The organism is Streptomyces sp. 12E (assembly GCF_055633275.1).
Genome location: NZ_JBVNCJ010000001.1, coordinates 2,140,873 through 2,195,511, shown reverse-complemented (window position 1 = coordinate 2,195,511; position 54,639 = coordinate 2,140,873). Strand labels below are relative to the sequence as shown.

54 protein-coding genes, 1 other RNA gene and 4 pseudogenes (2 of these 59 cut by a window edge) are annotated in these 54,639 nt (G+C 72.2%); 36 read left to right on the top strand and 23 right to left on the bottom strand.

Annotated features, from left to right (window positions below; all coding sequences use genetic code 11):
- The 10 genes and pseudogenes from ACZ8ZB_RS10315 to ACZ8ZB_RS10270 form a co-directional block, all read left to right on the top strand.
- Window positions 1–255 carry the end of a Uma2 family endonuclease gene (locus ACZ8ZB_RS10315; protein ID WP_470737404.1) on the top strand. It extends 312 nt beyond the left edge of the window, so only the last 255 of its 567 coding nucleotides appear in the window; the start codon falls outside the window, past its left edge; its stop codon occupies window positions 253–255.
- A gap of 23 nt (window positions 256–278) precedes the next feature.
- Entirely contained in the window at window positions 279–1,115 is an 837-nt protein-coding gene (locus tag ACZ8ZB_RS10310; protein WP_470737403.1) for an AraC family transcriptional regulator, read from the top strand.
- Window positions 1,116–1,134: 19 nt separating this feature from the next.
- Window positions 1,135–1,914, top strand: a pseudogene (locus ACZ8ZB_RS10305) (DMT family transporter); the annotation flags it as partial.
- A 115-nt stretch (window positions 1,915–2,029) separates the two neighbouring features.
- Window positions 2,030–2,460: RNase P RNA component class A (gene rnpB, locus ACZ8ZB_RS10300), an RNA gene on the top strand.
- Between the two features lie 796 nt (window positions 2,461–3,256).
- Window positions 3,257–6,463: an RHS repeat-associated core domain-containing protein gene (locus tag ACZ8ZB_RS10295; protein WP_470741456.1), complete on the top strand. Its 3,207-nt coding sequence runs from the start codon at window positions 3,257–3,259 to the stop codon at window positions 6,461–6,463.
- Between the two features lie 62 nt (window positions 6,464–6,525).
- Window positions 6,526–6,657 carry a hypothetical protein gene (locus ACZ8ZB_RS10290; protein ID WP_470737402.1) on the top strand — a complete coding sequence of 44 codons (132 nt, stop codon included), beginning with the start codon at window positions 6,526–6,528 and terminating at the stop codon, window positions 6,655–6,657.
- Window positions 6,658–6,760: 103 nt separating this feature from the next.
- Window positions 6,761–6,892: a hypothetical protein gene (locus tag ACZ8ZB_RS10285; protein ID WP_470737401.1), complete on the top strand. Its 132-nt coding sequence runs from the start codon at window positions 6,761–6,763 to the stop codon at window positions 6,890–6,892.
- Between the two features lie 272 nt (window positions 6,893–7,164).
- The gene (locus ACZ8ZB_RS10280; protein ID WP_470737400.1) at window positions 7,165–8,463 is read left to right on the top strand and encodes a M23 family metallopeptidase; all 1,299 of its coding nucleotides are present in this window, start codon (window positions 7,165–7,167) and stop codon (window positions 8,461–8,463) included.
- A gap of 48 nt (window positions 8,464–8,511) precedes the next feature.
- Window positions 8,512–8,613: pseudogene (locus tag ACZ8ZB_RS10275) on the top strand (ATP/GTP-binding protein); the annotation flags it as partial.
- Between the two features lie 73 nt (window positions 8,614–8,686).
- A complete protein-coding gene (locus ACZ8ZB_RS10270; protein ID WP_470737399.1) occupies window positions 8,687–9,310 on the top strand; it encodes a histidine phosphatase family protein in 624 nt (207 codons plus the stop codon).
- Window positions 9,311–9,319: 9 nt separating this feature from the next.
- Here ACZ8ZB_RS10270 and ACZ8ZB_RS10265 read toward each other — a convergent pair whose 3' ends face one another.
- Window positions 9,320–9,874 carry an HNH endonuclease family protein gene (locus ACZ8ZB_RS10265; protein ID WP_470737398.1) on the bottom strand — a complete coding sequence of 185 codons (555 nt, stop codon included), beginning with the start codon at window positions 9,872–9,874 and terminating at the stop codon, window positions 9,320–9,322.
- On the opposite strand from ACZ8ZB_RS10265, the gene ACZ8ZB_RS10260 reads away from it, so the two are divergent.
- Window positions 9,869–10,297, top strand: a complete 429-nt coding sequence (locus ACZ8ZB_RS10260) for a 3'-5' exonuclease (protein WP_470741455.1) — start codon at window positions 9,869–9,871, stop codon at window positions 10,295–10,297. The genes ACZ8ZB_RS10265 and ACZ8ZB_RS10260 overlap by 6 nt on opposite strands.
- Window positions 10,285–11,016 (top strand): DUF7873 family protein, encoded by a 732-nt coding sequence (locus tag ACZ8ZB_RS10255; RefSeq protein ID WP_470737397.1) that lies wholly within the window; start codon window positions 10,285–10,287, stop codon window positions 11,014–11,016. The genes ACZ8ZB_RS10260 and ACZ8ZB_RS10255 overlap by 13 nt, the downstream gene beginning before the upstream one ends.
- A 402-nt stretch (window positions 11,017–11,418) precedes the next feature.
- Here the strand turns inward: ACZ8ZB_RS10255 and ACZ8ZB_RS10250 are convergent, their stop codons facing one another.
- Window positions 11,419–11,670, bottom strand: a complete 252-nt coding sequence (locus tag ACZ8ZB_RS10250) for a hypothetical protein (RefSeq protein WP_470737396.1) — start codon at window positions 11,668–11,670, stop codon at window positions 11,419–11,421.
- Window positions 11,671–11,968: 298 nt separating this feature from the next.
- On the opposite strand from ACZ8ZB_RS10250, the gene ACZ8ZB_RS10245 reads away from it, so the two are divergent.
- Window positions 11,969–13,033 carry an alpha/beta hydrolase gene (locus tag ACZ8ZB_RS10245; protein WP_470737395.1) on the top strand — a complete coding sequence of 355 codons (1,065 nt, stop codon included), beginning with the start codon at window positions 11,969–11,971 and terminating at the stop codon, window positions 13,031–13,033.
- Between the two features lie 46 nt (window positions 13,034–13,079).
- Here ACZ8ZB_RS10245 and ACZ8ZB_RS10240 read toward each other — a convergent pair whose 3' ends face one another.
- A complete protein-coding gene (locus ACZ8ZB_RS10240; RefSeq protein ID WP_470737394.1) occupies window positions 13,080–13,736 on the bottom strand; it encodes a LysM peptidoglycan-binding domain-containing protein in 657 nt (218 codons plus the stop codon).
- Between the two features lie 140 nt (window positions 13,737–13,876).
- Window positions 13,877–14,224, bottom strand: a complete 348-nt coding sequence (locus tag ACZ8ZB_RS10235; RefSeq protein WP_470737393.1) for a MazG-like family protein — start codon at window positions 14,222–14,224, stop codon at window positions 13,877–13,879.
- Window positions 14,225–14,327: 103 nt separating this feature from the next.
- Between ACZ8ZB_RS10235 and ACZ8ZB_RS10230 the strand changes: the two genes are divergently transcribed.
- Entirely contained in the window at window positions 14,328–15,314 is a 987-nt protein-coding gene (locus ACZ8ZB_RS10230) for an aldo/keto reductase (protein ID WP_470737392.1), read from the top strand.
- 363 nt (window positions 15,315–15,677) lie between these two features.
- Here ACZ8ZB_RS10230 and ACZ8ZB_RS10225 read toward each other — a convergent pair whose 3' ends face one another.
- Window positions 15,678–16,679: a Gfo/Idh/MocA family protein gene (locus ACZ8ZB_RS10225; RefSeq protein ID WP_470737391.1), complete on the bottom strand. Its 1,002-nt coding sequence runs from the start codon at window positions 16,677–16,679 to the stop codon at window positions 15,678–15,680.
- Between the two features lie 140 nt (window positions 16,680–16,819).
- Here ACZ8ZB_RS10225 and ACZ8ZB_RS10220 point away from each other — a divergent pair, with 140 nt between their 5' ends.
- From ACZ8ZB_RS10220 to ACZ8ZB_RS10210, 3 genes are all read left to right on the top strand, one after another.
- The gene (locus ACZ8ZB_RS10220; RefSeq protein ID WP_470737390.1) at window positions 16,820–18,193 is read left to right on the top strand and encodes a multidrug effflux MFS transporter; all 1,374 of its coding nucleotides are present in this window, start codon (window positions 16,820–16,822) and stop codon (window positions 18,191–18,193) included.
- A complete protein-coding gene (locus ACZ8ZB_RS10215) occupies window positions 18,145–19,323 on the top strand; it encodes a serine hydrolase domain-containing protein (RefSeq protein ID WP_470737389.1) in 1,179 nt (392 codons plus the stop codon). Before ACZ8ZB_RS10220 ends, ACZ8ZB_RS10215 begins: the two co-directional genes overlap by 49 nt.
- A gap of 170 nt (window positions 19,324–19,493) precedes the next feature.
- Window positions 19,494–20,492 carry a small ribosomal subunit Rsm22 family protein gene (locus tag ACZ8ZB_RS10210; RefSeq protein WP_470737388.1) on the top strand — a complete coding sequence of 333 codons (999 nt, stop codon included), beginning with the start codon at window positions 19,494–19,496 and terminating at the stop codon, window positions 20,490–20,492.
- 1 nt (window position 20,493) lies between these two features.
- Here the strand turns inward: ACZ8ZB_RS10210 and ACZ8ZB_RS10205 are convergent, their stop codons facing one another.
- Entirely contained in the window at window positions 20,494–20,706 is a 213-nt protein-coding gene (locus ACZ8ZB_RS10205; RefSeq protein ID WP_470737387.1) for a DUF6243 family protein, read from the bottom strand.
- Between the two features lie 99 nt (window positions 20,707–20,805).
- Between ACZ8ZB_RS10205 and ACZ8ZB_RS10200 the strand changes: the two genes are divergently transcribed.
- Window positions 20,806–21,423, top strand: coding sequence for a TetR/AcrR family transcriptional regulator (locus tag ACZ8ZB_RS10200; protein WP_381230304.1), 618 nt, complete (start codon window positions 20,806–20,808; stop codon window positions 21,421–21,423).
- 22 nt (window positions 21,424–21,445) lie between these two features.
- Here ACZ8ZB_RS10200 and ACZ8ZB_RS10195 read toward each other — a convergent pair whose 3' ends face one another.
- On the bottom strand, window positions 21,446–22,318 hold the full coding sequence (locus tag ACZ8ZB_RS10195; protein WP_470737386.1) for a glycerophosphodiester phosphodiesterase: 873 nt from the start codon (window positions 22,316–22,318) through the stop codon (window positions 21,446–21,448).
- A 254-nt stretch (window positions 22,319–22,572) separates the two neighbouring features.
- On the opposite strand from ACZ8ZB_RS10195, the gene ACZ8ZB_RS10190 reads away from it, so the two are divergent.
- Entirely contained in the window at window positions 22,573–23,310 is a 738-nt protein-coding gene (locus ACZ8ZB_RS10190; RefSeq protein WP_470737385.1) for a bifunctional DNA primase/polymerase, read from the top strand.
- 13 nt (window positions 23,311–23,323) lie between these two features.
- Here the strand turns inward: ACZ8ZB_RS10190 and ACZ8ZB_RS10185 are convergent, their stop codons facing one another.
- A complete protein-coding gene (locus ACZ8ZB_RS10185; RefSeq protein WP_470737384.1) occupies window positions 23,324–24,310 on the bottom strand; it encodes an SCO2278 family lipoprotein in 987 nt (328 codons plus the stop codon).
- Window positions 24,273–24,407 (bottom strand): annotated as a pseudogene (locus ACZ8ZB_RS10180) (iron transporter); the annotation flags it as partial. The pseudogene ACZ8ZB_RS10180 and the gene ACZ8ZB_RS10185, both read right to left, overlap by 38 nt.
- Window positions 24,408–24,568: 161 nt before the next feature.
- Here ACZ8ZB_RS10180 and ACZ8ZB_RS10175 point away from each other — a divergent pair.
- The 4 genes from ACZ8ZB_RS10175 (at window position 24,569) to ACZ8ZB_RS10160 (ending at window position 28,267) form a co-directional block, all read left to right on the top strand.
- A complete protein-coding gene (locus tag ACZ8ZB_RS10175) occupies window positions 24,569–24,889 on the top strand; it encodes a hypothetical protein (RefSeq protein WP_470737383.1) in 321 nt (106 codons plus the stop codon).
- Between the two features lie 159 nt (window positions 24,890–25,048).
- Window positions 25,049–25,693 carry a PhzF family phenazine biosynthesis protein gene (locus tag ACZ8ZB_RS10170; RefSeq protein ID WP_470737382.1) on the top strand — a complete coding sequence of 215 codons (645 nt, stop codon included), beginning with the start codon at window positions 25,049–25,051 and terminating at the stop codon, window positions 25,691–25,693.
- Window positions 25,694–25,815: 122 nt separating this feature from the next.
- The gene (locus ACZ8ZB_RS10165; RefSeq protein WP_470737381.1) at window positions 25,816–27,753 is read left to right on the top strand and encodes an RHS repeat-associated core domain-containing protein; all 1,938 of its coding nucleotides are present in this window, start codon (window positions 25,816–25,818) and stop codon (window positions 27,751–27,753) included.
- Window positions 27,725–28,267, top strand: coding sequence for a DUF4265 domain-containing protein (locus ACZ8ZB_RS10160; RefSeq protein WP_470737380.1), 543 nt, complete (start codon window positions 27,725–27,727; stop codon window positions 28,265–28,267). Before ACZ8ZB_RS10165 ends, ACZ8ZB_RS10160 begins: the two co-directional genes overlap by 29 nt.
- 78 nt (window positions 28,268–28,345) lie before the next feature.
- On the opposite strand, the pseudogene ACZ8ZB_RS10155 reads toward ACZ8ZB_RS10160, so the two are convergent.
- The 3 genes and pseudogenes from ACZ8ZB_RS10155 to ACZ8ZB_RS10145 all read right to left on the bottom strand — a co-directional run bounded on the left by ACZ8ZB_RS10155 (window position 28,346) and on the right by ACZ8ZB_RS10145 (window position 30,028).
- Window positions 28,346–29,614, bottom strand: a pseudogene (locus ACZ8ZB_RS10155) (tyrosine-type recombinase/integrase).
- Window positions 29,614–29,796: a helix-turn-helix domain-containing protein gene (locus ACZ8ZB_RS10150; RefSeq protein ID WP_470737379.1), complete on the bottom strand. Its 183-nt coding sequence runs from the start codon at window positions 29,794–29,796 to the stop codon at window positions 29,614–29,616. Before ACZ8ZB_RS10150 ends, ACZ8ZB_RS10155 begins: the two are co-directional and overlap by 1 nt.
- Window positions 29,789–30,028, bottom strand: a complete 240-nt coding sequence (locus ACZ8ZB_RS10145; RefSeq protein WP_470737378.1) for a replication initiator — start codon at window positions 30,026–30,028, stop codon at window positions 29,789–29,791. Before ACZ8ZB_RS10145 ends, ACZ8ZB_RS10150 begins: the two co-directional genes overlap by 8 nt.
- 104 nt (window positions 30,029–30,132) lie before the next feature.
- Here ACZ8ZB_RS10145 and ACZ8ZB_RS10140 point away from each other — a divergent pair, with 104 nt between their 5' ends.
- From ACZ8ZB_RS10140 to ACZ8ZB_RS10130, 3 genes are read left to right on the top strand one after another with little or no spacing between them, the layout of a single operon-like run.
- The gene (locus ACZ8ZB_RS10140; protein ID WP_470737377.1) at window positions 30,133–30,378 is read left to right on the top strand and encodes a hypothetical protein; all 246 of its coding nucleotides are present in this window, start codon (window positions 30,133–30,135) and stop codon (window positions 30,376–30,378) included.
- 44 nt (window positions 30,379–30,422) lie between these two features.
- Window positions 30,423–31,607, top strand: a complete 1,185-nt coding sequence (locus tag ACZ8ZB_RS10135; RefSeq protein WP_470737376.1) for an AAA family ATPase — start codon at window positions 30,423–30,425, stop codon at window positions 31,605–31,607.
- Window positions 31,597–32,184 carry a DUF4276 family protein gene (locus tag ACZ8ZB_RS10130; protein WP_470737375.1) on the top strand — a complete coding sequence of 196 codons (588 nt, stop codon included), beginning with the start codon at window positions 31,597–31,599 and terminating at the stop codon, window positions 32,182–32,184. The genes ACZ8ZB_RS10135 and ACZ8ZB_RS10130 overlap by 11 nt, the downstream gene beginning before the upstream one ends.
- Window positions 32,185–32,199: 15 nt before the next feature.
- On the opposite strand, the gene ACZ8ZB_RS10125 is transcribed toward ACZ8ZB_RS10130, so the two are convergent.
- Together ACZ8ZB_RS10125 and map are read right to left on the bottom strand one after the other, a co-directional pair.
- On the bottom strand, window positions 32,200–32,847 hold the full coding sequence (locus tag ACZ8ZB_RS10125; protein ID WP_470737374.1) for a biliverdin-producing heme oxygenase: 648 nt from the start codon (window positions 32,845–32,847) through the stop codon (window positions 32,200–32,202).
- A 159-nt stretch (window positions 32,848–33,006) separates the two neighbouring features.
- On the bottom strand, window positions 33,007–33,864 hold the full coding sequence (gene map / locus ACZ8ZB_RS10120; RefSeq protein ID WP_470737373.1) for a type I methionyl aminopeptidase: 858 nt from the start codon (window positions 33,862–33,864) through the stop codon (window positions 33,007–33,009).
- Between the two features lie 67 nt (window positions 33,865–33,931).
- Between map and ACZ8ZB_RS10115 the strand changes: the two genes are divergently transcribed.
- Window positions 33,932–34,162, top strand: coding sequence for a hypothetical protein (locus ACZ8ZB_RS10115; protein WP_470737372.1), 231 nt, complete (start codon window positions 33,932–33,934; stop codon window positions 34,160–34,162).
- Window positions 34,163–34,176: 14 nt separating this feature from the next.
- On the opposite strand, the gene ACZ8ZB_RS10110 is transcribed toward ACZ8ZB_RS10115, so the two are convergent.
- Complete coding sequence (locus ACZ8ZB_RS10110) at window positions 34,177–34,803, bottom strand: hypothetical protein (protein WP_470737371.1); 627 nt, start codon at window positions 34,801–34,803, stop codon at window positions 34,177–34,179.
- A gap of 141 nt (window positions 34,804–34,944) precedes the next feature.
- On the opposite strand from ACZ8ZB_RS10110, the gene npdG reads away from it, so the two are divergent.
- Window positions 34,945–35,664 carry an NADPH-dependent F420 reductase gene (npdG, locus tag ACZ8ZB_RS10105; protein ID WP_470737370.1) on the top strand — a complete coding sequence of 240 codons (720 nt, stop codon included), beginning with the start codon at window positions 34,945–34,947 and terminating at the stop codon, window positions 35,662–35,664.
- Between the two features lie 4 nt (window positions 35,665–35,668).
- On the top strand, window positions 35,669–35,914 hold the full coding sequence (locus tag ACZ8ZB_RS10100; RefSeq protein WP_470737369.1) for a hypothetical protein: 246 nt from the start codon (window positions 35,669–35,671) through the stop codon (window positions 35,912–35,914).
- Here the strand turns inward: ACZ8ZB_RS10100 and ACZ8ZB_RS10095 are convergent.
- Window positions 35,904–36,704 (bottom strand): site-2 protease family protein, encoded by an 801-nt coding sequence (locus ACZ8ZB_RS10095; RefSeq protein ID WP_470737368.1) that lies wholly within the window; start codon window positions 36,702–36,704, stop codon window positions 35,904–35,906. The genes ACZ8ZB_RS10100 and ACZ8ZB_RS10095 overlap by 11 nt on opposite strands.
- Before the next feature lie 152 nt (window positions 36,705–36,856).
- On the opposite strand from ACZ8ZB_RS10095, the gene ACZ8ZB_RS10090 reads away from it, so the two are divergent.
- Window positions 36,857–40,144, top strand: a complete 3,288-nt coding sequence (locus ACZ8ZB_RS10090) for an AfsR/SARP family transcriptional regulator (RefSeq protein ID WP_470737367.1) — start codon at window positions 36,857–36,859, stop codon at window positions 40,142–40,144.
- Here the strand turns inward: ACZ8ZB_RS10090 and ACZ8ZB_RS10085 are convergent, their stop codons facing one another.
- The 3 genes from ACZ8ZB_RS10085 to panB form a co-directional block, all read right to left on the bottom strand.
- On the bottom strand, window positions 40,145–40,972 hold the full coding sequence (locus tag ACZ8ZB_RS10085) for an ABC transporter permease (RefSeq protein WP_470737366.1): 828 nt from the start codon (window positions 40,970–40,972) through the stop codon (window positions 40,145–40,147).
- Window positions 40,969–41,997, bottom strand: a complete 1,029-nt coding sequence (locus ACZ8ZB_RS10080) for an ATP-binding cassette domain-containing protein (RefSeq protein WP_470737365.1) — start codon at window positions 41,995–41,997, stop codon at window positions 40,969–40,971. Before ACZ8ZB_RS10080 ends, ACZ8ZB_RS10085 begins: the two co-directional genes overlap by 4 nt.
- A gap of 229 nt (window positions 41,998–42,226) precedes the next feature.
- On the bottom strand, window positions 42,227–43,105 hold the full coding sequence (gene panB / locus ACZ8ZB_RS10075) for a 3-methyl-2-oxobutanoate hydroxymethyltransferase (RefSeq protein ID WP_470737364.1): 879 nt from the start codon (window positions 43,103–43,105) through the stop codon (window positions 42,227–42,229).
- 191 nt (window positions 43,106–43,296) lie between these two features.
- Between panB and ACZ8ZB_RS10070 the strand changes: the two genes are divergently transcribed.
- The 3 genes from ACZ8ZB_RS10070 to ACZ8ZB_RS10060 all read left to right on the top strand — a co-directional run bounded on the left by ACZ8ZB_RS10070 (window position 43,297) and on the right by ACZ8ZB_RS10060 (window position 46,818).
- Window positions 43,297–44,886, top strand: a complete 1,590-nt coding sequence (locus ACZ8ZB_RS10070) for an MFS transporter (RefSeq protein ID WP_470737363.1) — start codon at window positions 43,297–43,299, stop codon at window positions 44,884–44,886.
- A 73-nt stretch (window positions 44,887–44,959) separates the two neighbouring features.
- Complete coding sequence (locus ACZ8ZB_RS10065; protein ID WP_470737362.1) at window positions 44,960–45,580, top strand: TetR/AcrR family transcriptional regulator; 621 nt, start codon at window positions 44,960–44,962, stop codon at window positions 45,578–45,580.
- A 185-nt stretch (window positions 45,581–45,765) separates the two neighbouring features.
- Window positions 45,766–46,818, top strand: a complete 1,053-nt coding sequence (locus tag ACZ8ZB_RS10060) for an endonuclease/exonuclease/phosphatase family protein (protein ID WP_470737361.1) — start codon at window positions 45,766–45,768, stop codon at window positions 46,816–46,818.
- Window positions 46,819–47,228: 410 nt separating this feature from the next.
- On the opposite strand, the gene ACZ8ZB_RS10055 is transcribed toward ACZ8ZB_RS10060, so the two are convergent.
- From ACZ8ZB_RS10055 to ACZ8ZB_RS10045, 3 genes are read right to left on the bottom strand one after another with little or no spacing between them, the layout of a single operon-like run.
- On the bottom strand, window positions 47,229–48,989 hold the full coding sequence (locus ACZ8ZB_RS10055; protein ID WP_470737360.1) for an NAD+ synthase: 1,761 nt from the start codon (window positions 48,987–48,989) through the stop codon (window positions 47,229–47,231).
- Window positions 48,990–49,038: 49 nt separating this feature from the next.
- Window positions 49,039–49,662, bottom strand: coding sequence for a DUF305 domain-containing protein (locus ACZ8ZB_RS10050; RefSeq protein WP_470737359.1), 624 nt, complete (start codon window positions 49,660–49,662; stop codon window positions 49,039–49,041).
- Window positions 49,659–50,324 carry a DUF3105 domain-containing protein gene (locus tag ACZ8ZB_RS10045; protein WP_470737358.1) on the bottom strand — a complete coding sequence of 222 codons (666 nt, stop codon included), beginning with the start codon at window positions 50,322–50,324 and terminating at the stop codon, window positions 49,659–49,661. The genes ACZ8ZB_RS10050 and ACZ8ZB_RS10045 overlap by 4 nt, the downstream gene beginning before the upstream one ends.
- 247 nt (window positions 50,325–50,571) lie before the next feature.
- On the opposite strand from ACZ8ZB_RS10045, the gene ACZ8ZB_RS10040 reads away from it, so the two are divergent.
- Together ACZ8ZB_RS10040 and ACZ8ZB_RS10035 are read left to right on the top strand one after the other, a co-directional pair.
- Window positions 50,572–50,979 carry an RrF2 family transcriptional regulator gene (locus tag ACZ8ZB_RS10040; protein WP_470737357.1) on the top strand — a complete coding sequence of 136 codons (408 nt, stop codon included), beginning with the start codon at window positions 50,572–50,574 and terminating at the stop codon, window positions 50,977–50,979.
- 221 nt (window positions 50,980–51,200) lie between these two features.
- The gene (locus ACZ8ZB_RS10035) at window positions 51,201–52,562 is read left to right on the top strand and encodes a glutamine synthetase family protein (RefSeq protein WP_030836481.1); all 1,362 of its coding nucleotides are present in this window, start codon (window positions 51,201–51,203) and stop codon (window positions 52,560–52,562) included.
- A 70-nt stretch (window positions 52,563–52,632) separates the two neighbouring features.
- Here the strand turns inward: ACZ8ZB_RS10035 and ACZ8ZB_RS10030 are convergent, their stop codons facing one another.
- Complete coding sequence (locus ACZ8ZB_RS10030) at window positions 52,633–53,190, bottom strand: DinB family protein (protein ID WP_470737356.1); 558 nt, start codon at window positions 53,188–53,190, stop codon at window positions 52,633–52,635.
- Between the two features lie 303 nt (window positions 53,191–53,493).
- Between ACZ8ZB_RS10030 and ACZ8ZB_RS10025 the strand changes: the two genes are divergently transcribed.
- On the top strand, window positions 53,494–54,639 hold the 5' portion of the coding sequence (locus tag ACZ8ZB_RS10025) for a pectate lyase family protein (protein WP_470737355.1). The gene runs 405 nt beyond the window's last position; 1,146 of the gene's 1,551 nt are visible here — the first part of the coding sequence; the start codon lies at window positions 53,494–53,496; its stop codon lies off the right edge, out of view.

Below are 54,639 nucleotides of genomic sequence, written 5' to 3'. Positions count from 1 at the left end.
CCCTGCGACGGCGTCGCCATGGTGGTGGAGGTGACTTCCAGCAAGCCCCAGGCGGACCGCGAGGCCAAGCGTCGCTGCCACGCCCGCGGAGGCATCCCCCTCCACCTCCTCGTCGACCGTGAGGCCTCCTCGATCACGCTGTTCAGCGACCCGGAGAAGGACGAGTACCGCGAGCGGTGCACCCGCCCCTTCGGCAAACCGATCACCCTCCCCGCCCCCTTCGGATTCGACCTGGACACCGCCGACTTCCTCTGATCCCCTGTGGGCGGGGGTGCGAGGTGACGGACGTACGGGAACAGGCGCGCTGGACCAGGGCACGGCTCGGGCGGTGCGGCCCGCCGCTCGACCTGCTCACCGCCCGCTTCGACCGGCACGAGTACGCCCCGCACGCCCACGACGAGTTCACGGTCGGCGTCACCGTCGGCGGCCTGGAGACCATCGCCTACCGGGGCGGACGCATCGTGTCGGGGCCGGGCTCCATCGTCGTCCTCGAACCCGGCGAGATGCACACCGGCGGCCCCGCCGCCCCCGAGGGCTACTCCTACCGCGCCCTCTACGCCGCCCCGGCCCTCCTCACCGACGGCACCCTCGGCAGCGGCGGCCCCCCGCACTTCCGCGACCCCGTCCTCGACGACCCCGAGCTGGCCGCCGCCCTGTGCCGCGCCCACACGGACGTGAGCTCCTGCCCGGACCCCCTGGAGGCGGAGTCCCGCATCCCCTGGCTGCTCACCGCCCTCGCCCGCCGCCACTCCACCGCCCGCGCGGACGACACGGCCGTCCCCGGCGCCGGCGCCGTCGCCCGCGCCGTCCGCGACCGCCTCGCCGACGAACTGCTCGCCCCGCCCTCCCTCGCCGCACTCGCCGCCGACCTCGGCCTCTCCCGCTACCAGCTCCTGCGCGCCTTCCGCACGACGATGGGGGCGCCCCCGTACGCCTGGCTCGCCCAGCACCGGGTGACCCGGGCCCGCGCCCTGCTGGACGCCGGAGCGCGCCCCGCCGAGGCGGCCGCTCTCGTCGGCTTCGCCGACCAGGCCCACCTGACCCGCTGGTTCCGCCGTGTGCTCGGGGTGACCCCGGCGGCGTACCGCAACAGCGTTCAAGACGGCGCCCGCTGACCCGGCCGACACTCACCGCATGACTGCACGCGGCTGGGCCCTGTTCTCCCTGATGGGAGTCGTCTGGGGCATCCCCTATCTGTTGATCAAAGTGGCGGTGGACGAGGTGTCCCCGTCGACCGTGGTGTTCACGCGCTGCGCCCTGGGCGCCCTGATCCTGCTCCCCTTCGCCCTGCGCCAGCCGGGTCTGGCCCGGAACCTGCGGACGCGCTGGAAGCCGGTGCTGGCGTTCGCGGTCATCGAGATCGTCGGCCCCTGGTACACCCTGACCGACGCCGAGCGCCACCTGTCCAGCTCCACGGCCGGCCTGCTGATCGCGGGCGTACCGATCGTCGGCGTCCTGCTCGCCCGCTCCTTCGGCGCCGCGGAGCCGCTGGGCGCCCGCCGGATCACGGGGCTCGCGGCGGGCCTCGGCGGCGTCGGCGTCCTCACCGTCCCCCACCTGGCGGGCGGCGACGCCCTGTCCCTGGCGGAGGTCCTGGTGACGGTCGTCGGCTACGCCACGGCCCCGCTGATCGCCGACCGCCACCTCAAGGACGTCCCGACGCTGCACCTCATCACGCCCTGCCTGGCCCTGGCCGCCCTGGTCTACCTCCCGGCGGCGGCCGTGACCCGCCCGGCGGCCCTGCCCTCGGCCGACACCCTCGCCGCCCTGGCCGCCCTCGGCGTCGTCTGCACGGCGGTGGCCTTCGTGGCCTTCCTGGAGCTGATCAGGGAGGCCGGCCCGATCCGCGCGTCGGTGATCACGTACGTCAACCCGGCGATCGCGGTGGCGGCCGGCGCCCTCTTCCTGGACGAGCCCCTGACGGGAGGCGTCCTCGCCGCCTTCGCCCTGATCCTCACCGGTTCGGTCCTGGCGACGGCCACCGCGCCGAAGCCCCGCTCCCGCCCGGTACCATGGTCGGCACGGCAGACGAGCCGGGCGGGCGGCCGCGTGGAGTCCCTCACGGGACTTCCCGAGGAACGTCCGGGCTCCACAGGGCAGGGTGGTGGCTAACGGCCACCCGGGGTGACCCGCGGGACAGTGCCACAGAAAGCAGACCGCCGGGACTGTTCTCTTCTCGAAGAGGGCGGCCCCCGGTAAGGGTGAAACGGTGGTGTAAGAGACCACCAGCGCCTGAGGTGACTCAGGCGGCTAGGTAAACCCCACCCGGAGCAAGGTCAAGAGGGGACGCCTCCTCGGAAGGGAAGGCGTCTCTGCGCGGACGATCGAGGGCTGCCCGCCCGAGTCCGCGGGTAGACCGCACGAGGCCGGCGGCAACGCCGGCCCTAGATGGATGGCCGTCGCCGGCGGGCCCGCGAGGACCCGCCGGAACAGAACCCGGCGTACAGCCCGACTCGTCTGCCGCCACCTGCGGCTTCGCCTTGGAAAGGGCCTCCGACCTGTGTCGGAGGCCCTTTCCCGCCCTCCGGGGGCCGGCTGCGTCACGGGGCGGAGGGTCCCCGGGGCGCGGGGGCGCGGGGGCGCCATCAGGCCGAAGGCTGCGGTGACACGCAACGGACGGCGCGGGTGCGGCCCCGGTGAAGGACCGCGCACAGGAGCCCCGCGAGCTCGGCGCGATCTCTGGGACGACTTCTGCCGGGCACAGCCCCGTGAACACCTTGATCGAAGCCGGTGAGAGCTGTCCGGCCGGACGTCGAGCGGCTTCGAACCCGGCCGAGGGGGTTCGCGCAGGGACGGAAACGGGCCGGAGGCCACTTCGGGGCGTCCGTTTCCGGTCGGTCCCCCGGCGGGAAGCGGCGTCGGGAATGACCACTTCGGTCACGCCGCGATGATCTCCGCCGGGAAAGGGGGCTTTTGTCCCGACGAAGCGGCGGGGCTGATTCCGGCTCGTATGGAAGATCGGTTCGAGGGAACGTGGCGCCGATTCGTGTGCTTCTTGTGACAGCTTGTGTGCCACTGGTGACTGCTGGGGTCACTGGTTCCGACTTCCTGTGGGGGGAAGCTGATGCACTCGCGTGCTGGAAGCACGCCGTTTCGGCGTGCCCGGAGATCCTCGCGTCACGGGCTCGTAGCGGCCCTGGCGGCGCTGTCCCTGGTCGCTCCGGCGGCCCCGGCGCTCGCCGCGCCGGCACCCGGGCCGGCGGATCCGGGTCCGACGTCGGCGTGGGGCAAGAGGACCGACTTCGACGTGCCGCCGGTGAAGGTCGGCGAGACCGAGCCGGTGCCCGGTGAGGCCGAGGCCGAGCCGACGAAGGAGCAGGCCGCGTGGCGGACGGAACAGAGGGAACGCGCCCGCACCGGTGAGAACCCGAAGCCGCCGAAGGGTTCGTCCCGGTCGGCGACGGCCGGGGCCGCGCCGACCGTGTACGTCCCGGAGGGCCAGGGCGCGGTGCCCTGGCACCAGATCTCGGACTTCCGGATCACCGACTCCCTGGTGGCGAGGATCAACCTCTCCACCGGCAACCTGATGCTCGCCGCGACCGACTTCGAGATCGCCGGCGTGGGCCAGAAACTCCGCCTGGCCCGGACGTACAACTCCTTCGACGCGCCCTGGGGCAAGGTGTCCCAGCGCTGGTGGCAGGAGTACGAGCGCTACCTCCGGTTCTTCTCCGGCGAGGTCGTCCTCTACGACCCCACCGGCGCCACCGTCAGCTTCACGCGGAACACCGACGGCACCCTCACCACGCCCAAGGGCTACTCCAAGGACCTGAAGAAGAACGCGGACGGCACCTACACGCTGACCGACCGCAAGACGGGCTCCAAGGACACCTACGACGAACACGGCACGCTGACGAGGGTCACCGACAGGAACCACGGCGCCATCACGGTCGACCAGCACGACGAGGGCACGGAGCACAAGGGCTTCAAGCTCACCGAGACCCGCTCCGGCCGCTGGATCGACCTGGCCAAGACCTACGGCGACCAGTGGCAGGCCAGGGACCACACCGGCCGCACCGCCGTCTTCGACCTCGACGCGTCCGGTGACCTGGCGAAGACCACCGACACCGAGGGCAAGTCCACCGTCTTCGGCTACGACTCCTCCCGTCGCCTGACGAAGATCACCACTCCGGAGGGGCGGGTCACGGTCTTCACCTACGACGACCGCAATCGCGTGCGCTCCATGCTGCGCGCCACCGAGTTCGACGCCGCAGCCGGACATACCGGGCCGACGTACACCTACACGTACTCGAACACCGACCCGTCGGCGGCCGGCACGACGACGGTCACCGACCCGGAGCAGCACGCGACGGAGTACGAGCACAACGCCGACGGTGGCGTCACCCGGGTCACCGACGCGCTGAAGCACACGCGCAAGCGGACGTTCGACGCCAACCACAACGTCGACACCGCCGAGGACGCCATGGGCGTGGGCGGCGGCGCGGGCAACGTCACCGCCTACGGCTGGGACGCGCGCAACAACCCCACCTCCGCCCGACTGCCCACCGGAGCCACCGCGACGCTGACCGGGTACCAGACCATCGCCGGTGCTGACCTGCCCGGCACGTTCACCAGTGCCGACGGGGAGAAGACCGACTACACGTACGACACCGCCGGCAACACCAAGTCCGTCGCGGTGACCGGCGCCGGGGGCGGCAGGCGGACCTTCGACCACAACCCGGCCTCGCCGACCTGCGACGGCTTCGAGGGCCAGGTCTGCAAGGTCACCACGACCATGTCGGCCACCAAGTCGGTGTCCACGTCGTTCGACTACGACGCCAAGGGCAACCTGTCCAAGGTCGACCCGCCCGCCCCGCTGGGCGACACCACCTACACGTACGACGCGCTCGGCCGCCCCGAGACGGTCACCGACGGCCGCGGCATCAAGGCGGTGTACACGTACGACGAACGCGACCGCATCGTCCTGGTCTCCTCCACCAACGCCACGGTGCGCTACCACTACGACGGTGACGGCAACCTGCGCCAGCGCGACGACGGCACCGGCGTGACCACGTACGAGTTCGACCCGCTGTCCAGGGAGACGGTCCGCACGCTGCAGAACGGTTCGCAGACCAGGCTCACCTACACCCCGGCCGGCAACGTCGACACCTACGAGGACCCGGCCGGCGTCACGGACTACACCTGGAACGCGGTCAACAAGCTCACCGCGCTGAAGGACCCGACCGGCAGGACCACGACGTACAAGTACGACGCCAACGACTTCCGGACCACGACCACTTACCCGGGCGGCACCGTGCAGACGGTGACCCCGGACGAGTCCGGCCGGCCGGAGAAGATCAAGGCGACCTCGTCCGAGGGCACTCTCGTCGACCTCGCCTACTCGTACTCGAACGCGGGCGAGGACGGCGCCAGGATCCGCACCCGCACCGACGCGGTCACCGGCCTGAGGACCACCTACGACTACGACAGCGCCGGCCGCTTCTCCTACGCCAGGGAAGAGAAGGGCACCACGCTCAACTCCTCCTGGCAGTACTGCTACGACCAGGCCGGCAACCTCACCAGCCAGGGCGTCGACCCCGGTTGCCCGCGCGGCACCACCTACACCGTCAACGACGCCCAGCAGATCACCGGGAAGAACGGCTCTTCGGCCAACTGGTCCTACGACCAGGCCGGCAACGAGACCGCAGGCGCCTCCACGCCCGAAGGCACCCGCACAGGCGAGCGGTGGTCCGACTACAGCCAGATGACGTCGGTCACCGTCGGCGGCAAGACCTATGCCGGGCAGTACGGCTCGACCGACCAGAGCGAGCGCATCAAGCTCGGCGACACCTTCTTCCACAACGGCCCGCTCGGCCTGTCCGCCAAGACCACCGCCGGCGTGGACATGGGATTCAACCGTGAGCCCGGGGGCACGTTGAACTCCATGACGACCGGGGGCAAATCGTACTACTACCTCACCGACGCGCTCGGTTCCGTCGTCGCGCTCGCCGACGAGACCGGCACCGCGGTCAACACCTACGCCTACAGCCCCCGCGGCGTCGAGCGCGCCACCACCACCGAGAAGGTCCCGCAGCCGTACCGGTTCGCCGGCGGCTACCAGGACCCGACCGGCCTGTACCACTTCTCCGCCCGCTACTACGACCCCAACATCGGCCGCTTCACCAGTCCCGACCCCTCCGGCCAGGAGAAGAACCCCTACCTCTACGCCGAGGGCGACCCCGTCAACCGCATCGACCCCAACGGCACGCTGCCGGACTGGGTCAACGCCGGTGCCGACAAGCTGGGCAAGGCACTGGACGTGTATGACGCCGCCAAGTTCGCGAGTCAGGTCTCACGGGGCCAGTACCAGGAGGCAGCCGGCACGGCCATCGGCTTCGTGGCCGACAAGGCGGTGACCGCCGGGTGCATGTGGGTCACCGGCGGAGCGGGTTCGGTGGGCTGTGCGGCTGGTGGATACGTCGCGGGAGAAGCCGCAGAACAGGCATACGGCTCCATCGTCCAATGACCACCAATGCGAAGTGGCCGATCAGCGTCTGATCGGTCCGTGTCCGGGAGGCTGAGACACCTATGTCGCACGAGCTGCAGACCTTGGCGCACCGCGGTGCGGGGAACCTGCCGACCTGGCTGCTCATCGCAGTCTTCGCCGCGGTCGTGGTGATGATGATCGTCCTCGGCGTTCGGCGCAGCAGGAACCGGTAGACGGCCACAGACGACCGACGACCTCGGAGATGCCCCGTCGCGGGGCCCGTTGCACGACTCGCAGCAGGCTCCGCGACGGGGAGAGGGCACAAAGGAGCAACCCGTGGACAAGCACAGTGGGAGAATCCTGATGGCTTCGGACGGATTGGACGAACTGCCCGCGTGGGTGCCCTGGACCATGCTCGGCACGTTCGTGATCGTCATCGTCTCCCTGGCCGTGGCGCGCAGGCGATGAAAGGAACCGGCCCGTCGCCGGATGCCCGTGGAAGCGCGGGCAGGAGCGTGATCGCCCGCTGGGCGGGGCGGAACCCGGCGTACAGCCAGACCCCACCGCCGGCCCCGGCCGGTTCCGTCGCGCCGGGCACCGGCGGTGCCCCATCGGGCAGTCCACCCTGTCCCCGCGACCGGTGACGCCGTGTCACGGGCCCGTTAGCGTCTGAGCGTGAGCCGATACACCCCGCCGACATCACGCCCCGCCGTGGCGCCCTCCTGGAGCCGGCCCGGCACGTGACCAAGGACAGGGAAGGCGCGGCGTACCCCCTCGCGGCGGGGACGGCCGGACACGACGACGACCTCCGGCCGCGCCCCGGTCCGGCGCGGCACCCCGCGGAACGGCCCGGCCCCACCGGACACGAGGCCCCGCGGGACGGGTCCGCGGACGACGGCGCGGCACCGCCCGGACCGCGGGCGCCCGCGGCGGAGCCGGCCACCCCGTCACCGGCGGGGGGCCCGCCGGCCGCCGACGCGCCCGGCACCCGCAACCCACCGCGCCGCCGCCGCGGCCCCGGCCCCGGCCCCTTCATCCTGATCGTGCTGCCCGGCCTGGCGACGCTCACCGGGGTCCTCGGCTTCGTCTCCCTGGCCGGCGGCTTCGACACGGACCCGCCGCCGGACCCGGCGCCGGGCGGATCGGCCGTCAGCAACGTGGACGGCTCCTACGTCCCCTGGCTGCGCAGGGCGACCGCGGACTGCGCGGGCGTCACGCCCGCGCTCCTCGCCGCGCACATCGACCAGCTGTCCGGGTGGCGGGACGACACCGCGAGCCTCTCCGAACAGGGCATCGCCCGCTTCACGGACGCCGACTGGAAGACCTGGGGCCGGGACGACGACGGCAACGGCACGTCCTCGCCGCGCGACGCGGTGGACGCGATCATGGCGCTGGGGCGGCAGGACTGCTCCCTGGCGGAGAAGATGACCGCGCTGCGCACCAAGGGCACCGTCAACGGCGACGTCGCCGACCTCACGCTCGCCGCGTACGCGGCCGGGGCGGACCAGGTCGAGAAGGCCGGCAAGGTCCCGGACCCGGCCCGCGCGTTCGTCGCCGGGGTCAAGGAGCGGCTGCCGCGGTACGACGCGCTGGTCCGGAAGAACCCCGGGCAGGAGAGCGGCCGGGCCGCCGGCGCGCTGCTGGCCCCGCCCGTCACCACGCTCGCCGTCACCTCGCCGTTCGGCTCGCGCGCCCACCCGCTGACCGGGATCACCAAACTCCACACGGGTGTCGACTTCGGCGCGCCGCAGGGCGCCCAGGTGTCCGCGGCGTGGGAGGGACGGGTCGGGTTCGCCGGCCTGACCCCGGCCTACGGCTACCGGGTGGTGATCGACCACGGCACGGTCGACGGGAAACGGCTGGAGACCACCTACAGCCACCTGTCCGCCCTCCAGGTGACCACCGGCCAGAGCGTGACCACCGGCCAGAGCGTCGGGTTCGTCGGCTCGACGGGCCTGTCCACCGGCCCGCACCTCCACTTCGAGGTCCTCCTCGACGGCCAGTACACGGACCCGACCGCCTGGCTCGGCGGCGGCTGACCTTCCGGCCGCAGTTCAGCGGGAGCCGATGGCTCTCCCGGCTCGCACGACGACTCCCGGTACGCGATCGACCGGCCGGAGCACCACCGCGCACCCTTCGTGGTGGCCGTGAACCGGTTCGACGACGACACCGACCGGTACTCCCCGGACGCGGGGGAACCGGCGCCCCAGGACCGGCGTCCACCGGTGCACAGGACCACTGGTGGACACGGAGGAGCTCACGATGACCGGCACGACCGCCCGTCACCTCTACCTCGCCCGGCACGGCGAGGCGTCACCGGACGGGAGCGGGCTGACGGAGGCCGGCCGGCGGCAGGCCACCCTGCTCGGCCGACGCCTCCGGGACGTCCCCCTCGCCGCCGTTCACCACGGCCCCCTGCCGCGGGCGGAGCAGACCGCACGCCTGATCGGCGCCCAGCTGGAGGACGTCCCCCTGCACGTCTCGGACGTCGCCGGTGACTACGTGCCCTGCATACCGGACAAGGACGAGCTGCCGCCCGAATCGGCGGACCTCTACGTCCGCTTCCTCGCCGGCGCGACGGACGAGGACCGGAGGAACGGACCCGCGCTGGCCCGCCGGGCGCTGGACCTGTTCACCGGTCCGGTGGAAGGTGAGCAGGACCGGCACGAACTCGTCGTCACCCACAACTTCCTGGTCGCCTGGCTCGTCCGGGACGCCCTGCACGCGCCGAAGTGGCGTTGGCTCGGCCTCAACCACGGCAACGCGGCGCTCACCGTCATCCGCTACACCCCCGGCCGGCCCGCCTCCCTCCTCGTCCTCAACGACATGCGCCACCTGCCCGCCGAACTGCGCTGGACGGGCTTCGCCCCGGAGCCGCACATCTGACGAATCCGCTCAGCCCGTGAGCAGGTCGTCCCCTGACGGCCAGATGTGCAGGGACAGGGAAGCCAGGTAACCCCCGCGCGAGCGGATGCGGTTCTCGTCCCAGCCGTCGGCCCAGTCACCGGCGTCGACGGTGGGCGGAGGATTGAGCAGGGTTCCGTGGGTGAGCCGCAGGAGGCTGTGCTTGCCGAGCCACTTCCGTTTGTCCTGCCAGGGCATGTTGCCCGGAGCCGGATTCAGGCGAGCCGTGACCAGAGTCAGATTGCCCAGGGTGTGAACCAGCTCGTCGCGATCGGCACCTTCGAGTGGGTCGTCCTCAAGGGGAGGCCAGTGATCACGCCGGCTCTGGGGCATGACGTGCTCGATCGTCAGTTTCGTGCCGACGTGTTCTCCGACCGGTGCGGTGAGTTGTTCGGTGTGGTCGGCGGTGGCCGTCAGCGTCCCCGACGGCGGCTCCGCCCAGGAGTTCGCGTGCGTCTTCGCCAGGGAGTTCCGGCTGCCGGCCGTGGAACTCGGCAGGGAAGGGGCGAGGCCGACGTGGACGCCGTGCGCATCGGCACCATGCACCGGTTCAAAGGGCCGGGGTTCCAGCGGGTGCTCCTCACGTCGGTCGGAGAGGGCCGGGTACCGCACCAGCGCATCGAGCAGTACCGGATCACGAACCCGGACCGGTACCGGCAGGGGGAACAGCGGGCCCGCGCCCTGGTGTTCGTCGCGGCCACGCGCGCCCGCGACGAACTCGTGGTCACCTGGAGCGGCCGGGCCGGCCGGTTCCTTCCCCCCCGACGCGGACGCGACCGCCCACCGTGCGGCGGATCTGCTGGGAGGGGACGGACCGCCGTCCGGCGCGTCCGGGTCCGCCGTGGCCTGGCCGCGGAGGTCCGGCGCCACCCCGCCCGGGAGTCGTACGAGGAAAATGACGCGACGGATCACGACCGCGCGGGATACGTTCCTGCCAGTTCGAAGGGGGGCCCGACGTGGCGAAGTTGAACCAGATCATCGCGGTCGAGAAGGGTGTCAAGAGCAAGTCGCTCCAGGACGTCAACGCCGCGCACACCAAGGTGCAGAAGCCGGCGCTGCTGGCCGGCATCTCGCGCACGTACCAGCCGAAGGACGAGGAGGGCGAGCAGCTGCCGCCCGAGTCCACGCGGGTGCAGGTACAGGCCGAGGACGTGCTGCGGGAGATGTCCGCGTCGCTGACGCGGCTGTTCGACGTGACCGCGACCAAGGACTGGGCGAACTGCACGGCCCGCGCGGACGTCACCGTCGACGGGCGGACGATCGTCGCCGACGTCCCGGTCAGCCACCTGCTCTTCCTGGAGAAGCAGCTCGCCGACCTGCACACCTTCGTCAAGAAGCTGCCCACCCTCGACGCCGCCGAGTCCTGGTCCCACGACCCGTCCACGGACTGGTGGAAGACCGACCCGGTCCGCACGATCCGCACGAAGAAGGTCCCCCGCAACCACGTCAAGGCGGAGGCCACCGAGAAGCACCCGGCGCAGGTCGAGGTGTACTACGAGGACGTGCCCATCGGGTACTGGACCACCGTGAAGTTCTCCGGGGCGCTTCCCGCGCGGCGGGTGAACGAGCTGGTGGAGCGGGTCGAGAAGCTCCAGCAGGCCGTGAAGTTCGCCCGTGAGGAGGCCAACGGCGCCGAGGTCGCCGACCAGCGGGTCGGTGACGCGGTGTTCGGCTACCTGTTCGGCTGACGCGGCGCACGTCACCACCATGATCGCCCCCGCGTGCGAGCGCGGGGGTGCGCTACGGGGCGCGGGCCGGAATTGAGGACCGGTTCGCGTCAGGAGCGCAAGCTGAAACTGAAGTTCAGCCTGAAAGCGCGGCTCGCCGAGACGGCGGCCGCGGTCAATCTCAGACTCTCGCTCCAGTCTCAGCATCGCCGCCGATCGCCGGACCGACCGGGGACGGACGAACGCCGTCGGATGCGAGTTCGACTCTCGCCTGCGCCTCTTGCACGGCGCGGTAGTTCAAAGGAAGAACACGACGGCATGATGACTGATCCGTCCTCTTAAACGCCGCCGGCGTGCGCAATTGGGTGGCATCCCCAGGGGCCCGGGAGCTGGATACGACTCCCGGGCTCCGCCACGTCGCGTTCAGGCCGTGACGTAGAGGAGCGGGTAGAGCACGCTCAGGGATCCCGTGACGAGGCCGGCACCGCACTGGACCCGGTTGAGTTTCTGGCCCAGGCCGAGCAGCGCGAAGGTGACGGCGAGGCTGCCGAAGAGCAGGGGGACCGCAATGCCGAGGAGGCCGGCGAACACGACGGCGACCAGAGCGGCCGTGCCGAGAACGAGGGAGACGGGCCCGTAGAGGCTCGCGGGGCTGTCTGCGGATCCGGTGGCCATGGCGGCTCCTCGCTCGAGGCGGTCGGCTCGTCGACGTACGGGCGTACGGGCGACGGACACCCGCACCGTCAGCATGGCACATCCCGCCGTTTATTTGAACTTGTTCAAAAATATGGTGGGGGGTGTTCCCGGTGGAGGGCGGGTCGAGGCCTTCAGGGGTGGGCCGGGAGGGGGAGCGCACGGACCCGGACCTCCTGAAGGGGAACGGTCGACGGCAGGCGGGCCGCGGGATCACTGTATGTGCGCACAAGGTTCGAATGGGTGAAGATTCTGGTGTCCCCTGTGTGACGGAGGTCGGATGTCCTGGCACTCTGCGCGGTCGTGGCCGCGGCTGCTGCTTCCCCTGCTGATCGCGGTTTTCCTCCTGCCCGAGGAGGGCCCCGCGGCGTACGCCGGCGGGGGCGCCCCGGCACCGCACCACGGCGCCCGGGTCGTCGCCGAGGAGGATGTCGGGGAGCGCCTGGTCGACCTCACGGTCGACTCGTCCGCCCTGGGGCGCACCGCGAAGGTCCGGCTGCTGACCCCGGACGGCTGGGAGGACCGGCGGCCCGGCCGGAGCTGGCCGGTGCTCTACCTCCTGGTCGGCGGTGACGGCAACCACAGGGCCTGGACGGAGGACTACGGCGCCCGCCTCCAGGAGCTTCCCGGTCTGCGGGACGTGCTCGTGGTGATGCCCGAGATGCCGCTGTTCGGCTTCTACAGCGACTGGTACAACGACGGCCGGGGCGGCCCGCCCGCCGTGGAGACCTTCCACCTCCGGGAGGTGCGCCCCCTCCTGGAACGCCACTACGGCGCCGGCACCCGCCGGGTGGCCGCGGGCGAGTCGCAGGGCGGGTTCGGCGGACTCTCCTACGCGGGCCGCCACCCCGGGCTGTTCCGGGCGGTGGCGAGCTACAGCGGTTATGTGCACCCCCTGCAGCACCCGCACGCGGTCCGGGCCGGGATGACCGCCCTGGGCCTGGACTGGAAGGCGGTGTGGGGAGACCCGGTCGCCCAGCGCGTGAACTGGGAGGCCCACGACCCGTACCACCTGGCCGACCGGCTGCGCGACACCCCCGTGTACCTCTCCAGCGGCGACGGCAGGGCGGGCGTGCTCGACCCGCCGGGCACGCAGCCCGACCCGGAGGTCCCCGGGCTGGAGGACCCGTCCGACCCGTTCCCCGAGGGCGTCATCTCGCCCACCGAGACGATCATGGAGCGCGAGTCCCGCGCCCTGGCCGCACGCCTGGAATCCGTCGGAACCCCGGTGACGACGCACTTCTACTCCGGCACGCACGACCCGCCTTACTGGGTGCGGGAGTTCCGCAGGTCCCTGCCCATGCTCCTGCGCGCCCTGCACGACGACGCCGGTACCGCCGGCTGACCGGCTTCGTCGGGTCACCGCGACGGCGGTGACCCGACGAAGTGCGTCACCTCGGGGCGGGCAGGGCCGGGATCGCCTCCGTCAGGCAGGCGGCGGGGTCCTCGTCCTCCGTGAGGCAGGTGAGGAGGGGCTCGACCGCTTCGATGAGCTCGCTGCCGGAGACCTCCTCCAGGGAGCCGAGCCGGTCCAGCGGCAGGGGTGCTGTTTGGCCGAGCAGGCCCAGGAGGCACTCGCCGATGTCCTCGGGTGCCCGCGCTCCGGGGCAGAGGGAGCTGTCGAGGAGTCGTGGATGCTGCGTCAGGACGCGCTCCAGGGCGTCCTGGAGGGCCTGCGCGTAGGTCTTCACCTCGGCGAGGTCCGGGAGGGCCAACTCGGTTCCGGGGAAGACCCAGTGGCCGATGCCGCTGCCGTCGCGCCCGTGGTCCCGGGCGGTCCTCTCGATCGTCCCGGCGTTGGCCCCGAAGAGGACCCACCATGCCGTTCCGTCGCCGTAATGGGTGTCGGCGATCTCCCACAGGGTGTTCCCGCTCGCCACGGTGCGGGTCTCGTGGGGCGTCGTCCGGTCCTTCGCGTGCCCGGCCGGCCGGTGCCGCTGGGCCGGGTCGTCCGTGGCCGCCGCCTGACTCGTGGCCGACAGCATCGAGACGGCCGCCAGGCCGCTGATGAGGGGCAGAGCCAGACCGCGGCGGCGTATGTGCCGCATGTGTCGCCTCCCGGGGTGAACGCGTACTGTGACAAACCTTCACGCTAAGTCACACAGGGTGGTGCGGCGCGGCCATTGGGCCGATCGGTCGACGGGCGGCACCGTCGGGATCCGCTCGGCCCCGCACGGTGCCGCACGCTTCAGGCGCCGAGCGAGCGGCGCGTGACCCGGGCCAGGTGGTCGGTGAAGACCTCGCGGGCGTCGGGGGTGAGGGTGCGCAGGGCGACCAGCGCCGTGACGGCGACGTCGCACAGCTCCGCCTGGACGTCGTCCCAGGTGTGCGTGGCGCCCTTGCGCGGGTTCTGGTCGGTCGCGCCGATCACCGCCTCCGCGACCTCGCCGACCTCCTCGGAGAGTTTGAGGATCCTCAGCAGCAGGCCCTCCCGGCCGTCGACCGGACGGTTGGCGTCCAGCCAGCCGCACAGGGCGTCGACGGAGTCCCAGAGGCCGGCGGGCGGGGGCGGGGGCGGGGGCGGGTGGTCGCTCATGAGCGCCGAGCCTGGCACACGGCACTGACAGGCGCGGGCACGGGCACCGGCGCCGGGTGGCGACTTGCCCTCGTGTGCGCTCCAACTCCTAGCGTTCCGGGGCATGGAGACCACACGGACACTGGGACGCAGCGGTATCGAGGTCAGCGCCGTCGGATTCGGCTGCTGGGCGATCGGCGGTGAGTGGCAGGACGCCACCGGACAGCCCCTGGGGTGGGGCAGGGTCGACGACGGGGAGTCGGTGCGGGCGATCCGGCGCGCGCTCGACCTGGGCGTCACCTTCTTCGACACCGCCGACGTCTACGGGACCGGGCACAGCGAGTACGTCCTCGGACGGGCCCTCGGGCGGCGCCGGGACGAGGCCGTCGTCGCCACCAAGTGGGGCAACGTCTTCGACCCGGACACCCGCACCCTCACCGGGAGCGACGACTCCCCGGAGCACCTCCGCCGTGCCCTGACCGCCTCGCTGCGCCGCCTCGGCACCGACCGCGTCGACCTCTACCAGCTCCACCTCGCCGACGCCGATCCCGACCGGGCGGCCCGACTGCGGGACGCCTGCGAGGAGTTGGTGGCGCAGGGGCTCATCCGGGCCTACGCCTGGAGCACCGACGACCCGGCCCGCGCCGCCGTGTTCGCGAAGGGGCCGCACTGCGCCGCCGTACAGCACGCCCTCAACGTGCTCACGGACGCGCCCGAGATGCTGCGGCTGTGCGAGGAGGCGGACCTCGCCTCCGTCGACCGCAGTCCGCTCGCCATGGGCCTGCTCACCGGGAAGCACGCCGGGCGGCCGGCTCTGCCGGAGGGGGACGTCCGCAGCCGGCCGCCGACCTGGCTGCGGGGTTTCGGGGCCGGGTCCGGCGCCGACCCGGAGTGGCTGGCGCGCGTCGACGCGCTGCGGGACGTCCTCACCAGTGACGGCCGCACCCTCGCCCAGGGCGCCCTCGCCTGGCTGTGGGCCCGCAGCCCGCGCACCGTGCCGATCCCCGGTTTCCGGTCGGTCGCCCAGGCGGAGGAGAACGCGGGGGCGCTCGGGAAGGGGCCGCTGAACGACGGACAGATGGCCGAGGTCGAGCGGATCCTCGGCCGGTAGGGGGCGGGACCGGGGGGCGGTGGGGGACGGCTGCTGAGCAGGGGGACGGCGGCCGGCCGGTTCACGCGGCAGCCGTTTTGCCCACCGGCGCGTACCCGCGGTCCCGCGCGGATCCACCCCCGACCCGGTGGCGTGGAACGGCTGCCGCCTCCCCCTGGACATGGCCTGCGGAAACCCTCCGCTCCACATGTGAAGCTTTGATGGAGAGGTGTTGGGCACAAGTCCGCCGTCGGCCGCAAGGGTTCGGAAGTTGAAATTCCGTTCGTGCGGGGTCCGTTCGCCGGAAGCGCCCGGAGCCCGGCCCGCGGGGCGAGCCGGGGTCCGGGCGGACCGCCCGGACCCCGGCCGCCGGGCGGACGTCGCTCAGCGGGTCTCGCCGGGGTAGCGGACGCCGACGCGGTCCCGGATCGCGTCGAGCGTCCGCATCACGGCGAGGGTGCCGTCGAGCGGGACCAGCGGGGACTCGGTCTCGCCGGCCCGCAGGGCCCGCATCACCTCGACGGCCTCGTGCTTGAGGCTGTCGCGGGGGCCGTCGGCCGGGTCGCCCGTGAACTCCTCGGCGTCACGGCCGTCCCGGTGCAGCACGAACCGCTCCGGGAAGAAGAAGCCGGACGGAATGTCGATGCGGCCCTTGGACCCGGTGATCGAGGCGTAGGTCGCCGTACCGCCCACGATGGAGCAGTGCACCGAAGCGAGAGCACCGCTCTCCCACGAGAGCAGCGCCCCCGTCTGGAGATCGACGCCCTCCTCCGAGAGCATCGCCCGCGCCGTGACGTCCGACGGCTCCCCGAGCAGCAGCTGCGCGAACGACACCGGGTACACGCCCAGGTCCAGCAGGGCGCCCCCGCCCAGCGCCGGGTCCCGCAGCCGGTGCGACACCGGGAAGGGGCCCGAGAGGCCGAAGTCCGCCTGCACGTGGCGCACCTCGCCGATCGCGCCGTCGTCGACCAGCGCCTTCAGCCGCCGCACCATCGGATGGCAGTACGTCCACATGGCCTCCATCAGGAAGCGCCCGTTGCCCCGCGCCAGCGCGACCAGCTCCTCGGCCTCCCGCGCGTTCAGCGTGAACGGCTTCTCGCACAGCACGTTCCGCCCGGACTCCAGCATCAGCCCGGCCGCCGCGCGGTGCGCCGTGTGCGGAGTGGCGACGTAGACGACGTCGACCTCCTCGTCGAGCGCCAGCGACTCCCAGTCGCCGTACGCCCGCGGTATCCCGAACCGCTCGGCGAACGCCTTCGCCGGCTCCGTCGACCGCGACGCCACCGCCACGACCTCCGCGTCGGGCACGTCCGCCAGGTCCGCGGTGAACCTCGCGGCGATCCCCCCGGTCGCCAGGATGCCCCAGCGCACCTTCTGCTCCGTCATGTGTCCCACCCTGTTCGTGTCGTTCGTCACATCATGAAGGGATGTAGGTGGAAGCGCTCCCATGACATCGCCGTTGACGCCGAGCACTCCGTACGAGCTGAGAGCATAGGGAGCCGATGGCATGAAAAGGGAGGGGCCACATGCCCGAAGGCGGGGCATTCATATCGAACGCGACGGCGAACGCGACGGCGAACCCGTCGGCGAACGCGACGGCGAACCCGGGAGCGAGCGGGGTGCCGGACGAGGCCGGCCCGGACCCGGCGGCGGCCGCGGCGGCGCTCCGCGCGACCGCCGCCCGCCGCACCAGCCTGCTGGTCACACTCCTCCTCGGCGGACTGACCGCCACGCCCCCGCTGGCGATGGACATGTACCTCCCCGCGCTCCCGGAGGTCACCCGGTCCCTGCACGCGCCCGCCGCCACCGTCCAGCTCACGCTCACCGCCTGCCTGGCCGGCATGGCGCTCGGGCAGCTGGTGGTCGGCCCGATGAGCGACCGGTGGGGCCGCCGCCGGCCGCTGCTCGTCGGCCTCGTGGTCTACGTCGTCGCCACCGCGCTGTGCGCCTTCGCGTCGACCGTCGAACTCCTCGTCGCCTTCCGGCTGGCGCAGGGCCTCGCGGGCGCGGCCGGCATCGTCATCGCGCGGGCGGTCGCCCGCGACCTGTACGACGGCATGGCCATGGCCCGCTTCTTCTCCACCCTCATGCTGATCTCCGGGGTCGCGCCGATCGTGGCGCCGCTCATCGGCGGGCAGATCCTGCGGGTGACGGACTGGCGGGGCGTGTTCGTCGTCCTCACCGTCGTCGGGACGCTGCTGACGGCCGTCGTCTGGGCGAAGCTGCCGGAGACGCTGGCGCCGGCCGACCGGCACGGCGGGGGCGTCGGCGAGGCGCTCGGCTCGATGCGCGGGCTGCTCGCCGACCGGGTCTTCACCGGCTACACGCTCGCGGGCGGATTCGCCTTCGCGTCCCTCTTCGCCTACGTCGCGGCCTCCCCGTTCGTCATGCAGGAGGTCTACGGCGCCTCCCCGCAGACCTTCAGCCTGCTGTTCGGACTCAACTCGATCGGCCTGATGATCATGGGGCAGGTCAACGGCAAGGTGCTGGTCGGCCGGGTCGGGCTGGACAAGGTGCTCGGCATCGGTCTCGTCGTCGTGGTGGTCGCCGCGACCGCGCTGCTGCTGATGTCGCTGGGCGTGTTCGGCGAGACCGGGCTGGTGCCGGTGACCGCCGCGCTGTTCGTGCTGATGTCCGCGATGGGCGTCACCCTGCCGAACACGCAGACGCTCGCCCTGATGCGCACCCGGCACGCCGCCGGCTCCGCGTCGGCGCTGCTCGGCACGGTGTCCTTCCTCATCGGCGCGATCGCCTCCCCGCTGGTCGGGATCGCCGGGGAGGACACCGCCGTCCCGATGGCCGTTGTCCAGCTGGCCGCCGCCCTGGTGGCGCTGGCCTGCTTCCTGGGAATGTGCCGTCCGTGGGAAGGGCGGACCAGTGCGAAGGGCGGGGGCGTCTGAGCGCGCCGCGCCTGCGTGAGGGCACACCGGAGCGGGCCGGACTCGACGCAGGGGAGCTCCGGCGCCTGGTCCGGGAGGTCCACGCCCGCACCGGTGGCGAGCGGCCCTGGACGGCGGGCGCCGTCGTGGTCGTCGGGCGCGGCCCGGTGCTCGCCGTGCAGGAGGCGGCGGGCTGGGCCGTGCGCTACGCGGCGTACGACGAGGAGACGGACACCCCGGTCGAACTGCCGCCGGCCGAACGCGTCCCGCTGACCGTGGAGACCCCCTTCGACCTGGCGTCGCTGACCAAGCTGTTCACCTCGGTGGCCGCGGTGCAGCAGATCGAACGGCGCACGCTGGGCATCGACGCGCGCGTGGGCGCGTACCTCCCGGACTTCACGGGAGCGGCGCGGCACGGGATCACCGTCCGCCAGCTGCTCACCCACACCTCCGGGCTGCGTCCCGAACTCCCGTTGTACGACTGCGCCGACGACGCGCGGCGGCTGGCGCTGCTGCGCGCCGAGCGACCCGTCGGGGCGCCCGGCGCGTACTGCTACTCCGACCTCAACATGCTGCTGCTCCAGTACGTCCTGGAGCGCGTCACCGGTCGCACGCTCGACGTCCTCGTGCGCGACGGCGTCACCCGGCCGCTCGGCATGACCGCGACCGGCTTCGGCCCGTGCCCGGGCGCGGCGGCGACGGAGGACCAGCGGCGGCCGTGGGCCAAGGCGGACCGGGGGATGCTGCGGGGCGAGGTGCACGACGAGAACGCCTGGGCGCTGGGCGGGGTGGCGGGCCACGCCGGGCTGTTCTCCACCGGGCGGGACCTGGCGGTCTTCTGCCGGACCCTGCTGGCGGGCGGTTCGTACGGTCCCGCCCGCATCCTCGGTCCCGACTTCGTGGACCTGCTGTTCACCCCGCCCGGCCTGGGCTTCGCCCTGGACCAGCCGTGGTTCATGGGCGAACTGGCGGGGCGGGGCGCCGCGGGCCACACCGGCTTCACGGGCACGTCCCTGGTCCTGGACCGGGCCACGGACACGTACGTGATCCTCTTGGCGAACACGGTCCATCCGCGGCGTCCCTCGACGCCGGACAACACGCTCAGAGCGGGGGTGGCCACGCGGGTGGCGCGGGCGGTGAGGGGAAGGTGAGCGCTGCTCCCGGTGGTGAGCGCCGCTCTCCGTGGTGAGCACCGCCCTCCATGGAGAGCACTGCTCTCCGTGCTGAGCAGCGCTCTCGGCGTGAGCGGTGCTCCCAAAGGTGAGCGGTGCTTCCGAAGGTGAGCTGTGCTCCGCCCCGCCCGGCCCCGTAGAATCGCCGGGTGAACGCCCCCGCCTCCCTGCCCACCGCCGAAACCCTGCGCTCCGCCCTCGCCGGGCTGCTCGACGGGCTTCCGGCGCGGCAGGCCGCGCAGGCCGTCGAGCGGCTGATCGCCGCCTACCGGGGCGCCACCCCGACCGAGGCGCCGATCCTGCGGGACCGGGCCGACGTGGCCGCGTACGCCGCCTACCGGATGCCCGCGACGTTCGAGGCGGTGCGGTCCGCGCTGGCGGCGTTCGCGGACGCCGTGCCCGGATGGGCGCCCGGCGACCACGTGGACCTCGGGGGCGGCACCGGCGCGGCGGCCTGGGCGGTGAGCGCGACCTGGGACGGGGAGCGCCCCGTGACCGTCCTCGACTGGGCCGAGCCCGCCCTCGCCCTCGGCCGGGAACTCGCCGCCGCGAACCCCGCCCTGCGCGACACCCGGTGGCACCGCTCCCGTATCGGATCGGCGCTCACCATCGAGAGCACTGATCTCGTCACCGTCTCCTACGTCCTCAACGAGCTCACCGCCCCCGACCGCGCCGCCCTCGTCGATGCCGCGGCCGGCGCCGCGCAGGCCGTCGTGATCGTCGAGCCCGGCACCCCCGACGGCTACGCCCGCGTCATCGAGGTCCGCGACCGCCTGGTCTCCGCCGGCTTCCACGTCGCCGCCCCCTGCCCGCACAGCGCCGCCTGCCCCATCGCCCCCGGCACGGACTGGTGCCACTTCTCCGCGCGGGTCAGCCGGTCCTCCCTGCACCGCCAGGTCAAGGGCGGTTCCCTCGCCTACGAGGACGAGAAGTTCAGCTACGTCGCGGCCACCCGCCTCCCGGTCGTCCCGCCTCCCGCCCGCGTCGTCCGCAGGCCGCAGATCCGCAAGGGCCAGGTCCTCCTCGACCTGTGCGAGAAGGACCCGGCCCTGCGCCGCGCCACGGTGACCAAGCGCCACGGCGACCTGTACCGGACCGCCCGGGACACCGACTGGGGCGACCCCTGGCCGCCGCACGCCGACGCCTGACCTACGCCTGACCGCGCGGCGCCCCCTTCCTCCCGTCCCCCTCCCGCTCTTCCCGCTGCGCCCGCAGTGCGCGCAGCAGTTCCCGCTTGCGCGCCTGCGGGTCGAGCCCGCCCCCGACCCGCCCGCCGCGCCCGCCCCCGCGCAGGACCTCGCGGCCCAGGTGCCGTCGGGTGCCGCCGACGCCCAGCATGTTTCCCGCTCCGCCTCGGGTCATGGTGATCCCCTCTCGTCAATACGAGACGTTTCGTCTCGTCCTCGATGTTCACTACTGTCCGGCGAGACGCACCGTCTTGTCAAGTGGTAAATTCGCCCCATGGCCCAGAACCAGTCCGCCCCCGACGCCACCCGCCGCAGCGAGCGCTCCCGGCGGGCCATCTACGACGCCGCCCTCGCCCTGGTCGTCGAGGTGGGCTACCCGAAGACCACCATCGAGGGCATCGCCTCCCGCGCCGGAGTCGGCAAACAGACGATCTACCGGTGGTGGTCGTCGAAGGCGGACGTGCTCCTCGAGGCGTTCCTCGACATGGCCGAGCGGGCCGCGGCGGCGGCAGGCCAGGCCCCGTACGCCTTCCCGGACACCGGCGACCTCGCCGCCGACCTCAAGCTCGTCCTGCGCGCCACGGTCGACGAACTGCGGGACCCCTCCTTCGAGGCCCCCTCCCGCGCGCTGGCCGCCGAGGGCGTCGTCGACGAGGAGCTCGGCCGCACCTACGTCGCCAAGCTCCTGGAGCCCCAGCTCCAGCTGTACGTCGACCGCCTGCGCTCCGCCCAGGCCGCCGGGGACGTCCGCCCCGACGTCGACCCGCGCATCGCCCTGGAGCTCTTCGTCTCCCCCCTCGCCCAGCGCTGGCTCCAGTACACGGGCCCGATCACCTACGACTACACCGACACCCTCGTCGACTACGCCCTCAACGGCCTCGCACCCCGCTGACCGGCGCGGGCGGCCGGCGGCCTCACCGCCCCAGCACCGCGCTCACCCTCCCCGGCACCCGCGCCGGATGCCGGGCCAGCCGCCCCGGCGCGTCCGTGATGACGCCGTTGCAGCCCAGCGCCAGGGCGCGGTCGCGCTGGGCCGGGGTGAGGACCGTGTGGGCCCACACCCGGGGGATGCCGGAGCGCACCGCGCGCCGCAGGTCGGCGTCCCGCGCCCGGACGTCGACGTCGAGCAGGTCCACGTAGGAGCGCCAGCGCTCGGGACGGTCGGTGCGCAGCTGGCGGGCCGAACGCCACAGCTGGGTCAGCAGCCCCAGGCGGTGGACGCGGCGGGCGACCCCGGGGTCGTTGGTGTTCACGAACACCGAGCGGGTCAGACCGCGGGCACGGATCAGCGCGGCCAGCCGCTCCACACCGCGCGGATCCTTCGCCTCCAGCATCAGCACGACCCGCCCGCCGAGCCGGTCCAGCACCTCGGCGACCGTCGGCGGCCGCTCCGGGCGCCAGCTCCCCGGCAGCCGGTCGCGCGGACGCAGCCGTACGCCCCGCCACTCCCCGGCGTCCAGGCCGCGCACCTCACCGCCCAGGAAGGTCGTGCGGTCCAGGGTCGCGTCGTGGAAGACCACCGGCGTGCCGTCCCGCAGCACCCGCGTGTCGAAGTCCAGCACCTGCGCCGTACCGCGCCGGTACGCCGCCATCAGCCCCGACATGCTGTTCTCCGGCACTTCGCGGGCACCGCCCCGATGGGCGACGTACGGGACGCGCGGCAGCGAGTCCACCGTCAGCGGCCCGGCGCCCCACTCCAGCGGGCGGTCGCCGCCGTGGCCCGTGAGCGTCAGCGAGACCACGGAAGCCACGGCCGCCAGACCCGTCGACGCGACACCTGTGACCATGACCACCACGGTAGGTCCGTGGATCACCACGGACCGCCCCACGGCACCCGAACCGGTGCGGGCGCCCCGCCGTGCTCCCCTGCCGTGCGCCCCCGCCGCCCCCGCCCACGCCGCGTGCGCCCTCTTCGCCCCTCCTCGTCCCGTCGGACCCTCCTCGTCCCACCTGCGCGGATTGTGCGCTCCGGCCCCCCGACGCGCACGATCGTGGGACCATGGGGCATGCTGTGTGGCACGACGGCGAGGCGAGGGGATAGATGAGCGCGGAGTTCGGCGGCCGGACCGGCCGGCAGGGCAGGCTCTCCCAGTGGCTGCGGGGACGCCGCCCGAAGCAGGCCGCCGACGAGGGCGGCCGTGAGACCCTGCTGCTCGCCGCCGCCGAAGCGGGACTGCCGCTCGCGCCCGCCGCCCACCCCGCCGCCGGATACGGCTGCTCCTGCGACCGCGTGGGCTGCCCCACCCCCGCCCGGCACCCGGTGTCGTTCGCCTGGCAGACGCAGTCCACCACCGACCGCGCCCAGATCGAGCGCTGGGCCCGCCACCAGCCGCAGGCCAACTTCATCACCGCCACCGGCATGGTGCACGACGTCCTGGACGTCCCCCTGGACGCCGGCCGCGAGGCGCTCACCCGCCTCCTCGACGCCGGCGTCGAGGTCGGCCCCGTCGCCGAGAGCGACGACGGCCGCATGCTGTTCTTCACCCTCACCCGCGGGACCCCCGAGGACGAGGACGAGTGGTGGCCGTGCGAGCTGGACTGCCATCCGGAGACCATGGACGAGCACCCCGGCCTGCGCTGGCACTGCCGCGGCTCCTACGTCCTGGTCCCGCCCGCCCGCCTCCCCGGCGACGACGGCCAGTCGGTGCACTGGGTGCGCGGCCCCGAGCACCCGCTCCCGGACCCGCTGAGCCTGCTGGAGGTCCTCACCGACTCCTGCGCCCGCCACATCGGCGAACAGCCCGACCACGCGGGCACGGCCTGGCCCCTGCGCCACTGATCCGGGCCGGGGCCTACTCGCCCCGCGCCGACGTCAGCCCCTGGACCCGCCCCAGGACCTCCACCTCGCCGTCCGCCGGATCCAGCGCCACCTCGTTGGAGACGAACTCCATCGTCAGCGACTGCCGTATCTCCCCGGTCGTCAGCGCCAGCACGTCCCTGTTCGGCGTCGGCACCGACGCCCCGGCCGCGGCGGTCTGCTTCTCGAAGTGGCGGGTGGCGAAGAACACCAGCGCCCCGCCGTCCCTCGTGCGCAGGGCCAGCGGTGCGTAGTCGCCGTTCGTCAGCGGCTCGTCGATGTACTGCCTGGCCAGCCCCGGCCGCGACGACTTCCTCTCGCGCTGGGTCCGCCACCCGCTGGTGTGCGGGCCGTCCGCGAAGACGGCCCCGCCGTTCTTGAGGAACGACGTGTACTCCTCGCTCAGTTCGCCCGGCTCCACCGTCACGTCGGACGAGTCGGCGGGCACGGCCTCGGCCCAGCCGTCCTCGTCGGTCTCGAACTCCGGTACGTCGTCCGGGGCGACCAGCGTCAGGTACGCCGCCTCCCAGGTCTCGTCCAGCCCGTCACGGGTGAACACCAGCAGCCAGCGCGCCTCGCCGCCCTTGTTGCCGTCCGCGTCGGCGAGGAACCAGCGCGGCCAGCCGGCCTTCTTCGGGATGGTGAACTTCGCGTCCGTCAGCTCCAGCGGCGTGTGCCGGGCGTTGCCCTGCGGGCTGTTGGCCCGCCCGGCCTTCAGCCGCGCCCCGTCGATGTCGGCGAGGGCGCCGGTGGTGTGGTCGGCGTCCAGGGAACCGTCGTACGCCTTGTCGGCCTCGTTGTACGCGGCCGTGAACTCCTCGAGCGCCCGGGCGGCTTCGGCGCGGGTGGCGGCCGGGAGCACCTCGCGCTCACCGTGCACCACCACACAGCCGCTCGCCGTGACCGCCAGGGCGAGCACGAGCACGCACGAGTCGAACCTGCGGTGCCTGCGGAGCCTTCGAAGGCCGAGATCCCTGCTCATCCGGTTCCTTCACCTTCCCCTTCCCGGAGGCGAACCCTACCGGGACGGGCAACGGCGCGAGCGCCGGGACCGGGTACAGCGGCCACACCGTGACCTGACGGTCAGCCCCGCAGGTGCAGGAGGCTGACCGTCGGCTGAGGGCTCCCGGCCACCTCGGGCGACAGCGTCAGGCCGAACTCGCTCCAGCATGCGCAACCCACTTCGGCGCCCCGGCGTCCCACTCCATGACGGACGGCCGTCGATCACCCGGGAGAACACATGGCGAAGAAGGACCGGACGACGGACGCGGCGGGGGAGAAGGACCGCGAGAAGTGGATGGCGCGTTTCCAGGTACGGCTGGCCATGCGGCCCGGCGTGGACCGGGCCGTCGTGCTCCAGGCGGTCAAGGAGGTCACGGCGCACTGCGCGGACACGGGAGAGCACCCGCGGACCGCCTTCGGCGATCCGGACGCCCACGCCGTGCGGGTCGCCGCGCGGCTGGTGCCGGCGGACCGGGCGGCGCGTGCCAGGCGGCACGACGACGTGGTGGACAGGATCACCTCCATGCTCAGGAGGGCCGGGGACGTCGCCGGTCCGTGACCGGTCGAGGCGGCCTCCGTCGTGGCCCGGCGCACGGGCTCCGGCACGGCTTTCCTCCGCTCGAGCGCCGGAGCCGATGACGCCGATCCTGCCGGACGGGCGCCGACGGCCCCGTGACCTGGGGCGACCTCGCCGCCCGCGCGGTGCTTGAATGCCTCCGTGACTGACTACGACGTGCTGCGCGTCTTCTGCGGGCCCCGCGGCGGGTACGGCAATGAACTCGGTGTCGTGCGCGAGGGTTCGGTGATGCCCGAGCGGGAGGACCGGCAGGCGTTCGCCGCGAAGCTCGGGTTCAGTGAGACCGTGTTCGTCGACGACCCCGAGCGCGGGGTGATCGACATCTACACCCCCACCCTGCGCCTGCCCTTCGCCGGCCACCCCTGCGTCGGTGCGGGCTGGCTGCTGGACGTGCCCGAACTGGTCGTCCCCGCCGGGGTGGTGGGGGCCCGGCAGGACGGGGAGTTCTGCTGGATCGAGGCGCGGGCGGAGTGGGCGCCGCCGCGCACCCTGCGCCAGTACGCCACCGTCGCCGAGGTCGACGACCTGCCCGTACCGCCCAAGGGGGAGTGGATCTACGCCTGGGCCTGGCTGGACGAGCCGGCCGGCCGCATCCGCGCCCGCGCCTTCCCCGGCCGCGGCGACGGCGTCGACGAGGACGAGGCGACCGGCGCCGCCGCCCTCCTGCTCACCGACCGGCTGGGCCGCGCCCTGAACATCACCCAGGGCACGGGCTCCCAGATCCTCACCGCCCCCCAGCCCGGGGGCTGGACGGAGATCGGCGGCCGCGTCTACCTGGAACGCTGACCGCCCCACTGCGCGACGAATCCGCCCCGGGCGTCCCTCCCCGAAGGGACCACCAGGCCGGCGGGATCCTTGCCCTCCCGGCCGAAACGCGATCCTGAGGCAATCGCACGAGAGCTCTCGACATGCGGAGGGAGAAGACCCCGACCGGAGACCGTCAGTCCACCTACGAATACGACGCCTCGGGCAACACCACCAAACGCACCATCGGCGGCAACATCCAGAACCTGACCTGGGACGCCACCGGCAAGTCCACCAGCGTCAAGGACAGCGCCGGAGAGACCACCTTCCTCTACGACGCCGGCGGCAACCGGGTCCTGCGCAAGGACCCCGAAGCCACCACCGTCTACCTGCCCGGCATGGAACTCTCCCTGGCCGCGGGTTCCTCCACGGTCAAGGCCACCCGCTACTACACCCACGCCGGACAGACCGTCGCCGTCCGCACCGACGACAACAAGCTCTCCTTCCTCGCCGCCGACCACCACGGCACCGGCGAACTCGCCATCGACGCCGCCACCGGCGCCGTCACCCAGCGCCGCTTCGATCCCTACGGGAACGAGCGTGGCAAGGCGACCGGTACCTGGCCCGGTGAGAAGGGCTTCGTCGGCGGCACCATGGACGCCTCCACCGGCCTGACCCACCTCGGGGCCCGCGAGTACGACCCTCAACTGGGCAGATTCATCTCGGTCGACCCGATCATCGAGTTCACCCGCCCCCAGCAGATCAACGGCTACGCGTACGCCAGCAACAACCCCGTCACGCTGTCCGACCCCAGCGGCATGCGCGAAGCCGAATGCTCGATGAGGCTGATCGACTGCGACAGCAGCGGTCCCACCGGGAAACCGCTGGACGGAGACCCCCCGCTGTCCAAGGAGGAGAAGGACTACTACCAGGCCCAGGGCAGGCAGGCGATCGCCGAGGCGCAGTACGACGACGCCAAACAGCGGACCCAGCAGGCGGCCAAAGCGCTGGTCAAGATCGTCCGGGACATCCTCGGTGTCGACGCCGCCCTGGACTGCCTCTCGACCGGCGACATCGGAGCCTGTGGCGAAACCCTCCTCAACGTGGCGGGGAGCTTCGCCGGAGGCCTCGCGGGCAAGGTCCTCGCCAAGTACGGCGCCCCCTGGGACTGGGCCAAGGGTTACCGCCTCGCCAAGAAGGTCGTCGGCCTCGTCGACGACCTGATCGACGGCGCCCGGTCCATGTGGCGCGCTTCCGAGGCCCGCGAGAAGGCCAGAAACGCCGTCTCCGCCGCCTACAGCAAAGCCGCTGACTTCATAAAGAAACGCAAGAACGCCAAACCGAAGTGCCACAGCTTCCTGCCCGGCACCAAAGTCCTCACCAAGAACGGCAAGACCAAGCCGATCGAGGACATCGCCCCCGGCGACAAACTGATCGTCACCGACCCCGAGACCGGCAGGACCGTCGTCCGCGAAGTCGCCGGCACGATCGTCACCGAGGACGACAAGCACTTCGTCGACCTCACCATCACAACCAAGAACGGCGGCAAGCCCGCGTCGCTGGTGTCCACCACGACCCACCCGTTCTGGTCACCGTCCGAGAACGCCTGGATCGAGGCCGGCGACCTCAAGCCCGGCATGACCCTGCGAACCGCCGACGGTGACCAGGCAACCCTCGCAGCCACCCGGTACTTCGAGAAGCGCCAGCTCACCCACGACCTGACGCTGACCGAAATCCACACGTACTATGTGCTCGCGGGTGCCACTCCGGTACTCGTCCACAACTGCAACAGAGCCGGTCTGGACTTCACGGATGCTGAGCGGCAGAAGGTTTACGACGCTAACGCCGCGAAGAATGGTGGCGAGTACAGGTGTGATTACTGTGGGCAGAAGGTGGAACGGCGGGGATCGCGAGATGCCGATGGCAACCCTGTCCCGGGAAGGCCTGACGATGCACAGATCGATCACATAGAGCCGAGGGCCAGTGGCGGACATGGTGGCGCACATAACGGTGCCGTGGCCTGCCGTCGATGCAACAGGGATAAGTCCACTAAGACCATGGAAGATTGGGACGATGAGCTCAGAGACTTCCTCGAACCCTAGCGGCGGTGGGTCGGTGCCGACGGGTAAGCCTGAGAGGCTGTACAAGGTAGCCTTCGATCTTCCTGGCGAGACTGCCGATTGGGCCCACGCCTCTTCGGAGCGGCTCTGGACTGGGAAGACCTCCGTACAGATGGAGGTCCAGGTTCGGAACACTCCCTTCTACGTGAAGGGAATCGCCTTCGGGGACATTGTGCGAGTCAGAGCTGATCACGAGCGCAGAGAGTTCGTGTTCGAGGAGTTCGTGTCGGAGGCCGGGCATTCGACGGTCCGCGTCATCATCAAGGATGACGACACGAGGGACATGACTGACGCTATGCTCCGCAGCTTTGAGTGTTCCTGGGAGATCGATACGACGGGGTACTTGTGGGCGATCGATGTGCCGCCGCACGTTGATTATGCTTCCATGAGAGTTGCTCTCCTTCGTCTTGCCGATGAAGGGAAAATCGGCATCGAAGAGGGTGTTCTTGCGAGAGCCCATCGCGATGGGCTCGGATTGCCAGAGTCTGACCGTTAATTGGATTCGCGAGAAGCCCCGTCGGATTTCGTTCCGGCGGGGCTTCTGCGGTGTTTGACGGCAACGATGACGGCAACGTCAGCGGACGACGGCTGTGGCGGGTGGGTCGTCAGGATCGTCGTCCTGGGCGCCGAGGGCGTCACCCAAGGCGTCGATGGCTTGGCGTTGCAGGCGGAGTCGGACGTGGGCGTAGACGCCGGCGGTGACGCCGATGTGGGCGTGGCCGAGGAGTTCCTTGATCACGACGAGGTCGACGCCCTGTTCCAGCAGCAGGGTGGCGGTCGAGTGGCGGAGGTCGTGGAAGCGGATGCGGCGGAGTCCGGCGCGGTTGAGGAAGCTGCGGAAGCGGCGGGTGAGGTTGGCTGGGTCGAGAGGCCGTCCGGTCGGCGTGGTGAAGACGAGCCCGCTGTCGCTCCAGTCCGATCCTGCTGTCTCTCGCTCCCTGTCCTGGCGTTCCTGGTGCTTCTTGGGGAATGGATGCATTCGGTCGGGAGCGCGATGCGGCGCTCGGAGGCCCGGGTCTTGGTGGGTAGGTGGGTGAGGCCGCCGGTGCGGGTGCGCTGGAGTGAGCGGCGGATGCTGGCTGTTCCGGTGGTGAGGTCGAGGTCTTCCCAGTGGAGGCCGAGGAGTTCGCCTTTGCGGAGGCCGGTGCGAAGGGCGAGTTCGTACAGGGCGTGGAGCCGGTCGGCGCTGGCCGCGTCGAGGAACTGGCGGGCCTCGGCTGCGGTGAGCGGACGGAAGCGCCTGGGCTGGTACGTGGTGGTCTTGACGTTGCGGGCGACGTTTCGGGGCAGCTCGTCTTCGCGGACGGCGTGTGCCAGTGCCGACTTGAGCACCGAGTGCACGTAGGTCACGGTCAAAGCGGACAGCCGCTTCTGGCAGCACTCGCCGATGGCGCAGCACCGATTTCGTTCGGTGTCCAGGCCCTGGGTGCAGCACTGGCAGGTGGTGCGGAGCCGGTCGAGGAAGGTGCGTACGTCCTTGGCGGTGAGCCGCGCGATCCGCCTGGTGCCGAGGCCGGGGATGAGGTGGAGGCGGACGCAGGCGGCGTATCGGGTGTGGGTGTTCTCCCGCAGCCGGTGGACGGCGACGCTGCCGAGCCAGTAGGTGAGGTAGTCGCCGACGGTGCTGTCGGCGGTGGCGACGGGCAGTCCGCGGTTGCTGTCGGCCAGCTTCTCGGCGAGCTTGTCAGCCGCGTTCTTGCGGGTGGTGCCGTAGACGCGGACGCGCTTGCGGCTGCCGTTGGCGGCGAGGACGTAGCCGGCGGGCTTCCCAGCGGCCGTCCTTGCCCTGGTAGATGGTGCCTTCGCCGTTGGCGCGGGCCTTCCTAGGCTTGAGGGCGGTCATCAGGCGGCCTCTTCCAGGTGGCGCTGGACGTAGTCAGCGAGGGCGCGGGCGGTGATGCGGCGGGCGCGACCGATGGTCAGCGAGGCCAGGCGGCGGGTGCGCAGGAAGTCGTAGAGGGCGGAGCGGCCGATCTTGAGTCGGACCATGACCTCGGGGACGGTGAGGAGTTCGTCGTCACGCACGAGTCGCTACCTCCTGTTCGCCCGTCGGGCCGCCGTCGATGAGTGCGGCGAGGCGTTCGAGGTCGGGGGTGAGGCCGGTGCCGTCGTAGGTCCAGTGGGTGAGGACGAGGGTGGTCGGGGAGAGCGGAGGGGTGTGGCGGCGGTGCCAGGCTGCTCGGGCGGCCCGGAGGGCTCCGAGGGTGGTGGAGTAGGCGCGGGTCTTGGTGGAGAAGTGGCCGCGGAAGCCGAGCATGTGGGCCCGGTGAGGACGAGACCGGCGGACGAGGGCTGCTCCTCGTCGCGGCGCTCGCCCATCGGTGGGGCTACGAGACGCGCCCCGCAGGGATCGGGAAGACGGTGTTCGCGGAGCTGAAGGCCCCCGACATCGTGGCCGCACCCGAGGTGCGTGAGGTGGTGGCGGTCATGGTCCGGGCCGGGCAGGAGGTTCGGGTGTGGGGCGAGTGGCGCACCGTCCTCCACGTGCGCAGCGAGCAGTACGCGGCCGGCGGGCCCGCCGTGGTGCTGGAGTTCGGCAGTGGCCCGGCATTGCGGGTGCGCGCAGTGGAACCGATGGCCGTACGGACGTGTATGCCCGGCCGATAATGTGGCGCAGTGCACATGTGGCTGTGCGGAGAGGAGGTGGCAGGGTGATCACGCGGATCGAGATCGACGGGTACAAGTCGTTCGACGACTTCGCCCTCGACCTGTCGCCGTTCACCGTCCTGGTGGGAGCCAACGCCTCGGGCAAGTCCAACCTGCTGGAGGCGGTCGATCTGCTGGGCCAGCTGATCCGGGAGCCGACCGGCCAGACCCTGGTCGACCACGCCCGCCGGGGTGGCCCCAAGGAACTGTTCCGGCGCGGGCCGGACGGCGCGCCGGTCGGGGTCATGAGGTTCGCCGCCCATGTGCTGGTGCACGGTGACACCGGGTACTGCCATCTCCGGGTCGAGGCCCGGGTGACGTACGTGGATCCGCCGGACCCCCTGCGCGTCGACACCGAGGTGCTCAACGTCCATGACCACTACGTGGGCGCGGACTGGACCCCGCCCGCATTGCCGTACTTGAACCTCGACGAAACCGGTCAGCTGCACTGCACGGAAGTCCCCGTACAGGACGCCGCGTACCGCAGGGAGCTGGCCGGGGCCACCAGGAACTGGCGGATCCTCGAACCCTCGCCGAAGGCGATGCGCGTCGTCTCCTCCACGTACGACACCGCGCCCCTCGCGGAGGACGGCAAGAACCTCGGGGCCGTCCTGGGGCGGATCGCCCGGGACCCGGAGCGCTGGTACGACTTCCGCGCCGACGCCGTGGCGCTGCTCCCCGACCTCGTGGACATCACGGTGGAGGCGAACGCCGAGTGGGGACAGTGGGACGTCTGGCTCCAGCACCGGCACGAGCACCGCGTGACCCCTGGTGCGGCGTCGGCGGGCACCCTGCGCGTTCTGGCGCTGCTCGCCGCGGCTCACGACCCCGCGCATGAGGGGCTCCTCCTGATCGAGGAACCCGAGAACGGCCTCCATCCCACCCGGGTTCCGCAGTTGCTGTCCCGGCTCAAGGGCAGAACCAGCGACCCGGCGACGCTCACCGCCGGTGACGGAAGGCAGATCCTGATCACCACCCACTCGCCGATCGCGCTCGCCGCCGCGCTGGAGGACGCCCCGGACTCGGTGGTGTTCCTGGACACCGTGACCCGGTTCGGTGACGGCCATCCGCCCCGTCGGCTGAGCCGGGCGCGGAAGGTGGCGGGGAGCGGCGAGCGCGGGACGTTCGTCACCCCCCTCGAAGTGCGGAAGTACCTCGATCCCCTGGGGCGGTACGCGCGTGGGGCGTAGGTATCTCAGTCTCGCTCTCCTGACGGAGGGAGCCAGTGACCAGTGGTTCCTCGTTCCGCTCGTCGACCGGCTGATCGCCGAACTCGCCCTTGAGGCACCGGTCGGCTTCGACTACTCGGGAGTGGTCGCCGGAGAGTGCTTCACCGTGGCGCACCGGGACCTGGTGGCACGTGAAGTGGCCGACCTGATCCGCTACTTCGACATCGTGATGGTCCACCACGACCACAACGAGCGGGGCAAGGTCGATGCCGTCCGTGAGCGGTTTCCCGATGATGCGCACCGCATCGTGGCCTTGGTACCCGTGCGGGAGACCGAGGCGTGGATGCTGGCGGATCCTGAAGCGCTCAAAGAGGCTGCTCCCACGCGTGACGCCGGGTGGGAGCAGCCGTACGACGTGGAGAAGGTCTCCGATCCGAAGGCCGTGCTGAAGGCGGCACTGGGCGGGCGGCGCGACGCGGAGCGGGACTTCGGCCGGCTGGGGCAGACGGTCGCGCTCGACGCGCTGAGCAAGGTGCCCGCGTACCGGCGCTGGACCACTGAGCTGCGCGGGGCCATGGAGCGACTGCGGTTCCTGTGACCCCGGCGGCCGGTGTCACGCCGACAGCGGGAACTCCTCGCCCAGCGCCCGGAAGACGTCCGTGTTCAGGGCGAACGCCCGCTTGCACTCGCTCACTATGCGTTGCTTCTCCAGGTCGTCGACTGGGACCGCGTCCAGGAGCTCGCGGTAACCCCGCTTGAAGGCCGCCGGGTTGGAGATCTCCTCGAAGACGTAGAAGCGGACTCCGTCGCCCTTCCTGGCGAAGCCCCACGTCCTCTCCGCCCTGCCGCGGATGATCTGGCCGCCGGAGAGGTCGCCGAGGTAGCGGGTGTAGTGGTGGGCCATGTAGCCGGACGGCCAGGTGCGGGCGCACTCGGTGACGCGGGCGGCGTAGGCGCGGGTGGCGGGGAGGGCGGTCAGGGTCGAGCGCCAGTCCGGGCCGCGCAGGTGGGCCAGGTCGCGCTCCAGGGAGGGCAGGCGGAACAGTTCCGGCCGGACGAAGGGGCCCGCCACCGGGTCCGACGCCAGGCTCTCCGCGCCGGACTCCAGGGCCTCGTACACGAACCACAGCTGCTCGGTGTAGCGCGCGTACGCGTCCACGCCCAGCCGGCCGCCCAGCAGGTCGCTCATGAACGTCGACGTCTCCGCCTCCCTGTGCTGCTCGTGGGAGGCGGTGCGGATGAGGGCCGAGAAGGAGTCCATGAGTCCAGATCTTTTATGGTTAGGCTTGCCTAAGTCAATGGCTTGCCGACGGGACGTCGGTAACCTCCCACTCTGCCACGGCACGGAAAAGCCCGCCCTCCGGAGAGGGCGGGCCAAGGGAACCAAGGGAACCAAGGGAACCAAGGGAACCAGGAAGCGTTACGGCAGCGTCAGGATGTCCGCGCCCGTGTCCGTCACGACCAGGGTGTGCTCGAACTGGGCCGTGCGCTTGCGGTCCTTCGTCACGACCGTCCAGCCGTCGTCCCACATGTCGTACTCGTGGGTCCCCAGCGTCAGCATCGGCTCGATGGTGAAGGTCATCCCCGGCTGCATCACCGTCGTCGCGTGCGGACTGTCGTAGTGCGGGACGATCAGGCCCGAGTGGAAGGACGTGTTGATGCCGTGGCCGGTGAAGTCACGGACCACGCCGTAGCCGAAGCGCTTGGCGTACGACTCGATCACCCGGCCGATGATGTTGATCTGCCGGCCCGGCTTGACCGCCTTGATCGCGCGGTCGAGGGACTCCCGGGTGCGCTCCACCAGCAGGCGGCTCTCCTCGTCCACGTCGCCGACCAGGTAGGTGGCGTTGTTGTCGCCGTGCACCCCGCCGATGTACGCCGTCACGTCCAGGTTGACGATGTCGCCGTCGCGCAGCACCGTCGAGTCCGGGATGCCGTGGCAGATCACCTCGTTGACCGACGTGCACAGCGACTTGGGGAAGCCGCGGTAGCCGAGCGTGGAGGGGTAGGCGCCGTGGTCGCACATGTACTCGTGCGCTACGCGGTCCAGTTCGTCCGTCGTGACGCCGGGCGCGATCAGCTTAGCGGCCTCCGCCATCGCCCGCGCGGCGATCCGGCCGGCGGTCCGCATCGCCTCGATCGTCTCGGGCGTCTGCACCTCCGGACCGGTGTACGGCGTGGGGGCGGGCTTGCCGACGTACTCGGGACGACGGATGTTCCCGGGCACGGAACGGGTGGGGGACAGCTCCCCAGGGACGAGCAGCGACTGGCCAGACATGCCGGCGAGTCTAATTCAGCGGCGACGGGGGACCATCTTCCTGGTGGGACGGCGAGAGGAGACGGGAATGCCCCTGTTCAAGAAGCGGACGGCCGGAAAGCCGGGCGAGTGGTACTACTGCCTGGAGCACAAGAAGGTCGAGGAGGGCCCCGAGTGCCCGGCCAAGGACCGCTTCGGCCCGTACGCGAGCCGCGCCGAGGCCGAGCACGCCATGGAGACGGCCCGCGAGCGCGACCTCCAGTGGGAGAACGACCCCAGGTGGCACGACGCCCCCGCGGGCGGCCGGGACGACGGCTGACCGCGCCGGAGCGGCTACCAGCGCGTCGGTGGCGGCGCGGTCAGCAGGTCGGCCAGCCGCGACAATCGGTCGCGGAAGCGGCGGGGGCCCCGGCGGGCCGGCAGGACGTTCTCGCCGGCCGCCGCGCTGACCAGGTGCTGCACGGTGTCCAGGTCCAGCTCGGAGCCGTCGGGCACGGGCAGGGCCTCGTGGGCCATCGCGGGGAGCTCGCCCTCACCGGGGCCCAGCGACAGCACCGTCGCCCCCGCCCGGCGGGCGTCGCACACCCGCTCCAGGAGCGGGGCGGACGCCTCCCCGGAAGCCTTCCCGGCCGTCTCCCCGGGCGCCACCACCAGCAGCGTCTCGCCCCGCCGCGCCGCCTCCAGCCGCCCCAGGCCCACCGCCAGGTGCGCGGGGTCCGAGGGGCGCGCGCCGTGCCGTACGAGCGTGGGGGCCAGCTCCGGGGTGCCCGACCAGGCGGCCTCGTCCGCCAGGTGCGCCGCCAGGTGCCAGGGCTCGTACTCCGGTGTGCCCACGAGCAGCAGTCCGCCCCCGTGCGAGACCACCGACCCGCGCAGGGCCCCCGCGAAGTGCCGGGTGGCGCCCAGCCACTCCGTCCCGGCGAGCACGTCCCGCAGCAGCGCGACCCGTACGGCGTCCATGAGGCCGCATCCTTCCCCGACCGCGTCCCCCGCGTCCCGGTGTTCGCGCCGGGTTCGCCCGAACCGGGGACACGGGCCCGGGCCGCGCGACCGGGCTCACGCCCGCCGGACGCGGTGGCGTCACGGACGTAGAGTCGGGCCATGACCTCCCGTGACAGTGACAGCGCACAGCAGCCCGCGAAGGCCCCCGCCAAGGACCCCTGGGACCTGCCCGACGTCTCCGGGCTCGTCGTCGGCGTGCTCGGCGGCACCGGACCGCAGGGCAGGGGCCTGGCCTACCGGCTCGCCAAGGCCGGCCAGAAGGTGATCATCGGCTCCCGGGCCGCCGAGCGGGCGCGGGCCGCCGCCGAGGAGCTCGGGCACGGCGTCGAGGGCGCCGACAACGCCGAGACCGCCCGCCGCAGCGACGTCGTGATCGTCGCCGTGCCCTGGGACGGCCACGGCAAGACGCTCGAGTCCCTGCGCGAGGAGCTGGCCGGCAAGCTCGTCGTGGACTGCGTCAACCCGCTCGGCTTCGACAAGCAGGGCGCCTACGCGCTGAAGCCCGAGGAGGGCAGCGCCGCCCAGCAGGCCGCCGCGCTGCTCCCGGACTCCCGGATCACCGCCGCCTTCCACCACCTGTCGGCCGTACTGCTCCAGGACCCCGAGATCGACGAGATCGACACCGACGTGATGGTGCTCGGCGAGGCCCGCGCCGACGTCGAGACCGTGCAGGCGCTGGCCGGGCGCATCCCCGGCATGCGGGGCGTCTTCGCCGGGCGGCTGCGCAACGCCCACCAGGTGGAGTCGCTGGTCGCCAACCTGATCTCCGTCAACCGCCGCTACAAGGCGCACGCCGGGCTCCGCGTCACGGACGTATGAGGCGATGGGGGACACTGGAGGCCGCAGCAGTGTCCCCCGACAGGAGCCTTCGACCATGCCCCGCCTCTCCCTCTACGCCCTCGCCGTCTGCCTCCTCGCCGTCGCCGCGGCCGTCGTCTCCTTCGTCCGGGGCAGCGTGCTCATCGGCGTGGTCTGGGTGCTGCTGGCGGGGCTGTCGTCCAACATGACCTGGTACTACCTCAAGCGCGGGCGGGCGGCGAGGCGGGACGGCGGTCCGGTCACGGGCTGACCGCGCAGAAGCCGTCCTCACCGCGCCAGAAGCGGAACAGCTCGTACCCGCAGTACGTGTCGAACTCGTGGATGCCGAGCGCCCCGAGCAGCGAGTCGACCACGTCGAAGAACGCGCCGTTCACCGACGGCACCCACAGCAGCGCGAACACGAACAGCAGACCGAACGGGGCGAACGGCTCCACCTGCCGCCGCACGCCGTACGACAGCCAGGGCTCGATCACGCCGTAGCCGTCGAGACCCGGCACCGGCAGGAAGTTCAGGATCGCGGCCGTCACCTGGAGCAGCGCGAGGAACGCCAGCGCGAACCGGAAGTCGGCCGGTACGCCGTCCAGCGCGTCCAGCCAGAACGGCGCCGTGCACACGATCGCGAACAGCACGTTCGTCAGCGGGCCCGCCGCCGAGATCAGGCTGTGCCGCCAGCGCCCCCGGATCCGCCCGCGCTCGATGAACACGGCGCCGCCCGGCAGACCGATCCCGCCCATGATCACGAAGACGACCGGGAGCACGATGCTCAGCAGGGCGTGGGTGTACTTCATCGGGTTCAGCGTGAGGTAGCCCTTCGCGCCGACCGACGTGTCGCCGCCGTGCAGGGCGGTGCGCGCGTGCGCGTACTCGTGCAGGCACAGGGAGACGATCCAGGCGGCCGTCACGAACAGGAACACGGCCACGCCCGGCTGCGCGGCGAACCCGGTCCAGGTGGCCCACCCGGTGACCGCCGTCACGGCCAGGATGCCCAGGAAGACCGGACTGACCCTCCGGTCGCTGTGACGGGTGGCGGCGGTGGTCATGGGGCTCCTCGGACGGTCGGGCACACGCGGGGACCGCCCGACGGTACCGGGCGCACGGGGAAAACGTCTCGCGCCGGCCGCCGGTTCCACGCAGGGTGGGGGGCGGCCACGCCGACCGGGCCCCGTGACCCCCGCCCCCACCACCGGAGACAATGAACCCCGTGCGCTACCGCATCCTCGGCACCACCCAGGCACTCCGTCCCGACGGCACCGTCGTCCCGGTGGGCGGGGCGCGGCTGCGCGCCCTGCTGACCGTGCTCGCCCTGCGGGCCGGGCGCACCGTGCCCGTGAGCCTGCTGGTCGACGAGGTCTGGGGGGACGCGGATCCGCCGGCCGACGCCACCGGGGCGCTCCAGGCCCTGATAGGGCGGCTGCGCCGGACGCTCGGCGCCGGCGAGATCGCCTCCGTCGACGGCGGCTACCGGCTGACCGCCGCGCCCGACGACGTCGACCTGCACCGTTTCGAGCGGCTGGCCGACGACGGCCTGCGCGCCCTGGCCGACGGCGACCCGGCGAAGGCGGCCGTCGTCCTCGACGGCGCCCTCGCCCTGTGGCGCGGCCCCGCCCTCGCCGGCCTGCCCGGCCGCACGGCCGACGAGGCCCGCCTGGAGACCCGGCACCTGGACGTGCTGCGCGCCCGGCACACCGCCGCCCTCGCCCTCGGCGAGGCCGAGCGGTCCCTGCCCGAGCTGACCGCGCTGTGCGACGGCCACCCCCTCGACGAACCCCTCCAGGCGCTGCGGCTGCGCGCCCTGCGCGACACGGGCCGCACCGCCGAGGCCCTGGCCGCCTACGAGGACGTACGGCGCCTGCTCGCGGACCGCCTCGGCTCCGACCCCGGGGCCGGACTGCGCGCGCTGCACGCCGAGTTGCTGCAACCCGGACCGGAACCCGAGCCCCGGGACCGGGGGAGCGCGCCGCCCGGCAACCTGCGGGCCCGGCTGACCTCGTTCGTCGGCCGGGAGGCCGACATCGAGACCATCCGCGCCGACCTCGCCGCCGCCCGCCTGGTCACCCTGCTCGGACCGGGCGGGGCCGGCAAGACCCGGCTGTCGCAGGAGGCCGCCGAGACCGTACGGCGGAGCGTCCCCGACGGGGTGTGGCTCGCCGAACTCGCCCCGGTCGACGACCCCGACGCCGTCCCCGAGGCCGTCCTCACCGCCGTCGGCGCCCGCGAGACCGTCCTCTACGGCGCCGGCGCCGAGAGCATGCGGGCCGTCACCGACCGGCACGACGACCCCGTGGAGCGCCTCGCCGAGCACTGCGGCCCGCGCCGCATGCTGCTGATCCTGGACAACTGCGAGCACGTCGCCCTGGCCGCCGCCCACCTCGTCCAGACGCTGCTGGAGCGCTGCCCCCGGCTCACCGTCCTCGCCACCAGCCGCGAACCGCTCGGTGTGCCGGGTGAGTTGCTGCGCCCGGTGGAGCCGCTGCCCGAGCCGGTCGCGCTGCGCCTGCTCGCCGAGCGGGGGGCCGCCGCCCGCCCCGGCTTCCGCGCCGACGCCGACGCCGGCACCGCGGCGGCCTGCGCGGAGATCTGCCGCCGCCTCGACGGTCTGCCGCTGGCCATCGAACTCGCCGCCGCCCGGCTGCGGATGCTCACCCCGCGCCAGATCGCCGACCGGCTCGACGACCGCTTCCGGCTGCTCACCTCCGGCAGCCGCACCGTCCTGCCCAGGCAGCAGACCCTGCGGGCCGTCGTCGACTGGTCCTGGGACCTGCTCGACGCGGACGAACGCGACGTACTGGGCCGCCTTTCGGTCTTCGCGGGCGGCTGCGACCTCGCCGCCGCCGAGGCCGTCTGCGGACCGGCCGCGCTCGACGCGCTCGGCTCCCTCGTCGACAAGTCCCTGGTGGTGGCCGCCCCTTCGGGCGACGGCCAGATGCGCTACCGGCTCCTGGAGACCGTCGCCGAGTACGCCGGAGAGCGCCTCGACGAGTCCGGCCGGCGACCCGAGGCGGAGCGGGCGCACCTGACGTACTTCCGTGAAGTCGCCCGCACCACCGAGCCGATGCTGCGCGGCCCGCACCAGGTGGCCGCCATCGCACTGCTGGAGCGGGAGTACGAGAACGTGCGCACGGCCCTGCGCCACGCCCTCGCCCTGCGCGACGAGCAGGAGGCGCTCTGCATCACCCTGTCGCTCGTCTGGTACTGGCAGATGCGTGATCTGCGCATCGAGGCCCGCAACTGGTGCTCCGAGGTCATGGCCCTCGCCCCCGACCCGTTCACCGAGCCGGTGCGGCCCGCCGCCCCGTTGTGGCAGCGCTGCACCGACGCCCCGCCCCCGATGAGCGGCGAGCTCCTCGCCGAGGCCCGCCGCGGGGTGCACCTGGCCCATCTGGCCCACATGGACACCGAACTCGACGACTGGCAGACCCCGCGGGCCCAGCACAAACTGCGCCTCGTCGGCGCGACGTACGAGCCGGGCATGCCGCAGGTCTGCCGGCCGCCCGGCCTGCTCTGGGTGTTCGCCGTGATGCTGACCGGCGACATGGAGCGGCTGCGCCACGTGGTCGACGCGGCCATCCGCACCTGCCGGGCGAACCCCGGGTTCGAGTGGGAGCTGGCCTCCAACCTCCAGTTGCGCGCCAACTTCCTGGCCAACCGCAGCGACTGGGCCGGCGACGCCCGCCGCGACGCCGACGAGGCCCTGGAGATCCACCGCCGGCTCGGTGACGCCTGGGGCATCGCCGAGGCCCTCTCCGCGCGCGGCGAGGCCCGCGAACGCTCCGGCGCGTACCGGGACGCCGCCGCGGACTACGAGGCGGCCATCGAGTACGCCGACCGCCTCGGCGCCCGCGCCCACACGGCCATCCTCACCGCCCGGCTGGGCGGCGCGCTGCTGGAGGCGGGGGAGGCGGAGCGCGGCGAGCGGCTGCTGCGCGGGGTCATCGACGACACGAGGGGCCGGCACACCGAGGCGCTGCCCGCCGCCCGGCTCTTCCTGGCCGGCTGGCTCTGCACCACCGGGCGCACGGCGGAGGCCCGGGAGCACCTGCGGGCGCTGCGCGAGGAGTTCCGCATCGCGCACTACGTCGTCTTCGACGCGTTCATCCTCGGCGCCGAGGGCTGGCTGGAGGTGGCCGACGGCGACGACGAGCGGGCCCTGGTGATCATCCGCGAGGCGATCCGGCAGGCGGGCGACCCGCTGTCCGCCGCCATGGCGCCCCACATGCGCTCGGCGTACGTCACCCTGGGCGCCGTCGCCCTCGCCGGACTCGGCGGCGGGCGGCACGCCCGCGACGCGGCACGCTGTCTCGGCGCGGCCGACTCCTGGCTGCCGCCCGGACACCACGCGGGACTCGCGGAACGCGAGGCGCGCCAACGCGCCGAGGCACGTGTCCGGGCGGTACTCGGCGGCGCGGCGTACGAGACCGCGTACGCCGAGGGCGGCGGCCTCTCCCCGGAGGAGGCCGCCGCCCTGCTCGAGCCGGCGTGATCAGCTCTTCGTGCGGAACTTGTGGATCGCGACCGGCGCCATCACCGCGGTGATCCCCACCGACCAGGCCAGCGTCATCCACAGGTCGTGGGCGACCGGGCCGCCCACCATCAGCCCGCGCGCGGCGTCCGCCAGCGCGGACAGCGGGTTCACCTGGGTGAAGGACTCCAGCCAGCCCGGCATCGACCGGGTCGGCGCGAAGATCGACGAGCCGAACTGCAGGGGCATCAGCACCAGGAAGCCCATCGCCTGGACCGACTGGGCGTTCTTCATCACCACACCCAGCGTGAGGAAGATCCACATCAGCGCCGAGCCGAACACCGCGGACAGTCCCACGGCGGCGAACAGCCCCGGCCAGTTGGTGATGTCGAAACCGACGAGCACGCCGACGACCATGAGGATCGCGGTGGCGATGAGCATCCGCACCATCTCGACCGAGATCTTCGCGAACAGCACCGAGCCGCGCCCGATCGGCAGCGACCGGAAACGGTCCATGACCCCGGTGTTGAAGTCCTGGTTGAACCCGGTGCCCACCCCCTGGGCCATGTTCATGCCCATCATGGCCATCAGGCCGGGCACGATGTACTGCACGTACGCCTCCTGTCCGCCGCCCAGCGACTGCCCGATCGAGCCGCCGAAGACGTACACGAACAGCAGGGTGAAGACGATCGGGAACAGCACGGCGTCGAACATCGACTCCGGGTCCTGCCGTATCCACAGCAGGTTGCGGCGCACCAGGGCGCCGGTGTGCCGCAGATGGGCGCGCAACGGGATGCGCGCGTCCGAGCGGAGACCGGTGGCGGTGGCGGTGGCGGTGGTGGCACTCATACGGCGACGGCCTCCTCGTGGGTCCCGGCGGGCGCGGCGTCCTGCGGGGCACCGGCGCGGTGGCCGGTGAGGGACAGGAACACCTCGTCCAGGCTGGGCAGTTCGGTGGTGATGGAGCTGAGCGTGATGCCGCGCGCGGTGACCGCGCCGACCACGGCGGTCAACTGCTCGTCGCTCAGCACCGGGACGAGCACGGCGCCCCGCTCGGTGTCCACGGTGGTCGTGGCGAGCCCGGTGAGGCCCAGCGCGTCGAGGGCGTCCGCCAGCGGGCGCAACCGCAGCGGGTCGGCCGGGCGGACCCGCAGCGTGCGGCCGCCGACCTTGGCCTTCAGCTCCTCGATGCCGCCGGTCGCGATGACCTTGCCCCGGTCCACGACGGTCAGCTCGGAGGCGAGCTGCTCGGCCTCCTCCATGTACTGGGTGGTCAGCAGCACCGTCACCCCGTCCCCGACCAGTCGCCTGACCTCGTCCCACACCTCGTTGCGGGTGCGGGGGTCCAGTCCCGTGGTCGGCTCGTCCAGGTACAGCACGGCCGGCCGGCCGATCATCGAGGCGGCCAGGTCCAGGCGCCGCCGCATGCCGCCGGAGTAGGTGGACGCCGGCCGGCGGGCCGCGTCGGTGAGCGAGAACCGCTCCAGCAGCTCGTCGGCGCGGGACCGGGCCTCCTTGCGGGACAGGTCGAGCAGCCGCCCGATCAGATACAGGTTCTCCCAGCCCGGAAGCTTCTCGTCCACGGAGGCGTACTGCCCGGTCAGCCCGATCACCCGGCGCAGCTGCCTCGGCTGGCGGACCACGTCGTACCCGGCGACGGTGGCGTGCCCGGCGGTCGGCGTGAGCAGGGTGGACAGGATCCGCACCAGCGTGGTCTTCCCGGCCCCGTTCGGTCCGAGCACCCCCATCACGGTGCCCTCGCGCACCTCCAGGTCGACCCCGTCCAGCGCCTTGGTCTCCCCGTAGTGCTTGACCAGCCCCCGCACGGTGACGGCGCTCCCCGCGCCCCCCGGGCCATTGTCGTTTCGCGTCATGCCCCAGAAGGTGTCACCCCCCACCGACAAACCCCCGACATCCCGCCGACAAACCCCCGACATCCCGCCGCGGACCCTCCGCCGCCGCGGGCAGCCGTGCCGCCGGGGGCGCCCCTGGGGAGGCGCCCCGCAAGCGCCGGGTCGCGCGGCACCCCGCCCGGCCCCGGACATGGGCCGGCCCCGCCGACGGGGGAGGATCGACGGGGCCGGCCGGTGGTGCGACAGTGGCTCAGTGAACGGAGTGCGCCTCCTCCGGGAAGGTCCCGCCGACCACATCCTCGGCGAACGCCCGCGCGGCGCCGCTCATGACCTCACGCAGATCCGCGTACCGCTTCACGAACTTCGGCACGCGCCCGCCCGTCAGCCCCAGCATGTCGGTCCACACCAACACTTGCGCGTCCGTCCGCGGCCCGGCCCCGATCCCGACGGTCGGGATGTGCAGCACCCGCGTCACCTCCGCCGCCAGCTCCGCCGGCACCAGCTCCAGCACCACCGCGAACGCCCCCGCGTCCTGCACGGCCTTGGCGTCCCGCAGCAGCTGCTGCGCGGCCTCCTCGCCACGCCCCTGCACCCGGTAGCCCATCGCGTTCACCGACTGCGGCGTCAGCCCGATGTGGGCCATCACCGGGATCCCGGACTCCACCAGCAGCTCGATCTGCCGGTGCGACCGCTCGCCGCCCTCCAGCTTCACGGCGCCCACGCCCGCCTCCTTGACCAGCCGGGTCGCCGAGCGCAGTGCCTGCACCGGACCCTCCTGGTAGGAGCCGAAGGGCAGGTCGCCCACGATCAGGGCGCGCGAGGTGCCCCGTACGACCGCGGCGGACAGCATGGTCATCTCGTCGAGGGTGACGGGCACGGTGGTCTCGTACCCGAGGTGGCAGTTGCCCGCGGAGTCGCCGACGAGCATCACCGGGATGCCGGCCTCGTCGAACACGGACGCGGTCATCGCGTCGTACGCGGTGAGCATGGGCCACTTCTCGCCGCGCTCCTTGGCGGCGGCGATGTCGCGGACAGTGATGCGGCGCGTGCCCTTGCCCCCGTACAGCGTCCCGCCGGCGGAGGGGGAACCGGGCGTCGTCCCGGTCTGGGCAGCCGAAAGCTGCGTCATGGAACCGTCTCCCAACACGTCATCTCGAGGCGCCCTGACGGCGTCCCCGGACCACATCCATGGTGGCACCTCGCCCCGGAGGAGGGCCAGAGGCCTCCCATGAGTTCCGCCATGCGATATTCCGGAAAAATCCGGGCGAAACGCTTTCGATACGAGACGGTATCGTATCGTAATTGGCTACACTGAGCCGCATGACTTCTCCTGCCGCCCCCGCCCGCCGGGTCCCGGAGGCCGTGCACCGACGCCGTTGGGTGATCCTCGGCGTGCTGATGCTGAGCCTGCTGATCGTCGTCCTCGACAACTCGATCCTGAACGTCGCCATCAAGACGATCTCCACCCCCGCCCCCACCGGCCTGGGCGCCACGCAGAGCGAGCTGGAGTGGGCGATCAACGCCTACACGCTCGTCTTCGCCGGCCTGCTCTTCAGCGCGGGGCTGCTGGGCGACCGGCTCGGCCGCAAGAAGGTGCTGATCGGCGGACTCGCCGCCTTCGGCATCGGCTCGGCGCTCGCCGCGTTCTCCGGCTCGCCGGCCGAGCTGATCGGCTTCCGCGCGGTGATGGGCCTGGGCGCCGCGTTCGTCATGCCGGCCACCCTGGCCGTCCTGATGAACGTGTTCGAACGCGACGAGCAGCCGAAGGCCATCGGCGTCTGGACGGGCGGCGTGGGCCTGGCCATCGCCATCGGCCCGATCACCGGCGGCATCCTCCTGGAGCACTTCTGGTGGGGCTCGGTCTTCCTCGTCAACGTGCCGATCGTCGTCCTCGCCGTCGCCCTGATGCTGTGGCTGGTCCCCGACTCCCGCGACCCGGACCCGGGCCGGATCGACCCCCTCGGCGTCGTCCTGTCCGTGACCGGACTGGTCCTGCTGGTCTACGGCATCATCAAGGGCGGCCAGCTCGCCGACTTCACCGACGCCACGGTGCTGTCGGCCGTCGGCGCCGGTCTCGCCGTACTCGCCGCGTTCGTGGTGTTCGAGAAGCGCAGCGACCATCCGTCCGTCGACGTCACCTACTTCAGGAACAAGGTGTTCTCCGCCGCGATCGTCGCGATCGCGCTGGTCTTCTTCGCGCTGCTGGGCGTGACGTTCTTCACGGTGTTCTACACCCAGAGCGTGCGCGGCTACTCGGCGCTGGAGACCGGACTGCTGATGCTGCCGCTGGCCGCCACGCAGCTGATCTTCGCGCCCCGGGCCCGCCTCCTGGTGGACCGCTTCGGCAACAGGGCCACCGCGACCGCGGGCCTGCTGGTGCTCGCGGGAACGCTGGCCGCGTTCGTCGTCCTGGACGGGGACACGCCGATCTGGGTCCTGGAGGCCGTCTTCTTCCTCATGGGCGCCGGCATGGCGCACGTGATGACGCCGGTCAGCGTCGTCGTCATGCAGGCCCTGCCCCGTGAGAAGGCGGGCTCCGCCTCCGCACTGAGCAACACCTTCCGCCAGGTCGGCGGCGCCCTCGGCATCGCCGTACTCGGCTCGGTGCTGTCCACCGCCTACCGCAACGGCATCGAGGACGAGCTCGGCCCGCTGCCGCCCGGCGCCCGGCACGCCGCCGGCGAGTCCATCGAGGCCACCCTGGCCGTGGCGGACCGGCTGGGCGCGCGCGGCGAGGCCCTGGCCGACGCGGCCGACGCCGCGTTCCTGCACGCGATGCACGTCACGGCGCTGTGGGGGGCGGGTGTCGCGGTGCTGGGCGCGGTCGTCATCGCCGTGTTCCTGCCCGGCCGCACGCCGGCGTCCGAAGGGGGCGGGGAGAAGCGGGAGCTGGTGCCGGCGGCGGACTGAACCCCCGGCCGGTGGACCGTCGCCGCCGCCCACCGGGGAGAATCGTTCCAGCCCACCGAAAGGACCCGACGACGTGAGCCCGGCCGACCCCGACCCCCGGCGGGACGGTCCCCTGCGGGGCCGTCCCCGCAGCGAGGCGGTCGAACACGCCATCATCGAGGGAGCGATGAAGCTCCTGGAGGACGGCGTGCCGCTCGCGCAGCTCTCCATCGAGCGCATCGCACGCACCGCAGGCGTCGGCAAGGCCACCATCTACCGCCGCTGGAGCGGCAAGGAACAGCTCCTCGTCGACGTCCTGCGCGCCGCCGAGCCCCCGGAGCCCGAGCTCCCCGGCACCTCCGTGCGGGACGACCTCGTGGTCCTGCTGGAGTCCCTGCGCCTGCGCGGCCTGGCCGGCCGGGCCTCGGCGATCCTGCACAACGTGCGCGCCCAGATGAAGAGCAGCCCCGACCTCTGGGCCGCCTACCACGACACCGTCATCCTGCCGCGCCGCAGACTGGGCCTGGAGGTGCTGCGCCGGGGCCGGGAGAACGGCGAACTGCGCGCCGACGTCGACCTGGAGGTCCTCAACGACATCGTCGTGGGCCCCATCCTCGTCCGCACCGTCCTGCGCCCCGACGCCGACCTCCCGGACGGCCTCGCCGAACAGGTGGTCGACACCCTCCTCCAGGGTCTGCGCCCCGTCAGCGGCTAGCCGCGATGTGCGCGTTTCGTCACAGAGGGCGCTTTCGCCGCCCCCGTCCGGAACTCCCCGAGCGCACCGGCGCGTCCTCGCCCCCGTACGGCCGTCGAGGGGCGGCAGGAACGGAGCCGATCATCCCCTAGGGTCTTACGGACACGGGGGGCGACGGTGTGCACGGCAGGTTGTGAGGCGACGGTATGGCGCAGCAGGCGTACATGACGGAGACGGACGACGGCGGTTCGGGGCCCGAGCAGCAGCCAACCCGGCTCCGGCGCCTGCGCGAGCGCCTCACCAGGGGCTGGCGCGGCGACCGCGGCATCTGGCGCCGCGGCATCGTCCTGGCCGTCTGCTCGCTCCTGACCGCCCTGGTCATGCTGGCCCACACCCACGTCCCGAACGCGATCGGCAACCTGGGCAGCCTGGTGGACACCTTCCTCCCCTGGGTGGGCCTGCTGATCCCCGTGCTGCTCGTCCTCGGCCTGATCCGCAAGTCGGCGACGGCACTGATCGCGACGGTCCTGCCGGTGGCCGTCTGGCTGGACCTCTTCGGCGGCCTGCTCACCGACAAGACCGCCACGGGCGGCGACCTCACGGTGGTCACGCACAACGTCAACGCCGACAACCCGGACCCGGCCGCCACCGCCCGCGGCGTGGCCGCCTCGGGCGCGGACGTGCTGGCCCTCGAGGAGCTGAAGGCGTCGGAGGTCCCGACGTACGAGCGGACGCTGGAGCCGACGTACGAGTACCACGAGGTGGTCGGCACCGTCGGCCTGTGGAGCAAGTACCCCCTGAGCGACGTGAAGGCGGTCGACATCCGTCTCGGCTGGAAGCGCGCGATGCGCGCCACGGTGGCCGCGCCGGCCGGCCGGGTCGCCGTCTACGTCGCCCACCTCCCCTCCGTCCGGGTGAAGCTGGAGGCCGGCTTCACGGCCCGTCAGCGGGACAAGAGCGCCAACGCCCTGGGCGAGGCCATCGCCGACGAGCCACTGCCGAACGTCGTCCTGCTCGGCGATCTGAACGGCACGATGAACGACCGTGCCCTGAACGCCGTCACCTCCCAGATGCGCTCCACCCAGGGCGCCGCGGGCAGCGGCTTCGGCTTCAGCTGGCCGGCGTCGTTCCCGATGGCGCGGATCGACCAGATCCTGGTCAGGGGCGCCGAACCGGAGAGTTCCTGGACCCTCCCGGCCACGGCGAGCGACCACCTGCCCATCGCGGCCCGGGTGAGGCTCACCACGCAGGACGACTGAGGACCGGCTCGGCGGGCGTGACACCGGCGTCCGAAGCGTACGGCGTCGGTGCGGCCCGGCGTCGGTGCGGGCCGGGGGCGTTCGCGCGACCCGGCGCCTGCGGGGTGCCGCCGCGCCCACCCGTGCCGTCCTGGGGGCACCTCCCAGGCCCTTGAGGCACTGGGGGAGGCACGACTGCCCGCGGCCGGCGCGGCGAGCGGCGGCCGCGTACGGCGCGGAGGGGTCGGGGCGGGGGTGGCCGCCCGCAGCGGCCGACGCGTCCGCGCCCCGCACCCCCTCCAGGACACGTGATCCGCGCCGGTCCGAGGACGGACACCCCCGACGCGGCCCCGCCCCGCCCACCGGCATCAGGCGCTACGCCCGCCCCCACCGGACCGAACCCCGCGCCGCAGGCGCCTCGCAAACGCGCGTCAGACGCGCGTCCCCTCGCGCCAGCCGTTCGTGATCGGCAGGCGGCGGTCCTTGCCGAAGCCCTTCGGGGAGATCTTCGTGCCCGGCGGGTACTGCCGCCGCTTGTACTCCGCCCGGTCCACCATCCGCAGCGTCCTCGTCACCAGCTCCGCGTCGAACCCGGCCGCGACGATCTCGTCCGCCCCCCGGTCCCCGTCCACGTACAGCGCCAGGATCGCGTCCAGCACCGGGTAGTCCGGCAGCGAGTCCGTGTCCACCTGCCCCGGCCGCAGCTCCGCGCTCGGTGGCTTCGAGATCGAGTTCTCCGGGATCGGCGGCGTCTCCCCCCGCTCCACCGCCGCCCGGTTGCGCCACTTCGCGAGCCGGAACACCGACGTCTTGTACACGTCCTTGATCGGCCCGTACGCCCCCACGGAGTCCCCGTACAGCGTCGAGTACCCCACCGCCAGCTCCGACTTGTTCCCCGGCGCCAGCACGATGTGCCCCTCCTGGTTGGAGATCGCCATCAGCAGCGTCCCCCGCAGCCGCGACTGCAGGTTCTCCTCCGCCAGCCCCGTCAGCCCCAGCGCCCCCATGTACGCGTCGAACATCGGCTCGATCGCGACGGTCCGGTAGTTCAGCCCGGTCCGCCGGGCCAGCTCCGCCGCGTCGTCCTTCGAGTGCTCCGACGAGTACTTCGACGGCATCGACACGCCGTACACGTTCTCCGCCCCCACCGCGTCGCAGGCGAGCGCGGCGACCAGCGCCGAGTCGATCCCCCCGGACAACCCGATCAGCACCGACCGGAACCCGTTCTTCTCGACGTACGCCCGCAACCCGACCACCAGCGCGGAGTACACCTCCTCGTCGTCGTCGAGCCGCTCGGCGTACCCCCCGGCCGACGAGGCCTCGTACGCGGGCACGGGCTCCTCCGACAGCACGACCCGGTCGATCCGCAGCCCGTCGTCGACCACCCCCGTCGGCGCGTCCGCCTCCGCCGCCGGAAGCTCGAGATCGACCACGAGACACGTCTCGGCGAACTGCGGCGCACGCGTCACGACCTCGCCGTCACGGTCCACCACGATCGAGTCCCCGTCGAAGACCAGCTCGTCCTGCCCGCCCGTCATCGCGAGGTACGCGGTCGTGCACCCGGCCTCCTGCGCCCGCTTGCGCACCAGCTCCAGCCGGGTGTCGTCCTTGTCCCGCTCGTACGGCGAGGCGTTGACCGACAGCAGCAGCCCGGCCCGCGCCGACCGCGCCGCCGGCACCCGGCCCCCGTCCTGCCACAGGTCCTCGCAGACGGCGAGGGCGACGTCGACGCCGCGCACCCGCACCACCGGCATGGTGTCGCCGGGCACGAAGTACCGGAACTCGTCGAAGACGCCGTAGTTCGGCAGGTGGTGCTTGGCGAAACTCAGCGCCACCTCACCCCCGTACAGCACGGCGCCCGCGTTCTGCGGCGCACCGGCCGGCTGCCCGTACTTCGGCTGGGCGGCGGCACTGCGGTCGAGGTACCCGACGACCACCGGAAGGTCCCCGAACCCCTCCTCGGCGAGCCGCGCGGCCAGCGAGCGCAGCGCGGCCCGCGAAGCCTCCACGAAGGACGACCGCAGGGCGAGGTCCTCGACGGGATACCCGGTCAGCGCCATCTCGGGGAACGCCACGAGGTGCGCCCCCTGCTCGGCGGAGCGCCGGGTCCAGCGGACGATCGTTTCGGCGTTGCCGGCGAGGTCGCCGACGCGCGAGTCGATCTGATTCAGGGCGAGACGTAGTTGAGGCACGGGCCCAGTGTAATCGTCAAAACGACGCGATGTCCCGGAGCCCCGTCCGCTACGACCGGGCCGCCGCCCCCCGCCGCTCCAGCATCTCCGCCATCAGCGCGATCTCCGACTCCTGCCCCTCCACCATCGCCCGCGCGAGCCGCTTCTCGGCGCCCACCTCGCACGCGCGGACGCAGGCCTGGGCCATGTGGACCCCGCCCTTGTGGTGGTCCGTCATGAGCTGCAGGTAGAAGACCTCCGCCCGCTCCCCGTCCAGCGACCCCAGCCGCCTCATCTCGGTGTTGGTCGCCATCCCCGGCATCAGCGCCCCGTCCTCGCCGGGGGCCGCGTCCGCCATGCCCATCCAGGTCATCGGCGGATCCGCGGACACCTTGGGCAGCTCCCACAGGTCGAGCCAGCCCAGCAGCATGCCCCGCTGGTTGGCCTGCGTCTGGGCGATGTCGTAGGCGAGCCGCCGGACCTCCTCGTCGTCCGTGCGGTCCCGTACCACGTACGACATCTCGACGGCCTGCTGATGATGCACGGCCATGTCCCGGGCGAACCCGGCGTCCGCGGACTCCGCGGTCGGCACCGCGTCCGAGGACCCCTCGTCCCCGGCCACCGCGTAGGTGATCGCCCCGGCCGCGATCAGCGCCGTGGCCGCGGCCCCCGCGATCAGCCCCGCCTGCCTCACTCGGACAGCCCGTTGGTGCAGGCGGCCCCCGGCTCGGGCGTCTGCTCCCCCTGGACGAACTTCTCGAAGAACGCGTCCAGGGCGGGATCGTCCGCGCCGGTCACCGTCCGCTGGTGCCCCCAGGCGGACAGCAGGATCGGGTCCTTCTGCCCGTCCACCGGGCTCATCAGCGTGTAGGGCGTCTTCTTCACCTTCGCCGCGAGCGCGTCGACGTCCGCCTTCCCGGCCGAGGCGTTGTACGTCACCCACACGGCGCCGTGCTCCAGCGAGTGCACGGCGTTGGTGTCGTCGATCTCGTCGGTGTAGACGTCCCCGTTGCAGTTCATCCACACGGGGTGGTGGTCGCCGCCCACCGGGGGAGTGACGGGATAGTCCACGGCCTTGGTCACGTGGTCGCGCCCCAGTTCGCCCTCCCACTTCCGCACGCCGTCGTCGCCCGTGACGAACGTGCCCGAGCTCTTGGAGTCGGCGGCCGCACCGCCGCCGTCGTCGTCCGACTGGGACCGGACGAGCACCACACTGCCGGCGACGAGCCCGACGACGACCACCACGCCGGCGGCGATGACGAGGATCCGGTTGCGGCGCTCGCGGGCCTTCTCGGCGCGCCGCATCTCCTCTATGCGTGCCGAACGTGACGCGCTGCTCTTCTTGGCGGAGCCCATGGAAGTGTCCTTCGGGGGAGGAGGAGTGGGACGAACGGATCAGCTGATCGTAAGGGGGAAGGCGGGACGAGCCGTAGAGGGCGGGAGAACCCGGCCCGGCACCCGCGCGCACGCCATCCGCACACCTCCTCCACGCCGAATGATGTGAACCCCAATGCGTATTACCTACGCTGCCCGGTATGCGGCTCCTCCGCTCCACCGACCTGGCTCTGCGGCCTGGCTCTGCGGCCTGGCTCTGCGGGTCCTCATGCGCCTCGCCGTGGCCGGCGACTCCCACCCGACGACGCGGGACGTCTCGACGGCCATGGACGTGCCCTACACCCATGCCGCGAAGGTCGTCGCAGAGCTCCGGCACATGGGCCTGCTCACGGCCCGGCGCGGCAGGGGAGGCGGCCTCGCGCTCACGGAGGAGGGCCGTACCGCCCCGGTCGGCGCGGTGGTCCGGGCCTTCGAGGGCGAGGGCGAGGGCGACGTCGTCGACTGCGAGGGCACCGCCACCTCGTCCCCCTGCCCGCTGAGCCCTGCCTGCCGGCTGCGCGGCGCCCTGCGCGGGGCCCAGGAGGCGTTCTTCGCCTCGCTGGACCCGGTCACGGTGGCGGACATCGTCGCGGCCCCCACGGGACCCCTCCTGCCGGGCATCTCCCCGAGGCCGTGAGCCGCCCGTTACGGATTCCGGCCCGAAGGGGCAAGATGGGCCCCGGAGCGGTACACCTGTCATGTGTCGTGTGCGGGCGTCCGTGCCGCGGCGAGCCGGCCGATCGAGGTCGGCAACGCGTGTGAAACGCTGGTGTGGTGGGATGCTCGCAATGCCCGGCCGTCTCCCCGGGGCGTGGGAGCGGACGGGCGGCCTGACCGGCAAGGATGGGGAAGCGGAAGATGGACAAGCAGCAGGAGTTCGTGATCCGGACGCTGGAGGAGCGCGACATCCGGTTCGTGCGCCTGTGGTTCACCGACGTCCTGGGCTTCCTCAAGTCCGTGGCCGTCGCCCCCGCCGAGCTGGAGCAGGCGTTCGACGAGGGGATCGGCTTCGACGGCTCCGCCATCGAGGGCTTCGCCCGGGTGTACGAGTCCGACATGATCGCCAAGCCGGACCCGTCGACGTTCCAGATCCTCCCCTGGCGCGCCGAGGCCCCCGGCACGGCCCGCATGTTCTGCGACATCCTCATGCCGGACGGCTCCCCGTCCTTCGCCGACCCGCGCTTCGTCCTCAAGCGCGCCCTGGCCCGCACCTCCGACCTGGGCTTCACCTTCTACACCCACCCGGAGATCGAGTTCTTCCTGCTGAAGGACAAGCCGCTGGACGGCAGCCGCCCGACCCCCGCGGACAACTCCGGCTACTTCGACCACACCCCGCAGAACGTCGGCATGGACTTCCGCCGCCAGGCGATCACCATGCTGGAGTCGATGGGCATCTCGGTGGAGTTCTCCCACCACGAGGGCGCCCCCGGCCAGCAGGAGATCGACCTGCGCTACGCGGACGCGCTCTCCACGGCGGACAACATCATGACGTTCCGCCTGGTCATGAAGCAGGTGGCGCTGGAACAGGGCGTCCAGGCGACCTTCATGCCCAAGCCCTTCTCCGAGTATCCGGGCTCCGGCATGCACACCCACCTCTCCCTCTTCGAGGGCGACCGCAACGCGTTCTACGAGTCCGGCGCCGAGTACCAGCTCTCCAAGGTCGGCCGCTCCTTCATCGCGGGCCTGCTGCGGCACGCGGCGGAGATCTCCGCGGTCACCAACCAGTGGGTCAACTCCTACAAGCGCATCTGGGGCGGCACGGAGCGCACGGCCGGCGCCGGCGGCGAGGCCCCCTCGTACATCTGCTGGGGCCACAACAACCGCTCGGCGCTGGTCCGCGTGCCCATGTACAAGCCCGGCAAGACCGGCTCGGCGCGCGTGGAGGTCCGCTCCATCGACTCCGGCGCCAACCCGTACCTGACCTACGCCGTCCTGCTGGCGGCCGGCCTGAAGGGCATCGAGGAGGGCTACGAGCTCCCGCCGGGCGCCGAGGACGACGTCTGGGCCCTGTCCGACGCGGAACGCCGCGCGCTGGGCATCGAGCCGCTGCCGCAGAACCTGGGCGAGGCCCTGACCCTGATGGAGCGCAGCGACCTGGTCGCCGAGACCCTCGGCGAGCACGTCTTCGACTTCTTCCTGCGCAACAAGAAGCAGGAGTGGGAGGAGTACCGCTCCGAGGTCACCGCCTTCGAGCTGCGCAAGAACCTGCCGGTGCTGTAGGCGCGGGCCGAAGCGGGCGCCCGGGGCCGGTGGTCGTGGGCCCCGGCCCGTCCGGGGGACCACCCGGCGGTCAGCCCATGCTCTTCGCGCCGTCCAGCGACTCACGGACGATGTCGGCGTGGCCGGCGTGCTGGGCGGTCTCGGCGATGATGTGCAGCAGCGTCCTGCGGGCCGTCCACCGCGCGTCGGACTCGAACCACGGGGCCTTCGGCAGGGGCCATGAGGCGTCCAGGTCGGGCAGGGCGGCGACCAGCTCGTCGGTCCGGGCGGCCACGTCGGCGTAGTCCGCCAGCACGTCGGCCAGCGTCTCGCCGGGCAGCATCCGGAACTCGTCGGCCCGCCGGGCCCAGTCCTCCTCGGTCATGGCCGTGAAGTCCCCCATCGCCGAGGGGCCGTTCAGGATGAAGTCCACCCAGCCCCGCTCGACCGAGGCGACGTGCTTGATCAGGCCGCCCAGGCAGAGTTCGCCGGCGGTGGTCCGCAGTCCGGCCTGCTCGTCGGTCAGGTCACGGGTGGTGAAGCGCAGGAAGTGCCGGTGCTTGGCGAGCGTCTCCAGCAGGTCGGCGCGCTCACCGGTCACCGCCGGGGCCTCGGTGGATCCGCTGGTGGTCGGCTCGTTCACGGTCATGGGTCTGCCTTCCGTCGTTCCCGTTCCGCGGTCGAGGACCACGCTAGAAGCGATCTAGGACAGACGGTGACCTAGAGGGCGCGCACCTGTCCCCGCAGAAACGGAAGAACATATTCCGTAACTGCGCGGAACCTTGCCAGCCCCTCGGATGTGGCCCTACTGTCGCGACAGATTCAAGAAAGCGCTTTCTCGCCGATGGGTCGGCCCACCCGGCCTCCCTTCATCGGTAGTACTGACATGCCCATGACATCAGGCAGCTCGGTGCGGAACGCCCGGCACACGAGAGCGAAAGGCGAGACGAGAATGAGACGATCAGTCGCAGTGCGACTCTCCGCTTTACTGGCCACGGGGGCCCTCGCGGCGGCGACCGGCATGGCCCTGTCCACCTCCACGGCATCCGCCGCCACCGGCGGAGTCACCGGCTACGCCACCCAGAACGGCGGGACCACCGGAGGCGCGGGCGGCCAGACGGTCCGCGCCACCACCGGCACCGCGATCCACCAGGCCCTCTGCAGCCGGGCCAGCAGCTCCACCCCGATCGTCATCCAGGTCGAGGGCACCATCAACCACGGCAACACCACCAAGGTGTCGGGTGACAGCTGCAGCACCGCGGCCGACAGGATCGAGCTGAAGCAGATCAGCAACGTTACGATCGTCGGTGTCGGCAACGGCGCCGTCTTCGACCAACTGGGCATCCACATCCGGGAGTCCAGGAACATCATCATCCAGAACGTGACGGTCCGGAACGTCAAGAAGTCGGGCTCGCCCACGTCGAACGGTGGAGACGCCATCGGCATGGAAAGCGGTGTCCGCAACGTCTGGGTCGACCACGCCACGCTGGAGGCCTCCGGCGGCGAGTCGGAGGGCTACGACGGCCTCTTCGACATGAAGGACAACACCCAGTACGTGACGCTGTCCTACAGCATCCTGCGCAACTCCGGCCGCGGCGGCCTCATCGGCTCCAGCGAGAGCGACACCTCGAACGGGTACGTCACGTTCCACCACAACCTGTACCAGAACATCGACTCCCGTACGCCCCTGCTGCGCGGCGGCGTCTCGCACATCTACAACAACCACTACAAGAACCTGAACGAGTCCGGGATCAACTCCCGCGCCGGCGCCCGCGCCAAGGTGGACAACAACTACTTCGAGGACTCCAAGGACGTCCTCGGCACGTTCTACACCGACGCGGCCGGCTACTGGCAGGTCAGCGGCAACATCTTCGACAACGTGACCTGGTCCTCGCGCAGCGGCGACAACAACCCGGCCGGTCCGAACCCGACCTCGAACACGTCGGTCAGCGTTCCGTACTCCTACACCCTCGACGCGGCCAACTGCGTGCCGAGCGTGGTGAGCCAGACGGCGGGCGCCAACAAGGGCCTGAAGGTCTCCGACGGCAGCTGCACCCCGCAGAACCCGGACCCGACCGACCCCGGCCCGACGGACCCG

Coding starts and splice junctions, on each gene's coding strand:
- ACZ8ZB_RS10290 (WP_470737402.1), top strand. CDS start 6,526: ATGTCGCACGAGCTGCAGACCTTGGCGCACCGCGGTGCGGGGAACCTG.
- ACZ8ZB_RS10270 (WP_470737399.1), top strand. CDS start 8,687: ATGACCGGCACGACCGCCCGTCACCTCTACCTCGCCCGGCACGGCGAG.
- ACZ8ZB_RS10260 (WP_470741455.1), top strand. CDS start 9,869: ATGCACCGGTTCAAAGGGCCGGGGTTCCAGCGGGTGCTCCTCACGTCG.
- ACZ8ZB_RS10250 (WP_470737396.1), bottom strand. CDS start 11,670: ATGGCCACCGGATCCGCAGACAGCCCCGCGAGCCTCTACGGGCCCGTC.
- ACZ8ZB_RS10245 (WP_470737395.1), top strand. CDS start 11,969: ATGTCCTGGCACTCTGCGCGGTCGTGGCCGCGGCTGCTGCTTCCCCTG.
- ACZ8ZB_RS10240 (WP_470737394.1), bottom strand. CDS start 13,736: ATGCGGCACATACGCCGCCGCGGTCTGGCTCTGCCCCTCATCAGCGGC.
- ACZ8ZB_RS10235 (WP_470737393.1), bottom strand. CDS start 14,224: ATGAGCGACCACCCGCCCCCGCCCCCGCCCCCGCCCGCCGGCCTCTGG.
- ACZ8ZB_RS10230 (WP_470737392.1), top strand. CDS start 14,328: ATGGAGACCACACGGACACTGGGACGCAGCGGTATCGAGGTCAGCGCC.
- ACZ8ZB_RS10225 (WP_470737391.1), bottom strand. CDS start 16,679: ATGACGGAGCAGAAGGTGCGCTGGGGCATCCTGGCGACCGGGGGGATC.
- ACZ8ZB_RS10220 (WP_470737390.1), top strand. CDS start 16,820: ATGCCCGAAGGCGGGGCATTCATATCGAACGCGACGGCGAACGCGACG.
- ACZ8ZB_RS10205 (WP_470737387.1), bottom strand. CDS start 20,706: ATGACCCGAGGCGGAGCGGGAAACATGCTGGGCGTCGGCGGCACCCGA.
- ACZ8ZB_RS10200 (WP_381230304.1), top strand. CDS start 20,806: ATGGCCCAGAACCAGTCCGCCCCCGACGCCACCCGCCGCAGCGAGCGC.
- ACZ8ZB_RS10195 (WP_470737386.1), bottom strand. CDS start 22,318: ATGGTCACAGGTGTCGCGTCGACGGGTCTGGCGGCCGTGGCTTCCGTG.
- ACZ8ZB_RS10190 (WP_470737385.1), top strand. CDS start 22,573: ATGAGCGCGGAGTTCGGCGGCCGGACCGGCCGGCAGGGCAGGCTCTCC.
- ACZ8ZB_RS10185 (WP_470737384.1), bottom strand. CDS start 24,310: ATGAGCAGGGATCTCGGCCTTCGAAGGCTCCGCAGGCACCGCAGGTTC.
- ACZ8ZB_RS10175 (WP_470737383.1), top strand. CDS start 24,569: ATGGCGAAGAAGGACCGGACGACGGACGCGGCGGGGGAGAAGGACCGC.
- ACZ8ZB_RS10165 (WP_470737381.1), top strand. CDS start 25,816: ATGCGGAGGGAGAAGACCCCGACCGGAGACCGTCAGTCCACCTACGAA.
- ACZ8ZB_RS10160 (WP_470737380.1), top strand. CDS start 27,725: ATGAGCTCAGAGACTTCCTCGAACCCTAGCGGCGGTGGGTCGGTGCCG.
- ACZ8ZB_RS10145 (WP_470737378.1), bottom strand. CDS start 30,028: ATGCTCGGCTTCCGCGGCCACTTCTCCACCAAGACCCGCGCCTACTCC.
- ACZ8ZB_RS10125 (WP_470737374.1), bottom strand. CDS start 32,847: ATGGACTCCTTCTCGGCCCTCATCCGCACCGCCTCCCACGAGCAGCAC.
- map (WP_470737373.1), bottom strand. CDS start 33,864: ATGTCTGGCCAGTCGCTGCTCGTCCCTGGGGAGCTGTCCCCCACCCGT.
- ACZ8ZB_RS10115 (WP_470737372.1), top strand. CDS start 33,932: ATGCCCCTGTTCAAGAAGCGGACGGCCGGAAAGCCGGGCGAGTGGTAC.
- ACZ8ZB_RS10110 (WP_470737371.1), bottom strand. CDS start 34,803: ATGGACGCCGTACGGGTCGCGCTGCTGCGGGACGTGCTCGCCGGGACG.
- npdG (WP_470737370.1), top strand. CDS start 34,945: ATGACCTCCCGTGACAGTGACAGCGCACAGCAGCCCGCGAAGGCCCCC.
- ACZ8ZB_RS10100 (WP_470737369.1), top strand. CDS start 35,669: ATGGGGGACACTGGAGGCCGCAGCAGTGTCCCCCGACAGGAGCCTTCG.
- ACZ8ZB_RS10095 (WP_470737368.1), bottom strand. CDS start 36,704: ATGACCACCGCCGCCACCCGTCACAGCGACCGGAGGGTCAGTCCGGTC.
- ACZ8ZB_RS10090 (WP_470737367.1), top strand. CDS start 36,857: ATGAACCCCGTGCGCTACCGCATCCTCGGCACCACCCAGGCACTCCGT.
- ACZ8ZB_RS10085 (WP_470737366.1), bottom strand. CDS start 40,972: ATGAGTGCCACCACCGCCACCGCCACCGCCACCGGTCTCCGCTCGGAC.
- ACZ8ZB_RS10080 (WP_470737365.1), bottom strand. CDS start 41,997: ATGACGCGAAACGACAATGGCCCGGGGGGCGCGGGGAGCGCCGTCACC.
- panB (WP_470737364.1), bottom strand. CDS start 43,105: ATGACGCAGCTTTCGGCTGCCCAGACCGGGACGACGCCCGGTTCCCCC.
- ACZ8ZB_RS10070 (WP_470737363.1), top strand. CDS start 43,297: ATGACTTCTCCTGCCGCCCCCGCCCGCCGGGTCCCGGAGGCCGTGCAC.
- ACZ8ZB_RS10060 (WP_470737361.1), top strand. CDS start 45,766: ATGGCGCAGCAGGCGTACATGACGGAGACGGACGACGGCGGTTCGGGG.
- ACZ8ZB_RS10045 (WP_470737358.1), bottom strand. CDS start 50,324: ATGGGCTCCGCCAAGAAGAGCAGCGCGTCACGTTCGGCACGCATAGAG.
- ACZ8ZB_RS10040 (WP_470737357.1), top strand. CDS start 50,572: ATGCGCCTCGCCGTGGCCGGCGACTCCCACCCGACGACGCGGGACGTC.
- ACZ8ZB_RS10035 (WP_030836481.1), top strand. CDS start 51,201: ATGGACAAGCAGCAGGAGTTCGTGATCCGGACGCTGGAGGAGCGCGAC.
- ACZ8ZB_RS10030 (WP_470737356.1), bottom strand. CDS start 53,190: ATGACCGTGAACGAGCCGACCACCAGCGGATCCACCGAGGCCCCGGCG.